Origin of the sequence: Moraxella nonliquefaciens (assembly GCF_001679005.1) — a bacterium.
Taxonomy (GTDB): domain Bacteria; phylum Pseudomonadota; class Gammaproteobacteria; order Pseudomonadales; family Moraxellaceae; genus Moraxella; species Moraxella nonliquefaciens.
This window is the reverse complement of record NZ_LXTW01000008.1, coordinates 1-56,405: the sequence shown is the minus strand read 5'-3', so window position 1 is coordinate 56,405 and position 56,405 is coordinate 1. Positions and strand designations below refer to the sequence as shown.

The 56,405-nt window shown below is 42.0% G+C and carries 59 protein-coding genes, 1 pseudogene and 1 other annotated feature; of the genes and pseudogenes, 22 read left to right on the top strand and 38 right to left on the bottom strand.

The window, feature by feature from the left end; genetic code table 11:
• Nucleotides 1–106: 106 nt before the first annotated feature.
• From A7456_RS04035 to A7456_RS04030, 3 genes are all read right to left on the bottom strand, one after another.
• Complete coding sequence (locus A7456_RS04035) at nucleotides 107–520, bottom strand: hypothetical protein (protein WP_067007826.1); 414 nt, start codon at nucleotides 518–520, stop codon at nucleotides 107–109.
• Between the two features lie 109 nt (nucleotides 521–629).
• Entirely contained in the window at nucleotides 630–767 is a 138-nt protein-coding gene (locus A7456_RS11355) for a hypothetical protein (RefSeq protein ID WP_158512475.1), read from the bottom strand.
• 24 nt (nucleotides 768–791) lie between these two features.
• On the bottom strand, nucleotides 792–1,019 hold the full coding sequence (locus A7456_RS04030) for a hypothetical protein (RefSeq protein WP_145916057.1): 228 nt from the start codon (nucleotides 1,017–1,019) through the stop codon (nucleotides 792–794).
• A 306-nt stretch (nucleotides 1,020–1,325) separates the two neighbouring features.
• On the opposite strand from A7456_RS04030, the gene A7456_RS04025 reads away from it, so the two are divergent.
• Nucleotides 1,326–2,180, top strand: a complete 855-nt coding sequence (locus A7456_RS04025; RefSeq protein ID WP_067007818.1) for a substrate-binding periplasmic protein — start codon at nucleotides 1,326–1,328, stop codon at nucleotides 2,178–2,180.
• A gap of 118 nt (nucleotides 2,181–2,298) precedes the next feature.
• On the opposite strand, the gene A7456_RS04020 is transcribed toward A7456_RS04025, so the two are convergent.
• The 5 genes from A7456_RS04020 to A7456_RS11350 form a co-directional block, all read right to left on the bottom strand.
• On the bottom strand, nucleotides 2,299–3,009 hold the full coding sequence (locus A7456_RS04020; RefSeq protein WP_067007815.1) for a succinate dehydrogenase iron-sulfur subunit: 711 nt from the start codon (nucleotides 3,007–3,009) through the stop codon (nucleotides 2,299–2,301).
• Between the two features lie 138 nt (nucleotides 3,010–3,147).
• Complete coding sequence (gene sdhA, locus A7456_RS04015) at nucleotides 3,148–4,998, bottom strand: succinate dehydrogenase flavoprotein subunit (protein ID WP_066887112.1); 1,851 nt, start codon at nucleotides 4,996–4,998, stop codon at nucleotides 3,148–3,150.
• Nucleotides 4,999–5,049: 51 nt separating this feature from the next.
• Nucleotides 5,050–5,385 carry a succinate dehydrogenase, hydrophobic membrane anchor protein gene (gene sdhD, locus A7456_RS04010; protein ID WP_062499193.1) on the bottom strand — a complete coding sequence of 112 codons (336 nt, stop codon included), beginning with the start codon at nucleotides 5,383–5,385 and terminating at the stop codon, nucleotides 5,050–5,052.
• 20 nt (nucleotides 5,386–5,405) lie between these two features.
• Nucleotides 5,406–5,786 (bottom strand): succinate dehydrogenase, cytochrome b556 subunit, encoded by a 381-nt coding sequence (sdhC, locus tag A7456_RS04005; protein ID WP_066887109.1) that lies wholly within the window; start codon nucleotides 5,784–5,786, stop codon nucleotides 5,406–5,408.
• Between the two features lie 792 nt (nucleotides 5,787–6,578).
• A complete protein-coding gene (locus tag A7456_RS11350) occupies nucleotides 6,579–6,746 on the bottom strand; it encodes a hypothetical protein (RefSeq protein ID WP_158512474.1) in 168 nt (55 codons plus the stop codon).
• A 102-nt stretch (nucleotides 6,747–6,848) separates the two neighbouring features.
• Here A7456_RS11350 and gltA point away from each other — a divergent pair, with 102 nt between their 5' ends.
• The 10 genes from gltA (at nucleotide 6,849) to fabF (ending at nucleotide 17,894) form a co-directional block, all read left to right on the top strand.
• Nucleotides 6,849–8,126: a citrate synthase gene (gene gltA, locus A7456_RS03995; protein WP_066894178.1), complete on the top strand. Its 1,278-nt coding sequence runs from the start codon at nucleotides 6,849–6,851 to the stop codon at nucleotides 8,124–8,126.
• Nucleotides 8,127–8,188: 62 nt separating this feature from the next.
• Nucleotides 8,189–9,202, top strand: a complete 1,014-nt coding sequence (locus tag A7456_RS03990; protein WP_067007809.1) for a PTS transporter subunit IIC — start codon at nucleotides 8,189–8,191, stop codon at nucleotides 9,200–9,202.
• A gap of 276 nt (nucleotides 9,203–9,478) precedes the next feature.
• Nucleotides 9,479–9,602 (top strand) — a sequence feature (His leader region).
• Between the two features lie 27 nt (nucleotides 9,603–9,629).
• Entirely contained in the window at nucleotides 9,630–10,520 is an 891-nt protein-coding gene (gene hisG, locus A7456_RS03985; RefSeq protein WP_211266064.1) for an ATP phosphoribosyltransferase, read from the top strand.
• A 63-nt stretch (nucleotides 10,521–10,583) separates the two neighbouring features.
• Nucleotides 10,584–11,867, top strand: coding sequence for a histidinol dehydrogenase (gene hisD / locus A7456_RS03980; protein WP_067007807.1), 1,284 nt, complete (start codon nucleotides 10,584–10,586; stop codon nucleotides 11,865–11,867).
• 126 nt (nucleotides 11,868–11,993) lie between these two features.
• Nucleotides 11,994–13,052: a histidinol-phosphate transaminase gene (hisC, locus tag A7456_RS03975; RefSeq protein ID WP_067007804.1), complete on the top strand. Its 1,059-nt coding sequence runs from the start codon at nucleotides 11,994–11,996 to the stop codon at nucleotides 13,050–13,052.
• A 125-nt stretch (nucleotides 13,053–13,177) separates the two neighbouring features.
• On the top strand, nucleotides 13,178–14,266 hold the full coding sequence (gene hisB / locus A7456_RS03970; RefSeq protein ID WP_066893149.1) for a bifunctional histidinol-phosphatase/imidazoleglycerol-phosphate dehydratase HisB: 1,089 nt from the start codon (nucleotides 13,178–13,180) through the stop codon (nucleotides 14,264–14,266).
• Between the two features lie 30 nt (nucleotides 14,267–14,296).
• A complete protein-coding gene (gene hisH / locus A7456_RS03965; RefSeq protein WP_067007801.1) occupies nucleotides 14,297–14,899 on the top strand; it encodes an imidazole glycerol phosphate synthase subunit HisH in 603 nt (200 codons plus the stop codon).
• 54 nt (nucleotides 14,900–14,953) lie between these two features.
• Entirely contained in the window at nucleotides 14,954–15,688 is a 735-nt protein-coding gene (hisA, locus tag A7456_RS03960) for a 1-(5-phosphoribosyl)-5-[(5-phosphoribosylamino)methylideneamino]imidazole-4-carboxamide isomerase (RefSeq protein WP_067007798.1), read from the top strand.
• Nucleotides 15,682–16,464: an imidazole glycerol phosphate synthase subunit HisF gene (gene hisF / locus A7456_RS03955; RefSeq protein WP_066893143.1), complete on the top strand. Its 783-nt coding sequence runs from the start codon at nucleotides 15,682–15,684 to the stop codon at nucleotides 16,462–16,464. The genes hisA and hisF overlap by 7 nt, the downstream gene beginning before the upstream one ends.
• Nucleotides 16,465–16,580: 116 nt before the next feature.
• A complete protein-coding gene (gene fabF, locus A7456_RS03950; protein WP_067007795.1) occupies nucleotides 16,581–17,894 on the top strand; it encodes a beta-ketoacyl-ACP synthase II in 1,314 nt (437 codons plus the stop codon).
• 54 nt (nucleotides 17,895–17,948) lie between these two features.
• Here fabF and A7456_RS03945 read toward each other — a convergent pair whose 3' ends face one another.
• Together A7456_RS03945 and A7456_RS03940 are read right to left on the bottom strand one after the other, a co-directional pair.
• Nucleotides 17,949–18,434, bottom strand: a complete 486-nt coding sequence (locus A7456_RS03945) for a hypothetical protein (protein ID WP_062500449.1) — start codon at nucleotides 18,432–18,434, stop codon at nucleotides 17,949–17,951.
• Between the two features lie 117 nt (nucleotides 18,435–18,551).
• Nucleotides 18,552–19,091 (bottom strand): hypothetical protein, encoded by a 540-nt coding sequence (locus A7456_RS03940; RefSeq protein ID WP_158512473.1) that lies wholly within the window; start codon nucleotides 19,089–19,091, stop codon nucleotides 18,552–18,554.
• Between the two features lie 106 nt (nucleotides 19,092–19,197).
• Between A7456_RS03940 and A7456_RS11595 the strand changes: the two genes are divergently transcribed.
• The 4 genes from A7456_RS11595 to A7456_RS03925 all read left to right on the top strand — a co-directional run bounded on the left by A7456_RS11595 (nucleotide 19,198) and on the right by A7456_RS03925 (nucleotide 20,553).
• Nucleotides 19,198–19,344: a helix-turn-helix domain-containing protein gene (locus A7456_RS11595; RefSeq protein ID WP_082995432.1), complete on the top strand. Its 147-nt coding sequence runs from the start codon at nucleotides 19,198–19,200 to the stop codon at nucleotides 19,342–19,344.
• Between the two features lie 24 nt (nucleotides 19,345–19,368).
• Nucleotides 19,369–19,581 (top strand): hypothetical protein, encoded by a 213-nt coding sequence (locus A7456_RS11590; RefSeq protein WP_082995431.1) that lies wholly within the window; start codon nucleotides 19,369–19,371, stop codon nucleotides 19,579–19,581.
• A 142-nt stretch (nucleotides 19,582–19,723) separates the two neighbouring features.
• Nucleotides 19,724–19,864: a type B 50S ribosomal protein L36 gene (gene ykgO / locus A7456_RS03930; RefSeq protein WP_062500454.1), complete on the top strand. Its 141-nt coding sequence runs from the start codon at nucleotides 19,724–19,726 to the stop codon at nucleotides 19,862–19,864.
• A 224-nt stretch (nucleotides 19,865–20,088) separates the two neighbouring features.
• A complete protein-coding gene (locus tag A7456_RS03925; protein WP_067007789.1) occupies nucleotides 20,089–20,553 on the top strand; it encodes a hemerythrin domain-containing protein in 465 nt (154 codons plus the stop codon).
• Between the two features lie 247 nt (nucleotides 20,554–20,800).
• On the opposite strand, the gene A7456_RS03920 is transcribed toward A7456_RS03925, so the two are convergent.
• The 3 genes from A7456_RS03920 to A7456_RS11585 all read right to left on the bottom strand — a co-directional run bounded on the left by A7456_RS03920 (nucleotide 20,801) and on the right by A7456_RS11585 (nucleotide 22,855).
• Complete coding sequence (locus A7456_RS03920; protein ID WP_066893133.1) at nucleotides 20,801–21,523, bottom strand: nitroreductase family protein; 723 nt, start codon at nucleotides 21,521–21,523, stop codon at nucleotides 20,801–20,803.
• A gap of 81 nt (nucleotides 21,524–21,604) precedes the next feature.
• Nucleotides 21,605–22,597 carry a S66 family peptidase gene (locus A7456_RS03915; RefSeq protein WP_067007786.1) on the bottom strand — a complete coding sequence of 331 codons (993 nt, stop codon included), beginning with the start codon at nucleotides 22,595–22,597 and terminating at the stop codon, nucleotides 21,605–21,607.
• A 114-nt stretch (nucleotides 22,598–22,711) separates the two neighbouring features.
• Nucleotides 22,712–22,855 carry a helix-turn-helix domain-containing protein gene (locus A7456_RS11585; protein ID WP_197940270.1) on the bottom strand — a complete coding sequence of 48 codons (144 nt, stop codon included), beginning with the start codon at nucleotides 22,853–22,855 and terminating at the stop codon, nucleotides 22,712–22,714.
• 226 nt (nucleotides 22,856–23,081) lie between these two features.
• Between A7456_RS11585 and A7456_RS03910 the strand changes: the two genes are divergently transcribed.
• Nucleotides 23,082–23,273, top strand: coding sequence for a hypothetical protein (locus A7456_RS03910; RefSeq protein WP_197940272.1), 192 nt, complete (start codon nucleotides 23,082–23,084; stop codon nucleotides 23,271–23,273).
• A 196-nt stretch (nucleotides 23,274–23,469) separates the two neighbouring features.
• On the opposite strand, the gene A7456_RS03905 is transcribed toward A7456_RS03910, so the two are convergent.
• The 4 genes from A7456_RS03905 to ubiG form a co-directional block, all read right to left on the bottom strand.
• The gene (locus tag A7456_RS03905; protein ID WP_067007782.1) at nucleotides 23,470–24,795 is read right to left on the bottom strand and encodes a polyamine export protein PaeA; all 1,326 of its coding nucleotides are present in this window, start codon (nucleotides 24,793–24,795) and stop codon (nucleotides 23,470–23,472) included.
• Nucleotides 24,796–25,091: 296 nt separating this feature from the next.
• Nucleotides 25,092–25,850 (bottom strand): YciK family oxidoreductase, encoded by a 759-nt coding sequence (locus tag A7456_RS03900; protein WP_067007779.1) that lies wholly within the window; start codon nucleotides 25,848–25,850, stop codon nucleotides 25,092–25,094.
• Between the two features lie 117 nt (nucleotides 25,851–25,967).
• Entirely contained in the window at nucleotides 25,968–26,648 is a 681-nt protein-coding gene (locus A7456_RS03895; protein ID WP_067007838.1) for an HAD family hydrolase, read from the bottom strand.
• Between the two features lie 10 nt (nucleotides 26,649–26,658).
• Nucleotides 26,659–27,414, bottom strand: coding sequence for a bifunctional 2-polyprenyl-6-hydroxyphenol methylase/3-demethylubiquinol 3-O-methyltransferase UbiG (ubiG, locus tag A7456_RS03890; RefSeq protein ID WP_067007777.1), 756 nt, complete (start codon nucleotides 27,412–27,414; stop codon nucleotides 26,659–26,661).
• Between the two features lie 474 nt (nucleotides 27,415–27,888).
• On the opposite strand from ubiG, the gene A7456_RS03885 reads away from it, so the two are divergent.
• Entirely contained in the window at nucleotides 27,889–28,506 is a 618-nt protein-coding gene (locus tag A7456_RS03885; protein ID WP_066887055.1) for a thiol:disulfide interchange protein DsbA/DsbL, read from the top strand.
• A 68-nt stretch (nucleotides 28,507–28,574) separates the two neighbouring features.
• Here A7456_RS03885 and A7456_RS03880 read toward each other — a convergent pair whose 3' ends face one another.
• Complete coding sequence (locus A7456_RS03880; protein WP_067007774.1) at nucleotides 28,575–29,177, bottom strand: IMPACT family protein; 603 nt, start codon at nucleotides 29,175–29,177, stop codon at nucleotides 28,575–28,577.
• Nucleotides 29,178–29,443: 266 nt separating this feature from the next.
• Here A7456_RS03880 and A7456_RS03875 point away from each other — a divergent pair, with 266 nt between their 5' ends.
• Both A7456_RS03875 and A7456_RS03870 read left to right on the top strand, forming a co-directional pair.
• Nucleotides 29,444–30,145: a pseudouridine synthase gene (locus A7456_RS03875; protein WP_066887040.1), complete on the top strand. Its 702-nt coding sequence runs from the start codon at nucleotides 29,444–29,446 to the stop codon at nucleotides 30,143–30,145.
• Between the two features lie 77 nt (nucleotides 30,146–30,222).
• On the top strand, nucleotides 30,223–31,227 hold the full coding sequence (locus A7456_RS03870; RefSeq protein ID WP_067007771.1) for a DsbC family protein: 1,005 nt from the start codon (nucleotides 30,223–30,225) through the stop codon (nucleotides 31,225–31,227).
• An 83-nt stretch (nucleotides 31,228–31,310) separates the two neighbouring features.
• On the opposite strand, the gene asd is transcribed toward A7456_RS03870, so the two are convergent.
• Nucleotides 31,311–32,147: an archaetidylserine decarboxylase gene (gene asd / locus A7456_RS03865; RefSeq protein ID WP_067007768.1), complete on the bottom strand. Its 837-nt coding sequence runs from the start codon at nucleotides 32,145–32,147 to the stop codon at nucleotides 31,311–31,313.
• A gap of 119 nt (nucleotides 32,148–32,266) precedes the next feature.
• On the opposite strand from asd, the gene dtd reads away from it, so the two are divergent.
• Entirely contained in the window at nucleotides 32,267–32,704 is a 438-nt protein-coding gene (gene dtd / locus A7456_RS03860; RefSeq protein ID WP_067007765.1) for a D-aminoacyl-tRNA deacylase, read from the top strand.
• A gap of 26 nt (nucleotides 32,705–32,730) precedes the next feature.
• Here dtd and ygfZ read toward each other — a convergent pair whose 3' ends face one another.
• Nucleotides 32,731–33,438: a CAF17-like 4Fe-4S cluster assembly/insertion protein YgfZ gene (ygfZ, locus tag A7456_RS03855; RefSeq protein ID WP_066894230.1), complete on the bottom strand. Its 708-nt coding sequence runs from the start codon at nucleotides 33,436–33,438 to the stop codon at nucleotides 32,731–32,733.
• A 130-nt stretch (nucleotides 33,439–33,568) separates the two neighbouring features.
• On the opposite strand from ygfZ, the gene A7456_RS03850 reads away from it, so the two are divergent.
• Entirely contained in the window at nucleotides 33,569–33,907 is a 339-nt protein-coding gene (locus tag A7456_RS03850) for a zinc ribbon domain-containing protein YjdM (RefSeq protein WP_066894231.1), read from the top strand.
• Nucleotides 33,908–34,049: 142 nt separating this feature from the next.
• On the opposite strand, the gene guaA is transcribed toward A7456_RS03850, so the two are convergent.
• The 18 genes and pseudogenes from guaA to cysK all read right to left on the bottom strand — a co-directional run bounded on the left by guaA (nucleotide 34,050) and on the right by cysK (nucleotide 54,655).
• Entirely contained in the window at nucleotides 34,050–35,612 is a 1,563-nt protein-coding gene (gene guaA / locus A7456_RS03845; protein ID WP_067007761.1) for a glutamine-hydrolyzing GMP synthase, read from the bottom strand.
• 119 nt (nucleotides 35,613–35,731) lie between these two features.
• The gene (gene yjgA, locus A7456_RS03840; protein WP_066887020.1) at nucleotides 35,732–36,232 is read right to left on the bottom strand and encodes a ribosome biogenesis factor YjgA; all 501 of its coding nucleotides are present in this window, start codon (nucleotides 36,230–36,232) and stop codon (nucleotides 35,732–35,734) included.
• A 31-nt stretch (nucleotides 36,233–36,263) separates the two neighbouring features.
• Entirely contained in the window at nucleotides 36,264–36,887 is a 624-nt protein-coding gene (locus tag A7456_RS11705; RefSeq protein ID WP_227713263.1) for a tetratricopeptide repeat protein, read from the bottom strand.
• Between the two features lie 160 nt (nucleotides 36,888–37,047).
• A complete protein-coding gene (locus tag A7456_RS03825) occupies nucleotides 37,048–38,175 on the bottom strand; it encodes an RNA-guided endonuclease TnpB family protein (protein WP_067007758.1) in 1,128 nt (375 codons plus the stop codon).
• A gap of 170 nt (nucleotides 38,176–38,345) precedes the next feature.
• A pseudogene (locus A7456_RS11700) lies at nucleotides 38,346–38,504 on the bottom strand (restriction endonuclease subunit S); the annotation flags it as partial.
• Nucleotides 38,447–39,385: a restriction endonuclease subunit S gene (locus A7456_RS10895; RefSeq protein ID WP_409455089.1), complete on the bottom strand. Its 939-nt coding sequence runs from the start codon at nucleotides 39,383–39,385 to the stop codon at nucleotides 38,447–38,449. The pseudogene A7456_RS11700 and the gene A7456_RS10895, both read right to left, overlap by 58 nt.
• Before the next feature lie 109 nt (nucleotides 39,386–39,494).
• Entirely contained in the window at nucleotides 39,495–40,382 is an 888-nt protein-coding gene (gene rapZ, locus A7456_RS03815; protein WP_067007755.1) for an RNase adapter RapZ, read from the bottom strand.
• A 98-nt stretch (nucleotides 40,383–40,480) separates the two neighbouring features.
• Nucleotides 40,481–41,329, bottom strand: coding sequence for a pantoate--beta-alanine ligase (gene panC / locus A7456_RS03810; protein ID WP_067007752.1), 849 nt, complete (start codon nucleotides 41,327–41,329; stop codon nucleotides 40,481–40,483).
• 256 nt (nucleotides 41,330–41,585) lie between these two features.
• Nucleotides 41,586–43,190 carry an HsdM family class I SAM-dependent methyltransferase gene (locus tag A7456_RS03805; RefSeq protein ID WP_067007749.1) on the bottom strand — a complete coding sequence of 535 codons (1,605 nt, stop codon included), beginning with the start codon at nucleotides 43,188–43,190 and terminating at the stop codon, nucleotides 41,586–41,588.
• 114 nt (nucleotides 43,191–43,304) lie between these two features.
• On the bottom strand, nucleotides 43,305–44,813 hold the full coding sequence (locus A7456_RS03800; protein ID WP_228141020.1) for an ATP-binding protein: 1,509 nt from the start codon (nucleotides 44,811–44,813) through the stop codon (nucleotides 43,305–43,307).
• Complete coding sequence (locus A7456_RS03795) at nucleotides 44,806–45,987, bottom strand: restriction endonuclease subunit S (protein WP_067007746.1); 1,182 nt, start codon at nucleotides 45,985–45,987, stop codon at nucleotides 44,806–44,808. The genes A7456_RS03800 and A7456_RS03795 overlap by 8 nt, the downstream gene beginning before the upstream one ends.
• A gap of 41 nt (nucleotides 45,988–46,028) precedes the next feature.
• Nucleotides 46,029–49,052 (bottom strand): type I restriction endonuclease subunit R, encoded by a 3,024-nt coding sequence (locus tag A7456_RS03790; protein ID WP_067007743.1) that lies wholly within the window; start codon nucleotides 49,050–49,052, stop codon nucleotides 46,029–46,031.
• A gap of 80 nt (nucleotides 49,053–49,132) precedes the next feature.
• Nucleotides 49,133–49,957: a 3-methyl-2-oxobutanoate hydroxymethyltransferase gene (gene panB, locus A7456_RS03785; protein ID WP_067007832.1), complete on the bottom strand. Its 825-nt coding sequence runs from the start codon at nucleotides 49,955–49,957 to the stop codon at nucleotides 49,133–49,135.
• A gap of 98 nt (nucleotides 49,958–50,055) precedes the next feature.
• On the bottom strand, nucleotides 50,056–50,556 hold the full coding sequence (folK, locus tag A7456_RS03780; RefSeq protein WP_227713264.1) for a 2-amino-4-hydroxy-6-hydroxymethyldihydropteridine diphosphokinase: 501 nt from the start codon (nucleotides 50,554–50,556) through the stop codon (nucleotides 50,056–50,058).
• The gene (gene pcnB, locus A7456_RS03775; protein WP_067007740.1) at nucleotides 50,546–52,324 is read right to left on the bottom strand and encodes a polynucleotide adenylyltransferase PcnB; all 1,779 of its coding nucleotides are present in this window, start codon (nucleotides 52,322–52,324) and stop codon (nucleotides 50,546–50,548) included. The genes folK and pcnB overlap by 11 nt, the downstream gene beginning before the upstream one ends.
• Nucleotides 52,325–52,517: 193 nt before the next feature.
• Entirely contained in the window at nucleotides 52,518–52,877 is a 360-nt protein-coding gene (locus tag A7456_RS03770) for a ComEA family DNA-binding protein (RefSeq protein WP_067007737.1), read from the bottom strand.
• Entirely contained in the window at nucleotides 52,864–53,691 is an 828-nt protein-coding gene (mazG, locus tag A7456_RS03765; protein WP_067007734.1) for a nucleoside triphosphate pyrophosphohydrolase, read from the bottom strand. The genes A7456_RS03770 and mazG overlap by 14 nt, the downstream gene beginning before the upstream one ends.
• 34 nt (nucleotides 53,692–53,725) lie before the next feature.
• Nucleotides 53,726–54,655, bottom strand: coding sequence for a cysteine synthase A (gene cysK, locus A7456_RS03760; protein ID WP_067007731.1), 930 nt, complete (start codon nucleotides 54,653–54,655; stop codon nucleotides 53,726–53,728).
• A gap of 194 nt (nucleotides 54,656–54,849) precedes the next feature.
• On the opposite strand from cysK, the gene A7456_RS03755 reads away from it, so the two are divergent.
• Nucleotides 54,850–56,274, top strand: coding sequence for a phosphohexomutase domain-containing protein (locus tag A7456_RS03755; RefSeq protein WP_067007729.1), 1,425 nt, complete (start codon nucleotides 54,850–54,852; stop codon nucleotides 56,272–56,274).
• The last annotated feature ends 131 nt before the right edge of the window (nucleotides 56,275–56,405 follow it).

Sequence of the window (56,405 nt, the reverse complement as noted above, 5' to 3'; positions counted from 1 at the left end):
TATTCAGATTCTTTTGGCATATAGTTTATTCCCAATAATTGGCAGTAACACCAAACTTTAACTTAGCGTAATTAAATGCTGTCATTTTGCTTGTTCCTTATCTTTGCTAAAAATCAATATAGATAAAAAATATGATAAAAACCCAAAATAAATCTACATACCCACTTTTTCTTTCAAAGTGTTTTTTTACTCTATCTATATCACTCTTTGGCGTAGAAACATAGATGATTTCTTGGGTCGTTTGGTTGACAAACTTACCTCTAAGGATAATAACATCATTAATATTATTATTCTTTCTATCTGTAAACGAGACAATACTAACACCATAACCAGTAAAATCATAGCCAAAATTTTTTTTATCAGAGCAAAGGGCATTTTCTGTACCAACAAACTCGCCACATTTTGCACTATACGCCCTACCATGATTATCCCTGACATAGACTCTTGCAACTTTTTTATTATTGACATTATAAGACAAACCATCAGGTAGGGTAATTGGAATGTGTTTAGCACCCTGCACAACATTAGTAATGGGCTTTATAGATAAAATGATTGGTATGGGTAAAAAAATAAAAAATAACCGTATTCTATTCTTTCTTATCTTAAAACTACACTCATTATCAAATTAACTAGCTTGGTAGACTGGCACGCCCAACATAAGCCTTAATGCACCAGGTCATCTTATCAAAACCCAGCCCACCAAAACCCCAAACTTCCCCACCACCCATCACAACCAACAAATTATACACCCATTCACTCACAAACATAACATCTATCTTCTTTTATAACAATCAAGCCGCCCATCTTTCTTCTTCATTGATTGCAAGTATACTTATGTTATTATGATTAAATAACGCTCTTTGTGTGGTAACCATACCGTCATGATCAAAAACAGCTTTCTTTAATTTATCATAAGCAATCGTCTCTATGCCATCACCATCTAAATCAAGTACGATTGGGTCATAGAAATAATGAAACCCTGAGCGGTTGATACCTGCCCATTTGGCAAAATATAACAAGTTACAATACCCAAAAATATGAACACCGCTCAATTTTTATCAAAACTGCTGATTTTTTTGACGCATTTAACGATTTGTTAATTTTTAGACAAATCATGTTTAAAAATTCTAATTAAACTTTTAAATATTGACTTTATGTCATGTTTATCTATAATAAGCAGTACAAACTGTGTTGATTGGTACTTAATACTTTATATTTTACTTTATATTCTTAAATGATAATTGTTTAATACAATATTTTTTATTAATTTACCATTCATCTAATCTACCATTTATCCATCCAACCGCTTAATATTTGGAACACTTATGAATTTTTTAAACACTACCGCTTTTAAACCCAGCCTACTTTTGGCGATGAGTCTTAGTTTATTTGCCTGTGGTGGGGACAAACCTAATAACTCCAATGCTCCATCAACAGAATCTACAACCACCACTACCACCGAAACAACCACCACTGTCAATAACCCCAATACCAAAACATTGACCGTGGCAGTAACCTCAGCTTTTGCTCCTTTTACCTTTTCTGATGAAAAAGGCTCGCTCACAGGTTTTGATATTGACCTATTAGATGCCATCGCCCAAAACAAGGGGTTAAACCTTCAATACAAACCCACATCTTTTGATGGCATTTTCACCGAGATTGATGCTGGCACAAGTGATATTGCCGCCTCTGGGATATTCTATCAAGAAGAACGTGCCTCCAAATATGGGGTAACCAAACCCTACCACAACACTCAGCCTGTTTATTTTTATCGTGCTGATAACGCCAAACTTGCCAATACCTACCCAACCACTAAGTCAGATTTAAATGCACACACATTAAATATCGCCACCGTCAGTGATGGCGACGTTGAGGGTCTGGGCAATCAACACAACATTAACAAGGTACAATCTGAGTTTTTGGGCTTTCAAGGTGTCTTACAGGGCAAATACGATGTCGCTTTCTCTGATACAGGGGTATTAAACCACATCATCAAATACAACCTACAAGGCAAAGAATCCCTATTAAAAATCGTCCCTTATCAAGACAAAATAGGCTTTATCTTTGTGGTAGATAAAGAAAATACTCAACTGCTTAACACACTAAACGAAGGCATTGAGGAGCTGACCCAAAGTGGCAAGCTAAAACAACTTGAAGAAAAATACGGTCTGTCGGACTAAGTTTTTAAACATCTGTACCGTCATGTCATTACTTGTTGTTATTTGGCTTTTGGTATCTTTTATATAAAAAACCGCACTTATTAAAGTGCGGTTTTATCATCTAAATCAACTTAACCTACTAACCTGCCACATCAAGCAGCATATTACGTATATGACCGATGGCTTTGGTTGGATTTAAACCCTTAGGGCAAACGCTGACACAGTTCATGATGCCACGGCAGCGAAACAAGCTAAATGGGTCATCCAAACGAGCCAAACGAGCTTGGGTGTCGGTATCACGGCTATCAATGATAAAACGGTAGCCATTTAATAATGCAGATGGACCTAAGAATTTATCAGGATTCCACCAAAATGATGGGCAAGCCGTTGAACAGCACGCACACAAGATGCACTCATACAAGCCATTCATCTTCTCACGGTCTTCTGGCGACTGCAAACGCTCTTTTGGCGGAGCAGGTTGTGAATTGATTAGGAACGGATGAACTTTTTCGTACTGGGCGTAGAATTGGTTCATGTCCACCACCAAATCCTTGATGACGGGCAGACCCGGCAGGGGACGAATAATGATTTTCTCTGGCAGGGTATTCATATTAATCAGGCACGCCAAGCCATTTTTACCATTGATGTTCATGCCATCTGAGCCACAGATGCCCTCACGGCATGAACGACGAAAGGTTAAGGTCTCATCCTGTTTTTTTAGACGCAGTAATACATCTAGTAGCATACGATCCGTATCTAACAGCTCAATCTCGTAGCTTTGCATATAGGGGGCTTTGTCTTTGTCTGGGTCGTAACGATAAATCTCTATAATGCGTTTGCCTCGACTCATGGGTTTCTCCATTGGAAATTTGGGATTTTTAACCGTTTTTGTTAAAAATAACCTAATTAAATTTGAAATGATAAATTTTGAAAATCGGCTTTTAAAAGTTGAGCTTTTAACCCAACTCATTAAACCAACTCATCAAAATTAGAACGTACGCACTCGTGGCTCACAGTAATCCACAGTCAAAGGCTTTTTGCGTACAGGTTTATAAATCACACGATTACCATCAGAATACCATAGCGTGTGCTTCATCCATTCATGGTCATTACGTCCTAGTGGCGCATGGCTGTCATCTTCTGGCTTTTCATAATCTAGCACGCTATGAGCACCACGGCATTCATGACGCAAAGACGCTGATAACATGGTCGCTTTTGCCACCTCGTAGAGATTAGCAACCTCTAAGGCTTCAACACGAGCGGTATTAAAAACGGCTGATTTGTCTTTTAGATGGATTTGCTCAACTTTTGGGGCAAGTGCCATGATTTTTTGCACACCTTCATCCATCAGTGCCTGAGTCCGAAACACACCAGCATGAGCCTGCATGGTATTACGAATCTCATCAGCAACCTCTTGGGCATTGTAGCCTTCGGTAGAGTTTTGTAGCTTATCAAGACGAGACTGGGTAAAGTCTAGCACTCGTGGATTAAGCGGTTTATAACCACGGTCTGATTTGGCAAATTCATCCAAAATGTGCTGACCTGCTGCACGCCCAAATACCACCAAATCAAGCAGTGAGTTAGTACCTAAGCGATTCGCTCCGTGTACCGACACACAGGCACATTCGCCAATGGCGTATAAGCCTTTGATGATGCGACCTTCGGTATATAGACCCTGTTCATCCACATGACCATCAAGCACAGGCACGGTTACCTGTCCGTGAATGTTGGTTGGGATGCCACCCATCATATAGTGAATGGTTGGCACAACAGGCACAGGCTCTTTGGTGATGTCCACGTTGGCAAAGTTATGGCTAATCTCAAACACAGATGGCAAACGCTTCATAATCTCAGCATGACCTAGATGCGTCATGTCCATGACGATATAATCACCATTGGGGCCACAGCCACGACCCTCTTTAATTTCTTGGTCCATAGAGCGAGAGACGAAATCACGAGGAGCCAAATCTTTTAGGGTTGGGGCATAACGCTCCATGAACGGCTCACCATGCTTGTTACGCAAAATTGCACCCTCACCACGACAGCCTTCGGTCAAAAGCACGCCAGCGCCTGCCACACCTGTTGGGTGAAACTGCCAAAACTCCATGTCCTGCAAAGGAATGCCTGCACGCACCGCCATGCCCAAACCATCTCCTGTGTTGATGTAGGCATTGGTTGAGGCACGAAAGATACGCCCTGCCCCACCTGTTGCCAATATCGTTGTTTGAGCCTGAAACACAGAAACATTGCCTGTTTCTTGGTCTAGGGCAATCACGCCATTGATATTGCCATCAGCATCTTTGATGAGGTCAAGGGCAATCCATTCCACAAAAAACTGCGTGCCTTTTTCAAGATTTTTTTGGTACAATGTGTGTAAAAGTGCATGTCCTGTACGGTCGGCGGCGGCACATGCACGAGGCACAGGTTTTGCTCCATATTCTGCTGAATGCCCGCCAAATGGACGCTGATAAATCGTGCCATCTGCGTTACGGTCAAAGGGCATGCCCATGTGTTCTAACTCATAAACAACTTTTGGAGCTTCACGGCACATATATTCAATGGCATCTTGGTCGCCTAACCAGTCAGAGCCTTTGACGGTATCATAAAAGTGAAAATGCCAGTTATCAGGACTCATGTTACCCAAAGACGCACCGATACCGCCTTGGGCAGCAACAGTGTGGCTACGGGTTGGAAATACTTTTGTCAAAACAGCAACTTTCATACCACCTTCAACCAGTTGCAAAGATGCTCTCATGCCTGAACCGCCACCACCAACAATCACCGCATCAAAGTTGAGTGTTGGGATATTATTAATTGTATTATCTTGGTTTGTTGCCATGTTAATTCCTAATGATTTTATTTGGTATTTGTGTTTTGAAGCTTTGGTTAATTACCAAAAAATCATCACGCCCCAAAACAGATAGACCAAAACAGCGATAATGACCAAAGATTGGATGACCAAACGCAAACCTGATGACTTGACATAATCGGTCAAAACCGTCCACATGCCCACCCATGCGTGAAACACGAGCGACAAAATCGCCACCAAGCTAAATAGCTTCATTGGTAGACTTAGCATAAAGCCTTGCCAGATTTCAAAATTCACATCATTAAATAGGAAAAAGCCCACCATAACAACGCTATAAACTGCTAAGACAACCGCACTGATACGCTGTAAAATCCAATCTCGTGAACCTGAACCTGTCAAGCCAGTCGCACTTTTAATGCCTGAATTGTTTCTTTTCATTAGAACATTACCCACACAAAGGACGCAACAATCAACACAGCTGCGATAACAAAACTCACAATCGCCGCCATCTTACCTGATTTGAACTCTTCGTTCATGCCAAGGTCAGCAAGTAAATGCTTGATGCCCATGACAAAATGGTAAGCGGTTGCCGCCACAAAAATCCACGCCACAAAACGCAGGGCGATATTGTTAAATACAGCAGAAAAATTTTCAGCTGATGATAATGAAGTTTGAAGAATACACAACATGACAGGCACAAGCAAAAACAGCACAATACCTGACACACGGTGCAAAATAGAGGCCATGGCGATTGGAGACTTTGAATTCACCGCAATCACTTGGCTTAGAGGTAAGTTAATCGGTCGGTTGTCTTTCACGAGCGGGCGTCCTTATCAAAATGAGCCGTACAGTATCTCACAGACGGCAAGGAGGGCTGGCTTTTGGGTGATTTTCGCCACAATGATGAGGCACATCCATTGTATGCATGATTTAAAATAAAAACAAACCATCTTTTGAGCATTTGTTTTTGCACGAAAACGGACAATCTGCCTATTTTTTAACAAGTTAACAGGCATTTTCACCAAAGATACAAAAGGCAAACACACCCTAAGATATTTTAACTTTTTAAACGCAAAAAATCACACCGTCAGGCTATTTTAAAAATCATTGATAAATTTAAAAAAAAGTCTGAACACAGCGTTAGATTAATGTCGCTTGGGATGCAAAAGCCATCACAGACTAAATGCACATCGCTATTTTTGCAAATCATTTAACACTAAAATGATTTAAAAACAATTAAAAAATCAATGCAGTGTTACCCTATTTGTTGATTTACTTGACAAACTTGACAATGAAATTGATTATCTTTTTAAAAAATTTTAACGTGACTTGCAATTAGCTATAAATTATAAAACGCTTGAACAAATTTTACAAATAAAATTACAACTTTTATGTAACTTATGTAACTAATCACAAATTTTGCCAAAATTTTAACCATTTTGAGGTGATATTGTTACAAAATATGTCAATAAAGCCACATCATCACTCAGGTTTGATAACTCAGGTTTAATAATCTGGATGGTCAAGATGAGTCAGATTCGGTAAAGAAATTGAATAAATGTAGGGCAATGTAGGGATAATGTAGAGATTTAGGGGTTAATTGCAATTTTTTAAGGATTTTGCTGTATCAGGGCTTGTAAGTTTGGTAAAGTTTTTGTATCATCATGATGCTTGATGGCGATGATTGGCAACATGCCTTTGTTTTGGCATTTTGGCAATGCAAGCAAGTTGCAAGGAATTCGGTAGCCAACAAGAAGGTCGTAAAAAAGGAACATCATGTTAAATTCACCTTAACATGCAAACTCACCATGCCAAATTAACCCAAACCAAATAGGATAAGATTTGGGTCAGGATTTAGCATCTTAAATAAGGTAATTATTATGACACAACAAGTGAAATTAGTCGTTGATGGCACAGAATATGAAATGCCAGTTTTAGAATCCACTTTGGGTCGCCCTGTGTTAGACGTAACTGCGGTCAATAAAGCAGGTTTTTGGACATATGACCCTGGTTTTATGGCAACCGCCCCTGTGCAATCTGCCCTAACCTATATTGATGGCGACAAAGGTGAGCTTTTGCACCGTGGTTATGCCATTGACGAGCTTGCCGACAATGCTGACTATTTGGAGGTTTGTTATGCTTTGCTCTATGGTGACCTGCCAAATGCCGAAGAAAAAGACAAATTCTACACACGCATCAATGACCACATGGCAGTGCATGACCAGTTGCGTAAATTTTTTGAAGGTTTTCGCCGTGATGCTCACCCAATGGCCATCATGATCGGCGTGGTCGGTGCGTTGTCTGCCTTTTATCACAACCATCTGGACATATCGGATGCTGACCATCGTGATGATACGGCTGTGGATTTGATTGCCAAAGTACCAACCCTTGCTGCCATGAGTTACAAATACTCCATCGGTCAGCCATTTATGTATCCACGCAAAGATTTTAGCTATGCTGAAAATTTCCTATACATGATGTTCGCCACCCCAGGTGATGTGGACTACAAACCAAATCCTGTGCTGGTCAAAGCCATGGATAAAATCTTTACCCTACACGCTGACCATGAACAAAACGCATCCACTTCTACCGTACGCTTGGCAGGCTCAACAGGTGCTAATCCTTATGCCTGTATTGCATCGGGTATTGCAGCCTTATGGGGGCCATCACATGGCGGAGCTAACGAAGCGGTGCTTACCATGCTAGATGAGATTGGCTCGGTAGACAATGTTGCTCCATTTATGGAAAAAGTCAAGACCAAAGAAGCCAAACTCATGGGCTTTGGACACCGTGTTTATAAGAATTTTGACCCACGTGCTAAGGTCATGAAACAAACTTGTGATGAAGTGTTGAGTGCCTTGGGTGTCAATGACCCCAAACTACAATTAGCGATGGAACTAGAAAAAATCGCCTTATCTGACCAATATTTCATTGACCGCAAACTCTATCCAAACGTGGATTTTTACTCTGGCATCATCCTAAAAGCCATCGGAATCCCAACGTCTATGTTCACGGTTATCTTTGCCTTGGCTCGTACCGCAGGTTGGATTGCTCACTGGACAGAAATGCACTCAGAGTCTTTTAAAATCGGTCGTCCACGTCAGCGTTATGTCGGTGAAAAGCATCGTGCTTTTGTCAAAGTAGAAGATCGTAAATAATGGTTGCCTTTTGATGGTAAAATCTCCCAAATGATTGGGAGATTTTTTATAAGGATATTATCATGAATCACCGCTTATCTGCCCATCTTGCTAAGCAAAACATCGTTTTTTCGTTTCAGCGTTATGGTATGGACGCCTTAAACTTTATGGCACTAGGACTTTTTGGTACGCTTATTTTGGGTTTGATTTTAAAAAACTTAGGCACATGGCTGTCTGTGCCGTGGCTTGTAAGTGTCGGTACTCAAGCCCAAAGCATGATGGCGGCCGCCATTGGTGTGGGCGTGGCGTATGGCATAAAAGCACCGCCTTTGGTCATGCTTGCTTGTACCACGGTAGGGCTGATGGGAGCAAGTCCAATAGGGGCATTCGTTGCTGTCATTGTGGCAGCAGAATGTGGCAAATTCGTCCATCGCACCACACCGCTTGATATCATCGTTACACCACTAACAACACTGCTGACGGGGGCAATCATCGCTCACACCCTAAGCCCTCTCATCTCATCTGCCTTAATGGGGGTCTCTGATGTCATCACATGGGCGATGAGTCTTAGCCCCATCATCATGAGCATGGTCGTGGCGGTTGTCATGGGTGTGCTACTGACCTTGCCCATATCAAGCGCTGCCATCGCCATCAGTTTGGGACTAAGTGGTCTTGGGGCAGGCGCTGCTACTGTGGGCTGTGCTGCTCATATGATGGGCTTTGCCGTCATGAGTCATAAGGACAATGGCATAGGTACAACAATCGCCTGTGGTTTGGGAACAAGCATGATACAACTGCCCAACCTCATCAAAAACCCCAAACTGTGGTTGCCCCCCACCTTGACAGGTGCAATCCTAGCCCCGTTTGCCACGGTAATCTTTGGCATGCAGAACATTCCAAGTGGTGCTGGTATGGGAACAAGCGGATTGGTTGGACAAATTGGCACGCTTGATGCCATGGGTGCCTCCGTCCATGTTTGGGTGCTGATTGGGATGTTTCATTTTATCCTGCCTGCTGTATTGTGTTGGTTGATTTATCGGTTGTTTATCAAGATGACATGGATAAAATATGGAGATTTGCGACTTGATAAATCATAGAGCACTAGGGCGTGCCTGCCCTTTATAACAACTATCTACAATTTTAAAATTTTTAGAAGTAAATCAACCGTTTTTGTATGAAAAATGGGCAATTTTTCCTATTTTTCATGGCAAATACAAAAGGCAGGCACACCCCACTCCCATCATCAATTTAAAAAATACCAAATATTTTTTAAAATAAGGCTTGTCATTTAGCAAAAAATACTTTATGATAACATCCGTACCCAAAACTTTTGATATTTTATCAGCCATGAATTACTCTGTTATCGTCGCCTACCATCATCACCATCACCCCTAAGACTCTTTTGGGCGTGTGGTTTTGCTTGAAAGAAAAAGACTTTCAAGGCGATAACACAAAGACAGCATCAACCCTTGAAAGCGATTTCAGGGGTTTTTATTTGCCAAATTTTTATTTTAAGGAAAAATGATGAATCGTCTAAAAATTGCCATTCAAAAATCAGGCAGGTTAAGTCAAGACTGCCAAGACTTATTAAAGGCATGTGGCATCAAGTTTCACCACAACAAAGACCGCTTGATTGTTTATGCCAAAAACGAAGCCATTGAACTTTTGCGTGTACGAGATGATGACATTCCTGCTCTTGTCTTTGATGGTGTGGCGGATTTGGGCTTTGTTGGTCAAAACGTGTTAGAAGAGTGTGAGCTTGACCGTGCCAGTCGTGGGCAGGTGGTATCTTTTAAGAAACTAAAAGTATTAGACTTCGGTGAATGCCGTCTGTCGCTTGCTGTACCAAAAGACACCGAATATCGAGGACTTGATAGTCTTGCAGGTCAGCGTATCGCCACAAGCTACCCTTATCTTTTAAAACGCTATATGGACAGTCAAGGCATACCATTTAAAAACTGCCTTTTGACAGGTTCGGTAGAGGTCGCCCCCAGTGCAGGGATAGCCCACGCCATTTGCGATTTGGTCTCATCTGGGGCAACCTTAGAAGCCAATGGATTAAAAGAGGTGGAGGTGATTTTTCGCTCCAAAGCATGTCTTATCCAAAAAAGCGACGCCCTATCTGCCGACAAACAAGCCTTAGTGGACAAATTACTCACTCGCATGACAGGCGTGGAGCAGGCTCGTGAAAGTAAATACATCATGCTACACGCTCCAAAAGATAAAATCTCTCAGGTGGTCGCCTTACTCTCTGGCGTGGAAAACCCCACGATTTTACCTTTGGCAGGCAATGATGATAAGGTCGCCATGCACATGGTTTCCCAAGAAACTTTATTTTGGGAAACCATGGAAGCCCTAAAAGCCGTCGGAGCCAGCTCTATTTTGGTATTACCCATTGAAAAGATGATGACTTGACTGACATGAGTGTGTTATACATGCCAGTCAAGTAAAGCACAACCCCAACACAGAGACCATAAGATGCAAACACTACTTTGGAATGACCTAACCCCAAGCGAACAACAAAACGCCCTAGTCCGCCAAGCCCAAACCATCCAAAACAGCCTAAGCAAACAGGTGCAAGCCATCAAGCAAGCGGTGCGAGATGATGGCGATACGGCGTTATTTGATTTTGCCAAACGTTTTGACAATACCGAACTTACCAGCCTAAACGTTAGCCAAGCGGACATTAATAAAGCAGGCGAACAGGTCAGTGATGCCCTAAAATCAGCCATACAGACCGCCTACAACAACATTCACGCCTTTCACAGTGCCCAAATCCCCATCCCCATTGATATTGAAACAATGACAGGGGTGCACTGTCAAGTCATCACTCGCCCCATTGACAGCGTAGGGTTGTACATACCAGGTGGGTCTGCCCCGTTATTCTCAACAGTATTGATGCTTGCCATACCCGCCAAAATCGCAGGCTGTCAAAAAATCGTGCTGTGCTCGCCTGCCCCAATCAGCAACGAAATACTCTACACCGCCAAGCTGTGTGGCATTGATACGGTCTATGCCATTGGTGGGGCGGGGGCGATATTTGCCATGGCATACGGCACAAATAGCGTGCCAAAAGTGGATAAAATCTTTGGGCCAGGCAATGCCTATGTTACCGAAGCCAAACGCCAAGTTCTTGCAGATGGTGTTGCCATTGACATGCCAGCTGGCCCATCCGAGGTGTTGGTTGTCGCTGATGACTTTGCCAACCCCGCCTTTGTGGCAAGCGACTTATTATCCCAAGCTGAACATGGGGCGGACAGTCAGGTGATTTTGGTAACACCAAGCAAAACCCTTGCCGATAAGGTAGCAGGTGAGATTGACCGCCAACTGACCCTATTATCCAGAGCCACCACCGCACGTCTTGCTCTGGATAAAAGTCGCATCATCATCGCCGATGATTTGACACAATGTCTTGCCATTTCAAACATGTACGCCCCAGAACATCTCATCATCAATACCCAAAATCCCCGAACATGCTTAGATGACATCAAGCATGCAGGGTCGGTATTTTTGGGTGCATACACTCCTGAGAGTATGGGCGACTACGCCAGTGGCACAAATCACGTTTTGCCAACTTATGGCTTTGCTCGCACACACTCATCGCTTGGACTTGCTGATTTTTATAAGCGTATGACCGTACAAGAGCTTCATCCATCAGGGTTTTTAGCACTTGCCCCCACCGTACAGGCCATGGCACAAGCTGAACAGTTGGACGCACACAAACTGGCAGTAACGGTACGCATTGATGAGCTAAAATCATAAAATTCATCAAAATAAACATGGGGCAATTGCAATGCAACCACATGATTTGAATAATTTTAACATCATCAATGGATTAAATGATTTATCAGTAACCAAAAACAGATTTTAACATCAAGGAGAACACCCATGATTACCCACCTAATAAAATCATCCGTTCAAGAGCTGACCCCTTATCAGTCCGCTCGCAAAATTGGCGGAGATGGCACCATTTGGCTAAATGCCAACGAATGCTCCACATCACCAAATGCCCTAGGACTTGACAGCCTAAACCGCTACCCTAAGCCACAACCTGATGAGGTCATCCTCCGTTATGCCAACCATGCAGGTGTTCATCCCAATCAAGTGCTTGCCACTCGTGGAGGCGATGAAGCCATTGAACTTATCATTCGCACTTTTTGCAATCCCACCGACAGCGTGCTATATTGTCCGCCCACTTATGGCATGTATGCCGTCAGTAGTGCCACCTTTGACATTCTCACCAAAACCGTGCCTTTGACAGCTGATTTTAATCTGGATTTACCCCAAATTGAGGCAAATCTTAACGGCACAAAAGTCATATTCATATGCAGTCCCAACAACCCCACAGGTAACCTGCTCGCTCGTGATGACATTCTTGCTCTGCTCGCCATGACAAAAGATAAGGCGATTGTTGCGTTGGATGAGGCGTACATTGATTTTTGTTTAGATGACTCCTTTGCTTGTGAGCTGGATAATTTTGACAACCTTATCATCATTCGCACGCTCTCAAAAGCCTTTGGATTGGCAGGGATTCGCTGTGGTTTTGCGCTGGCTAACAGCCAAATTATCAGTGCCATGCAAAAAATCATCGCCCCCTACCCCATTCCTACCCCTACCGCCATCATCGCTGCTAACGCCCTTCATGATGATGGCATCAAACAAATGCAAACGCACATCAAAACCACCCTTGATAACAAAGCGTGGCTCATTCGTGAATTAACCGCCCTGCCAGTTGTTAAAAAGGTTTATCCAAGCTCTGCCAATTTTATTTTGGTAAAATTTGACAATCAAATCCAAACAGGACAAGCGGTATTTGACAAACTGTGGGCGATGGGCATCATCTTACGCAATCAAACCACCGCTTTAAACCTTAGCGATTGTATTCGCATTAGTATTGGCACACAAGATGAAAATCAGGCGGTGATTGACGCATTAAAGACTTTATAATAAATAATTTATAACTTTATAATCATTAAAATCACAAGAGAAGTCATTCACTCAAATACCAAACAACGCTTTAATCAAATACGCATTTTAAAATCATATCAAACCAATGTTATAAAAGGTGATTTATGAAACCCACATTATTTATTGACCGAGACGGTACACTCATTGATGAACCAAAAACCGATTTTCAAATTGACAGTTTGGAAAAATTAAAATTAGAAAAAGGTGTGATTATTGCCCTGTTGGCATTACAAAAAAAATATCGCCTTGTTATGGTATCCAACCAAGATGGCTTAGGAACAGACAGTTTCCCCCAAGAGAATTTTGACAAAGCACACAATGCCATGTTGGATATTTTTAACTCACAAGGCATTAGATTTGACGATGTTTTAATTTGCCCGCATTTTAAAGATGATGGTTGTAACTGCCGAAAACCCAACACTGCTCTTTTAACCGATTATATTGATAATAATTTATTTGATAAGAATGACAGTTTTGTCATTGGTGACAGAGATACCGATATTGAACTTGCCAAAAATTTGGGTATTATTGGATTAAAATATAACCCTAATGATTTAAATTGGGCATTGATTAGCGAAAAACTTTTAAAAGAACCAGTTACCAATATTGGCAAGCGTCCAAAACGCATTGGTCAGATAACAAGAAAAACCAAAGAAACCGACATATCTGTCAAGGTATGTTTGGATGAGACAGGCATTAATGAGATTAGCACAGGCATTGGTTTTTTTGATCACATGCTAGACCAAATTGCCACGCATGGCGGATTTAAAATGAGCATAAACTGCCAAGGTGATTTGTGGATAGATGAACACCACTCAGTAGAAGACGTTGGCATTGCCTTAGGGCACGCCCTAAAACAAGCCATTGGCGATAAAAAAGGCATTGCCCGTTTTGGCTTTGTACTGCCCATGGATGAATGCCAAGCCACATGTATCATGGATTTGTCAGGCAGAGCTTTTTTAAAATTCAAAGGCAAATTTAAACGAGAAAAAGTGGGTGATTTTAGTACCGAATTGACCGAACATTTCTTTTTTTCATTGGCGGTAGCGATGGGAGCAACCCTACATTTAAAAGTCAAGGGTGATAATGACCATCATAAAATAGAGAGTTTATTTAAAGTATTTGGTAGGACTTTGCGTCAATGTATTAAAATTGATGGCAATGAACTACCAAGCTCTAAGGGATTATTGTAATATTGGGTTATAATACTGATAAGGATTTTTATGAAATTAATCATCATAGATACAGGGTGTGCCAATTTAGCTTCGGTTAAATTCGCCATAAAACGGCTTAATATCACACCGACCATCTCAGACAACTCCGATGAGATATTATCCGCTGACAAATTGATATTACCTGGCGTGGGTACAGCAGAATTTGCTATTAATGAAATCAACAAAAAAGGATTAATCCCCATAATTTGCCAAATCAGACAACCCCTACTCGGTATTTGTCTGGGAATGCAATTATTGGGCGAATACTCCACCGAGGGTCAAAACAATAAAATCAATACCCTAAATCTCATACCCAATCATACTAAAAAATTGGAAGCCTCTAATTTACCCTTACCGCATATGGGTTGGAATCAACTGCATTTTGATGATACATCACACCCCTTATTTGATGGCATCAAAAGTGGTGATTTTGTCTATTTTGTCCACAGTTATGCAATGGATGTCAATGAATACACCATTGCTACCTGCGATTATGGCAAGCCATTTAGTGCGATGATACAAAAAGATAATTTTTATGGCATGCAATTTCACCCTGAAAAATCAGGTAAAGTTGGAGCAAGATTATTGCAAAATTTTATTAAAAACATTTAAAATCATTTTTTAAAATCATTTACAGTTATTTAATTATTTAGATTAGGACATTTTATGAAAACACCAATCATTATTCCTGCCCTTGATTTGATTGATGGGCAAGTGGTGCGTTTACACCAAGGCGATTATGGCAAACAAACCACTTATGCCCATCATCCCATTGATAAATTTGCCCAATATGTGGCTGATGGTGCAAATTATTTACACCTTGTAGATTTGACAGGAGCAAAAGACCCAAATAAACGCCAAATCACACTCATCAAACAAATCATCAAATCTACAACTGCCAAGATACAAGTGGGAGGTGGCATCAGAGGCGAAGATGAGATACAAGCCTTATTTGATATTGGAGCAAAACGAGTGGTGATTGGCTCAATGGCAATCAAACAAACAAACACCGTCAAAGATTGGTTCAAAAAATACGGTGCTGATAAATTTGTTTTGGCTCTTGATGTGAATGTCATCAATCATCAACATTTTATCGCCATTCACGGTTGGCAAGAAAACAGCGGTGTATTATTACAGACAGTGATTGATGAATATTTGGATGTGGGACTTGCTCACATTCTTTGTACCGACATTAGTAAAGATGGTACATTATCAGGTGCTAATGTGGCATTATATCAAAGTCTGACCAAACAATACCCCATGCTCGCCATTCAATCATCAGGAGGTATTGGCAATCTTGATGATATCAAAGCACTAAAACAGACGGGTGTATCTGGCATTATCGTAGGGCGGGCGTTATTAGAGGGCAAGGTGGATTTAAAAGGAGCAATACAATGCTAACAGGACTCACCAAAAGAATCATCGCCTGTCTTGATGTCAAGGATGGACAAGTGGTCAAGGGCGTTCAATTTCGCAACCATGAAATCATTGGCGATATCGTCAATCTTGCCAAACGCTATGCCGATGTGGGCGTGGATGAACTGGTGTTTTATGATATTAGTGCTTCATCGGATGGTCGCACGGTAGATAAATCATGGGTGGAACGTGTGGCAAAAGTCATTGACATTCCCTTTTGTGTGGCAGGTGGCATTCGCACACTGGCAGATGCTGAAACACTGTTTCATTATGGGGCGGATAAAGTGTCAATCAACTCACCTGCTCTTGAAAATCCCAACTTTATCAGCTGTCTTGCCAAGCGTTTTGGGGTGCAGGCGGTGGTGGTTGGCATTGACAGCTGGCATGATGATGACACAAACACCTACTGGGTTAATCAATATACAGGCGATGAGAGCAAGACTTGCAAGACCCGATGGCAAGTGATTGACTGGGTAAAACAAGTCCAAGATTGTGGTGCAGGGGAGATTGTGCTAAATATGATGAACCAAGACGGCGTACGACAAGGCTATGACCTAACTCAGCTTGCCCTTGTCAAAGCCCATTGTACCGTACCGCTCATCGCATCAGGCGGAGCAGGACAAATGAGTCATTTTTATGATGTCTTTGACATTGGCATTGATGGGGCGTTGGCAGCAAGCGTGTTTCATAAGGGCGTGATTGATGTGGGCGAATTAAAAGCGTATTTAAAGGATAAAGGCATGGCGGTGCGTGGCGTGTAGGTCACATTTTCGCCTTTTTATGGATTATAAAAAATACAAATGTAAACTTTAAATTTTATAAAAACGTGCTAAAATAAACCAATTTAATGCCCCTTTTAGGAAAATTAGGAAAAATCATGACTTCATTTGCACGCCCTACCAGACCCCCGCATCATGCTCGCCCTGACCACGAACGAGTGGTCATCACAGGCATGGGAGCGATTACTCCTGTGGGCAATGATTTGGAGACAATTTGGACAAACCTCATCAATGGCGTCAGTGGCATTAGCACCATTGCTGATTTTGATGGCTTAAAGATGGATGAATTTCGCTCTTGTATTGCAGGGCTGGTAAAAGGATTTGATGCTAAGCAATTTTTAAACCCCAAACAAATCCGTCGTTTTGATGAATTCATACACTACGCCCAAATTGCCTCCGCTCAGGCCTTATACCATGCTGGCCTGATAACATGTGTCAAGGGTGACAGCTTGCCTGTCAATGTAGATGGCGAGCGTTTTGGTGTGGTCATGGGCTCAGGCATTGGTGGTGTACAGACCATTGAAAACAGCCATGATGCCCTGTATCAGCATGGGGCAAAAAAGGTCTCGCCTTTTGTCATTCCTGCCAGCATCATTAATATGCCAGCAGGTCTCATCGCCATTCGCCACAACCTAAAAGGAGCGAATCTTGCCACATCCACCGCTTGCACCACATCCACACATGCCATTGGGCTTGGAGCAAGACTCATTGCTTATGGCGACTTAGATGCTGTGTTGGTGGGGGGTAGCGAGAAGGCAAGTACACCGCTTGGCATGTCAGGTTTTGGGGCAATGCACGCCCTATCCACTCGTAACGATGAACCCATCCGAGCATCTCGCCCCTTTGACAAAGACAGAGATGGCTTTGTGCTTGGTGATGGTGCAGGGGCGTTGGTGCTAGAAAGCCTTGCCCATGCCAAAGCTCGTGGAGCAAGGATTTTGGCGGAAGTGGCAGGTTTTGGCATGAGTGATGACGCAAGCCACATCACCGCTCCCCCAACAGACGGTAATGGTGCTAAACGTGCCATGCAAAATGCCTTGACCGATGGCGGTATCTGTGCAGATAACATTGGCTATATCAACGCCCATGGCACAGCCACACCCGCAGGGGACGTGGCAGAGAGTAGTGCGATTGAAAGCCTATTTGGCAAAGACATCTTGGTCAGCTCCACCAAATCCATGACAGGACACCTACTTGGTGCAGCAGGGGCGGTTGAAGCCATCTTTACCGTGCTTGCCTTACAGCACCAAACTCTACCTCCCACCATCAACCTAGACAACCCAGACCCTGCTTGTACGCTAGACTACATTCCCCACACGGCAAGAGAGGTGAGTGGCGTGGATTATGCCATCTCTAACAGCTTTGGCTTTGGTGGGACAAATGGCAGTTTGGTATTTAGGCGTTGGGCTTAAAAATCCAAAAGCCCTGTCTTAGAACAGGGCTTTTTATAGATAGACCTGGCAGAATTATTTCACTTTAACCAATTTGCCTTGGTTGTTTGATTTTAGTTTAACTGTTCTCTTTTTTGACGGGCAACAGCTCGGGTCGCTATCGGCATAAGATACTTCTGTAACATGGATAATGCCATTGACCACTTTAACATTGCCTGATAATCCTACCAAATACACATCGCCTTTTTTATACTGGTTTTTGCCCGTTGCCAAAAATGTCGCCACTTCAAAACTGCCCGTGGTATTATGACAGTTTAGCTCTTCACAATAATACAGCGAGACTATCGCATCTTTTTTGCCATCTTTATTGATGTCAGCATAAATAATGTCTTTTTGCGACAATGCGTACGTATAAGCATCTTCACCATTATACTCTATCTCTTCTTGATTTATGGCGTGTACTGTTTTATTGGCTTGTTTATTTACTAGGCTGTTTAGGCTCTCTGCATGGGCGGTACTGGCTAACAACAAGATAGCAGGCAGTAGATAGGCTAATTTCATCATTTTCTCCGTGGTATGGCTAAGTTGGGTTTAAATCATCAAGTTAGAGCAAGATGATTTAATTATCTATCATTATAGTCAAAAAAGCACTAAGATAAAACACTTGTTATCAAGATTTTATTTATCATCGCCCAATAGCTTTTCTTTGTAACTTCTGGGGCGTGTACGATTATAATTATGTTTTTGCTGACTTTGGACAGCATCACGCACCGCCAATATCCCCACTATTGCCACCAATCCTTTCATTAGCAAGGCAAATATAGATGTTTTGCCTTCTGTGGTAATTTTAGTCTCAATCACCTTACCTATGTCGGCAGATTCTAATTTATTCAAATCAAATTGAGCAATAAACTCCATTTGATGTTGATGAGATAATTTTGAAAATTCAATGGCTTCTTTATGAAACTTATCACCCACACCCAAGATGAGTTTTTGAAAATTAGCCGAAACCGCCGTTAGCAACTCTTTGTCAGATTCGCTCCATTCGGCAGGGGGTTGTGATAAATATTCTTGGATAATCGGCAAATGTTTGACGATTTGTTCGGCAGTGGTGGCGGTAGCAACGGTTTGTAAAACTGGCAAAGTGGTAACAGGTATTATGACATATCCTTGGCTAAGTAGACGATTTATGCACTTTAACCACTTTTGACTTGTCAAAACAGAAAAAATGCCTTAGTATTATAATCTATCCCTAATATTACACAACCAACCCCAAGTAACACCAAAAACCCACTTTTAGGGATACACACAGGACAAGTAAGCCATGCCATTACATGACAACATTCGTAAATTTAGAGAGCAAAAACAGTGGTCGCAAGAATACATGGCAGAACAGCTTGGACTGTCCAAAAACGGCTATGCCAAGATAGAGCGTGGCGAGAGTCGCCCAAGCCTTGATAGATTGGAGTAGATTACGGCGGTGTTTGGGATTGGTATGACTGATTTGTTTAGTGATGAACGCCAAAGCATTTGCTTAATTAGTGAAAACAGTCAGCACAGCTCCAACTATTATCATAGCGACAATGCCCTGATTTTGGAAAATGAGAAATTAAAATTAGCCCTTACCCACAAAGATGAACTACTCGCCCAAAAGGACGAACAAATTACCCTATTAAAAAATATGGTTGCGGTGTTACAGTCATCTTAATTTACCATTTAATCCCCCCCCTTTTTTTACACGAATAATTTACAAAAATTATTCTCAATACTCTTGTTTTTTGCTTATTTTTGATATATTATAACATTTTATTTATCTTAGTTATTTATCCTAGCTCTGACAGGAGAGTGTCATGCAAGTATTATCATCACTAAAATCCGCCAAAAACCGCCACGAAGACTGTCAAGTGGTTCGCCGTCGTGGTCGCACCTTTGTTATTTGCAAATCCAACCCTCGTTTTAAAGCCGTGCAAGGTGGTAAAAAACGCAAATAACTTAGTTTCTCTACTTACTGCTCTACTTACCGCTCAATTTGATTGGGCGGTTTTTTGTGCCATGATTTGTCTTAAAATGTCGCTGTTTTGTATCAATGGATGGTGCTGTGTTGGTAAGAGTTGCCAAGAATGGCTTATTTTGCTATGATGATTGTGTTTATTTTTATCACTTCTAAAATTCATACATCCACACATTTTCATACATCCACACATAAGGACGAGCCATGAGTCAGTCAGACATTTTTAACGCACTTACCCATCATCATGACATTCAGCGTAAGCTCTGCCAAGAGCTTCAAAGTGCCATCACACAAAAAGACCGCTCCAAAGCCCAAAGTGCCTTTACCTGCTTAAAAAATGAACTAGAAGCCCACGCCGCCGCCGAAGAGCGTCATCTGTATGTGCCTGTGATGGCATTTGATGATGGATTGGAACTCTCTCGCCACGCCATCGCCGAACATCATGAGATGGATGAGATGATGGCGGTTTTATCAGATGGGCGGACAGGGGATGAACGATTTTTTGAAACAGCACAAGCACTCATTGATGAGACCTTGCACCACCTAAAAGAAGAAGAAAATGAGTTTTTTAAAGAAGCCAAAAAACTGCTTGACAAACCCACCCAAGAACGGCTAGGCAAGTTGTATCAAGCCGAACATCAAGCATTTGAAGATAAGCATGGGGAGTGATGGCTTTACACCAAACTGCTTAAAAATGACAAAATGGTCTCTAAATTTTGCTACACAGCACCCAACTTGCAAAGATTACCTTGTCAATAAGGGTGCTGTCAGAGACGTCTTCTGCCCAAAATACATCTATAAAAACTCTGATAAATGACAAAAATAAACAACGACACTGACAACTTATGCGGTCAAAGTTTGTTGGTACAAATGTCATGACTTCGGTGCGTGATACTTCGGTTAAGTGATACTTCGGTTAAATCCGTCGATACACATCCTCAAACGGCACACGAAACCGCTCGCCCCAAACACCCTGCTCGCTACGCATGCCACACGACACCACCATGTTAATCTCAGCAGCATCTGGCAGTCTGAGCAGGGTTTTTATCATCTGCCCATCAAAACCCTCCATGGGACAAGTATCAAGCCCACGCTCACTCATGGCAAGCATGAATGTCTGAGCAACCAGCCCACAGCTTTTGTGCATGACGATACGAATGTCATCTTTTGAAACGTCTTTTTGCATGGGGCGAACCTTTGAGATGGCACACGCTACGCCTTTTCGTGCTGTCCCTATCAGTGGTATGTCTTGGGTGTAGATGAGAGGCATCAGACGATTATAATAATGGTCAAACTTCTTAATGCGTCTGTCTGCCTTGTGAGTGGGGCTGTATTTACGCACGTTTTCACGCTCAAAGGCAAATACCGATGCGGCACGCTGTCGGTGCAAATCAGGGCGTATCACGAACACCACCATTTGGTTGGCGGTCGTGGCAGAGCTTTGGGACAGGCAGGCTTTGGCAAGTGTGGCAAGTGTTCTCTTATCGGTGATGTGATAGCACTCATACAGCTGCATGTTAGAGCTGGTTGGGGCAAGTGTGGCAAGGCTTATGCAATCCTTGATGATATCGGGGTCAATGGACGTGGGCAGATACTCACGCACAGCACGGCGATGGTGCAAAATGTCTGATAAGTTCATAATCTAGGTAATCTACGTTGGGTAAAAAATAGACATTATAACATGATTGGGATGATTTGATGCCAATGCCAGACAAACAAATCACTCACTCACCATCACTTTAATACCGCCTGTGCCATGCCTACCAGTATCTACCACCACATTTGAGCCAATGCCTACCGTAAATAACGGTTGAGTATGAGCAAAATCCATGTCATACACCACAGGCACACGCCCTAAAATGGGGTGCTTATCAAAAATCGCTCTTAGCAAATCATCCGTCATGCCTACATTCGTCGGTATACGTCCAAACAGCACTGCCTTTGGGTTTGGGTAGGCTTGCAACACCGCTGTCAGTTGTCGTGCAAAATCCATGACATCATAACCCTCTGCCATCTCTAACATCATGACATAATCACCAATCATATCCACCCTTGGGGCATAAGGCGTACCATTTAACAGGCAAAACGTGGATAAATTACCACCAATGAGTCGTCCGCTCGCCTGCCCCTCTGTATAAACGTGCCATTGGGTATCAAAAAATTGACGCGTGCACTCAGGTAAAAACCACAAATCAGACGACCACTTGTCACTGGGGGTCAGCTCATATCGGCTTTGGGTTAAAGCCTGTGTCCACATGACAGACTGATACTCTTGCAGTTCATTCATTTTAAAGGATGAATAGCTTGCCCCCATATAAGTTATCATCCCTGTTTTGGCAAAAATGGCGGTCAAAATGGCAGTTGTGTCCGAATAGCCACAGATGATTTTTGGATTGGCTTTTATCAGCTCATAATCCAAATGGGGCAACAGCTCATTACTGTTAAATCCGCCAATGCTTGCCAAAATCGCCTTGATACTTGGGTCAGTAAATGCCTGATGCAAATCGTCCACACGCTCGGTAATGCTTGCTGAGCCAAATTCATCATTGGCAAGATAATTGTTTGAAAATGACACGGTGTAACCCATGCTCTCAAGGCGGACTTTGGCGGATACATTGGCATCAAATCCACCAATACTTGCCACAGAGCTTGATGGGCTAATAATGCGAATGTGATCGCCTTGGCGTAATTTTGGTGGAGCAAAAATGTTCATGACCAACCTTAATTTTAAGAAATGATTTTGGGATTATAGCATTATTACACCTGTAATCAAACACGCCAATTGTTTGGCAACAACTAAACTTTTTTGACAAATGAAACTAAAAAATTACTTGTGCCAATTCATCATCGCCAAAAAGTAAATCACAGGCACATCAAGAGCCATTGCCATTTTTTCTAAAATCCCAAAATTGGGCTGATAAACACCCTTTTCATAACGATTGATGCGTGTACTTACCAAAAATTTACTCAAACCTACCGCAATAGCAACTTTTTTGGGTAATTTTTCTTGATTTTCTAACTTCTTGATTTTCTAACTTCTTTATTTTCTAACTTCTTTTAAACACTTAACAAAAATTTATTGTAAATTCATTATGTTAACCTTGGTTATCAAAATAACGAATTTTATATATTTTCATTTACTCTATACTACAAATAACGTAATATTTTATAAAACTTAGAATAATCAGGCAATTTTTATGAAAATCAAATGCACATCATGCGGTTATAGAGAAGAGGTGAATACACGTCTATTCATCAGAATTATTGGCGGTGTAATGCCTTTTGGTGGTTATTGGGCATGGGTAACTTATTTTTTTGCTGGTACAGGTTTTGCCATGCCAATTGTTATCGCCATCATGACAGGTGGGGTGGCTTTATTAGTATTTTAAAATGAAATCACAACATGGATTTGTAATCAACGATACAAATGTGAACGTTGTGGTAAACATGACTAGAAAGCAGAGAGCTAAAATCATTTTTAAAATCATCCCAGAATACAAGATAAGCACCACACCCTAAAATCAAGGATTTATTTAATAAAAAAGGTGAATGTCATTTGCCCCCAATTTTACTTCATACCAGCCCCTAAATCCACTCTCTATCCGCCACTTCTTCGACACTCTTAGGCAAGTAAGTTACCAGCACTTGGTCAATCCTATAATGGTCAATGTCAACCACTTCAAATTTTAAATTCTCATGCACAACAAAATCAGCAGGGCGTGGGATTTTACGCAAACGATACATGATAAAACCCGCCAGCGTCTCATAGTGGTCCCAATCTTCAAAGTCCGCCACACCCAAAGCGTGTTTGACATCATCAATGGGTGTACTGCCGTCAATGAGCCATGAATTTTCATCACGGCGGATGATTTGTTGCTCCTCTTCAATGGGCGACCCCCAATCCCCCATGACTGTCATCATAATGTCTGACAATGTAATGACCCCAACCACCCAAGCATATTCATTGATGACAACCGCAAATTTTTCTTTACTGGCACGAAAGCGGTCAAGCAATTCTGATAAAGTCAATGTATCTGGGATAATAAGCACGTTACGAATGGTGGATTCATTTAACTGCACAAAAGATTGATTGTTAAGCAGTCTTACCAAAATGTCTTTGGTATCCACATAACCGATGACCTGATCGATGGTCTCATTGCACACCAAAAACTTAGAATAAGGAAACTGAGCCATCTTCTGTCTCATGGACTCTTCGGACTCACCGAGCGTAAAATATACCACATCTGCACGCACGGTCATCGATGATGGTACGGTACGCTCTTCTAATTCAAAGACATTTTCAATAAAATGCTGTTCTTGTTGTAGCACCACACCCGCCTCTGCCCCTGCATCCATAATGGCAGAGACATCATCAAAAGTAATGCTCTCTTCTCGTACGGTATTGATTTTAAACAGGCGAAAAGTGGCATTGGCAACCCCATTGATGACCCATACCAAAGGCTTGACCACTTTGATGACCACGAGCATGGGATTGATGACCGCCAAAGCAACCTTTTCAGGGTTTATCATCGCAATGCGTTTGGGAATTAGGTCGGCGTACAAAATAAAGATGAGCGTTACCACCGTAAAACTGGTAAAAAATGCAATACTCTGTGTCCATTGCCCCTCATAAAAATGCCCAATAAGCCTAGAAAAATAAGGACGCAATGCCCCCTCACCCACCGAGCCGCCAAGAATGGCAACAGCATTTAGACCGATTTGAGATGTGGCAAAAAAATCAGCAGAATTCTCTTGCAATTCCATGATTTTATGGGCACGCTCATCGCCACCTTCTAAGATGAGTTTTAGTTTTAATTTTCTTGCCCCTGCCAGAGCAATCTCAGAAATTGAGAAAAAACTTGATACCAATATCAGTATTAATAATAAGAATAAATGTTGTAATAAATCCATGTGAATGCTCAAAATAAGTAAGAAACGCCATCATCAAATCAAAATAAGCGATTAATTTATCCAAGGTGCTTAGCTTGAATAATATCTTTATAAATGTGATAAAAATATAAATGTGATAAAAATTTAACAATACTCATCCATGACCAATTTAAACCCACACCAAAAACCGATTAAAACGCTAAGATGAAAGGTGTGTATGTGGTTGGTATGTTTTGATAGTTTATCAACTTTCGCTTAAATTTCAAGTGCAAAGAGAGACGCCCATAAAAAAGGGCGTACACTCGCCCCTTGATGTTTTATTTGGATTGGCAATGTATCACTTGCCCTTTTATCTTACTTGCCATGTCGGTCATCAGATACACATAAGCGGACATAATCTCTTCGGGCGTTTTTAGGGTTAAAGGATTCTCACCTGGAAAGGCATGGGCTCTCATGTTGGTGCGAGTTGCCCCAGGATTGATACAATTAAAACGCAAGGTGGTGTGATTTTTGGTCTCTTCGGTAAAAATACTGCTCATGCCCTCCACCATCTGCTTAGATAAGGCGTACGCCCCCCAAAAAGGTCGTACTTTTGCCACAGATGAACTTGTAAAGACCACCGAACCGCTGGGGACAGCCATCAGCAGTGGAAACAAGGCTTGGGTCAGCATAAACACAGACGTCGCATTTACGTGTATGACCTGCTCAAAGGTAATGGGGTCATACATTTCAAGTGGGGTTAATGCCCCAAGCACGCCTGCATTATGTAGCACACCATCTAGTCGCCCAAACTCTTTTTGGATAAGGATTGCCAGCTCATTCATCTGAGCAAAGCTCGCCTTTTGTAAATCCATGGGCAAAATGGCAGGTGTGGCACACCCCAAACGCTCTATCTCATCATAAACCGCTTCTAGCTTGGAGGGGGTTTTGCTCAAAAGTAGCACGGTCGCCCCACATTTGGCATAGGTTAGACTCGCCATCTTACCAATGCCATCTGATGCTCCTGTAACTAGGATGATTTTGTCGGCTAGACTGTCGGCTGTTGGGATATAATTTAAAATGTCTTGTGTTGTCATGGTTGGGTACTGATTTATTTTATTAAGGGAAAATTAAATATGGTTAAACTAAGATTAAACTAAGATGCTTAAAACTGGCATTATCAAACAAAGAAGCATTCTAATATTAGCAATAAATCAAATCAATGCCAACACCAATCGCCCTAATTCATCGGGCGTAGCCACAACCTTATCTGCCCCCCATTCATGGAGGTTTTCATTAGGAACGATATAACCAAAACCTGCCACCACCGTCATCATGCCAGATGCTCGCCCTGCCTGTATGTCTCTGATGTGGTCGCCCACATAAATGCAGTTTTTGGGGTCAACACCCAGCTTTTTACTTGCCAAAAACATCGGTTCAGGGTCAGGCTTGGTATGTGTCACATCATCAGGGCAAACAAGTACCGCACAACGCTTGGCAAGGTCTAATTTATCAAGGAGCTGTTCTGCCAAATATCTGGGTTTATTGGTAACAATGCCCCACGCCACGCCTTTATCTTCTAGGACGTCAAGCAAATCATCTAAGCCGTCAAACAATCGGCTGTCTACACAAATGTCCTGCTCATATAAATCCAAAAACTCTTGGCGATGGGCAAGCATTATCTCATCTGCATCCGCCACGCCCATAAGCTTATCGCCAAACATCAAACGCACCATAGCTCTTGCCCCCGCTGAGACCTGTTCACGAATGGCGACATCAGTGGGACAAGGGTGATTGTGCTTGGCACACATAAGCTTTATGATACGGATAAAATCAGGAGCGGTATCAATGAGCGTGCCGTCTAGGTCAAATAAGACTGCATTTGGCTTTGTCATATTTGTCATATTACACCGCCTTTGGACTTTGACCCTTAACAAAAGACATCATGTAGTTGACATCCACATTATTATCAGAGAGCCAAAAACGCTTGGTGATGGGATTGTAATGCAATCCTGTCATGTTATCACGGGCAAACCCTGCCTTGATCGCCATATCATCAAGCTCGGCGGGCGTGATGAATTTGTTAAAGTCATGTGTGCCTTTATCCACAAGGCGTAGGATATATTCTGCCCCAACGATAGCAAACAGGTAGGACTTAGGATTACGATTGATTGTGGAGGTTACAAATACGCCTTTTGGTTTTAACAACGCAAAACAGGCTTGTACGATGGCAGATGGGTTGGGGACGTGTTCTAGCATCTCCATGCACGTTACCACATCATATCTCTCTGCTCGCTCTTTGGCAAGCGCTTCTATCGCCACACAGCGAAAGGCGAGCGTGTCAGTCATGCCCGTCCGCTCGGCATGAATCTGCCCTGCTTGCAAATTCTCTACCCCCAAATCTACGCCCAATACATCCGCCCCACGCACTGCCATGGCATGCGACAAAATGCCACCGCCACAACCAACATCTAGCACCTGTTTGCCGTTTAGTTTTGAACCAAAAAAGGCACATGTTTGGTCTTCTATCCAGTCAAGGCGTAAAGGATTGATATCGTGCAAGGATTTAAATGCCCCTTGCTTATCCCACCATTCATCAGCAAGGCGAGTAAATTTGCCAATTTCATCAAAGTCGGCGTTGTGGATGGTGTGTGCAGTCATAAATTATCCCAAATGATAAATTGGCTTATCTTACCATTTTTGGCAGTATTTAACCACTTTTTCCCATATTTTTCCCATATTTTCATGTACATTTTGCCCAAATCCATCTTATCCATTTGTCTTTTCATCTAGGATGTGCCTACCCTTATGATATCATTGACATTGTAAATAGCAAATGGTTGGCAAAGACAACAAAGATAAAATTTGTAGCACTAAAATGATTGTCAAGCACTTCATCCAAACCCAACACAAAAGGCAAGTTGGTATTTTAGGTTAATTTATCATTGACATGATTGGCACTTAGATGGTCAAATTTCATAAAAATTTACATAATACAACGTTTTATTAAGAATTCTATTACCCAATTTTGGCAAAAATGAGTTAAACTATACGATATTTTTTACTCATGTTTGGTTTTACCAAAACTGTTTTTGGCATCATGTTTATTGGCATTACGCCAATTTAGGATCTTTTATGAAAAACGCCCTCAAATTCACCACTCTTGCCTTTGCCGTCGGTCTGTCAAGTATGTCTTATGCCAATTTTGTGGAGGGTCAAGACTACAAAACCCTACCCAACCCTGAAAAAATCGCTGGTGATGTCATCGTGGTGCGTGAGTTCTTTTGGTATGGTTGCCCCCACTGTTACAGCTTAGAGCCGTACATGCAACAATGGGCAAAAACTCGTGGCAATGATGTGGCATTTTTTCGCACGCCTGCCGCTATGAATCCTGTGTGGGAGGTGTCTGCTCGTGGTTTTTATGCCGCTCAGATTATGGGTCATGAAGAAAAGACACACCAAGCCTTATTTGACACCATCCAAAAAGATGGCAAGCATGTGGACAGATCCAAAGAGACCCTTGCTGATTGGTATGCTACCCAAGGCGTGGACAAAACCAAATTTAACACCGCCTACGACTCATTTGCCGTTACCACCAAAGTTGAACGCTCAAAAGCAGGAGCGAAAAACTACCAACTGACTGGCGTGCCTGCTGTTGTCGTGCATGGCAAATATGTAGTTACAGGTGATGGTGCCAAAGTTCCTCAGGTTGTTGATTTTTTGGTAAACAAAGTGCGTGAAGAGAAAAAATAAACACCTTTGCCCCCTGCTTGCCTGATATCATCCGTGCCGTCATTGGTGCGGATTTTTATGTCTGCATCTCAACTGGTGCTGGTGGTAAGAATCTTGCCAAATACACCCAAATTGCCTGCAAACTCATCCATCTTTTCATCATCCATTTGTACGCTCATCACGACATGGCAAGCATAGTCCACCCCCAAAATCTCACCCCCAACCTGCTCGGTCAAATAGCGAATTTGGGCTTCATGAGCGAACGTGGTGGCAACTTTGACCACTGATTTTGGTACAAATGGCACAAGGGTCATATTATCTACAACCATCTGCGTGGCGGTGGCATAGGCACGTGTCAAACCGCCTGCTCCAAGTTTTATACCGCCAAAATATCGCACGACAACAATCAACACATTGCCAATTGCCTTATGCTGTAAGACATTTAAAATCGGTCTGCCTGCCGTACCATTGGGCTCACCATCATCATCAAAACCTGCATGCGTGGTGTTCTTTGGGTCGCCTAGGATATAAGCGGTACAATGATGACGAGCATTTGGGTGGCTGTTGCGTAGATGTTCCACGTGAAACATAATCTCGTCTTTTTGGCAAATCGGATGGGCAAAAGCAAGAAATTCACTTTTTTTAATCTCATAAACCGCTTGGCATGGAGTAGATAAGGTATGATACATCAAGTACAATCTCAATAACAAAACAATCTTTTATTTAGGGCATGCCTGCCATTGATGCCTTTATTGGTTTCATTTATATTGGTTTCATTTAAGTCCCAAAAATCACCATCTGTTCATCAATCAGTTATCTTAATGACATTAAGATTAAGATAATTAAGACAGCTAAGATAACATATTTTTAAAATATAAATTGTATGATAAATGGCAGGCACGCCCAAGTTATGTTACACTATTTATCGTTATTTTTATAGAAAATTTTGGGTAAAATCATGAGATTGGACAAATTTTTAAGCAAAGCCACAGAACTCTCTCGCAGTGAATGCAAAAAAATTCTACATCGTGGCGAGATTACAGTAAACGATGAAATCATCAAAGATGGCAGTATCCACATTCATGGCGATGATGACGTCCTATGGGCAGGCGAACCATTGTCGGTTGCAGATGGCAATCGTTATCTTTTGCTGTATAAGCCTGATGGTTTTGAATGTACACTAAAAGCCAAAGAACATCCCATCGTTACCGAACTTATCGCCGTGCCAGAGATAACAAGTTTGCGTATCGCAGGACGGCTTGATGTGGATACCACAGGAGCATTGCTTTTGTCCGATGATGGTGCATGGCTACACCGAGTAACCAGCCCCAAGCGTCATCAGCCCAAACGCTATGAGCTAACACTTGCCGACCCAATGAATCCAGACATGCAAGCTTGTGCCATCAAACAAGTGGCAAATGGCATCTTACTTGATGGCGACAACGAAAAAACCCGCCCTGCCAAGCTGTCATTTATAGATGAGACCCATGCCACACTGACATTAACCGAGGGTAAATATCATCAAGTCAAACGCATGATGGCATATTTTGGCAATAAAGTAATATCACTACACCGAGCAAGTATTGGCAACATTACTCTTGATGGGCTTGACATGGGCGAGAGTCGCTTTTTAACAGATGATGAGATTAGGCAGTTTTGATATTATTTTGAGTAATACATCTTTAACAGTTTAAATTTTGGCACATCATCCATGCCAGCTCATTTTTGGAGTTATTTATGAAAATCCTAAGTGCTTTATTTGTCTCAGCTTTTACCATCATCGCCATAACAACCAGCCTGCCAAGCATTGCTCAGACACCCACCCCCATCACAGCAAGCACCAACCAGCTCATCAAAGACACACTAAATCAAATCGGACTTAGCACACCTGTTCACACCATCACTCCCACAGGCATTGACGCCTTACTTCATGTAACACTGACCACAGGCGAGAGTTTACTCATCACCTCTGATGCTCGTTATGTGATTAATGCCACTGTTGAACCAAACCCCAGCACCATTAACCCCATCCCTGCTAACATCATAAGTGATAAACCCACAGGCACACAGGCAGATGAAGAGTACAGAATCGCCCTACTTGCTAACATGGATGCCCTGCCTTTGGTTGATTCTGATACGGTATTTTTTCACACAAGCATCAAGGGATTGCTTTGGGCAGTTGCTCAAAATGGCACACCATTTTTAGTCAGCTCCGATGCTCGTCATATCATCGGCGGTGATGTCAGTGTGATTGACCACGGTAGACTCATCGGTCTTGATACCGCTTTTGAGACCGCCAAGAACCGCCACACACTCACCACCTTAGACCCTGACAATCTTATCATCTATCCTGCCAACAATGAGCGGGCGGTTGTCTATGTCGCCACCGACATCAACTGCCCCTACTGCAAGATACTTCACAAAAATATCCCCAACCTAAACGCCAAAGGCATTACCGTCAAAGTCATCGGCTACCCTGTCTATGATGAGTCGCCCGAACCCATGCGACAAATCTGGTGTGAACGTGATAACGCCAAACGTGCCAAACTCCTAGACCTTGCCATGAAAGGCATCAAAACAAGCAACCAATGCTCCAACGACGATAACCATCTACTGCCCAACATCACCAAAGCTCGCCCCCTTGACATCATCGCCACGCCTGCCGTTTATGGTGATGATGGTAGGCTCTTTGAAGGCAGTGTGGCAAATGATGAGCTGGTCAAGTTTTTAATATCAAAATGATGGGCTTTGCACATCAAGTGGTTCATCACTCCGTGATACGGACGATATCAGTATTTAAATATCAGCGTTTAAATTGTGCTTTATTAGGATTTGGTCAATCGCCCAATTCTTTGCCCCATGACCACTGCCTTGCCATGCACAAACTCATCACCCCATGCGTTATTTGCTGTTTTTGGTAGCACAATGATGGCGGTAGAGCCCAAATAGAATCGCCCAAGCTCATCGCCTTTTTTGAGTGCAATGTCATGCGTGCGGTGCTGAATGTATGGGGTGCGTTTGATTGCCCCTGTTGCCACAGACTCAATCCCCGCCACAATCATCGCCCCAACCAATACCACGCAGGCACGCCCAAATGTGGTATCAAATTCGCACACCAAACGCTCATTACGAGCAAACAGGTCAGGGACATTCTTGGCGGTGATATCATTGACCGAAAACAGCGTACCTGGTACATAACGTGTGGCAATTAGCGTACCATCAAAGGGCATATGTACACGATGATAGTTGGTCGGAGCAAGATAAATTGTGGCAAATGAACCATCCATGAATGCCTTGCCCAGCTCAAAGTCAGCAAGAAGTTGCCCCACATCATAATCTCGCCCTTTGGCTTGGAGCAGTTGCCCATTTGTGATTGTTCCGATTTGGCTGATTTGACCGTCAGCAGGACTTGCAATGCCGTCTGCTGTATCATCAAGCGGACGCATGCCGTCTTTTAATTCACGAGTGAAAAAGTCATTAAAACTCTCATAATCATCCAAATTACCACGCTCATACTCTGACAAATCAATGTCATAGGCTTTGGCAAAGGCATGGACAAAGGCTTTTTTGACATAAGGATTTTGGCTTTTGGCAAAAAATCCTGCCAACTCTGATAGGGTTTGTTGTGGGGCAAGATTTTGGGCTAGGGTAAACAGATTCATGGTTTTTCCAAATTAACAAAACGGATTTGGGTTATTTTAACCGATATTTGTTATAATAAGCGTTTTATTTTGCTAAATTCTACAAAGTAGCTCACAGCACAAAATATTAAAGGAAACCCATGAAAGCTCTAATCCAACGAGTTTTGACCGCCCATGTCACTGTGGATGGTCAAATCATCGGACAAATTCAAACAGGTGTGCTTGGCTATATTGGTATTGGCAGGGACGATGATTTTGATAAGGCATGCAGATTGATTGATAAAATCATCACCTATCGCATTTTTGAGGACGACAACGGTAAGATGGGCAAAAGTGTGTCCGATGTGGGAGGTGGCTTGCTACTGGTATCACAATTTACCCTGATGGCACAAACCAACAAAGGTCGCCGTCCTGATTTTGCCCCTGCCATGCCCCCAGATGAGGCACGGGTGTTATTTGACAAAATGGTAGCCTATGCCAAATCGGTATATCCCAACGTTGCCACAGGACAATTTGGGGCGAATATGACAGTGATGGCGGTCAATGACGGCCCGATTAACTTTTTGCTTGAAGTGTGATTTTGATTCATACAACAATCAATCCCTTATTTAACACGCCCCACATCGCCCATAAGTGCATCAGGTAGGGGCAGTATTTCCCCAATTTGTGCCACATTTTGGGGTGAGCCTATGACCAGCGCTTCAAAACCATCATCATTTATCACACCATTGACGATTTGCACTTTATCCACTTTTTCGCCATCTTGGACAGGCTTGGGCAATCTGACACGGTGTAGGTAGGCTTTTGGGCTTGCCTTAAAGTAGAGACGTGCAATAATCTCTTGCCCCAAATAACACCCCTTATCATAATCCACACCCCCACGCTGGTGCAAGCGTAGCTCTTGGGGTTGAAATAGTCCCCCTGTGGCTTGGGTTATCCACACATTACCTGTTGCAATGCTCGCCTTTGCCCACGCTGTAAAGTTAGCAGGGATTTTTTCATCAAAAGTCGGTACGCCATCTACCACAACAGGATGGATGGGCATGGGGGCAGACTGGGTAAATTTAGAAAACGCCCCATATTTTTTGATATGGGCGGTTAAGCCATTCATGCACTCTGCTGATGTGATGAGTGTAAAAGTCTCATCATCGATGCGAGATACCCACAGCCCAAAGGCAACACGCCCCTTTAAATCACTAATAGCACAGGGCAAAAAATCATGGGTGAGTTTATTGACATTAACGGTCAATTGACCTTGTAAGAATTTGGCAGCATCTTTACCGCTTAGGGTCAGTTGTGAAAATTGATTCATGGCACTCTTTGATTGGTGAAATTGTCATTTATCATTTCAATAAGGGGGCTTGACTTTTTTTCAAGCCAAAATATCTCAAAAATGATATAATGTTTTTATTTTAAGCAACAATGATTTTAGGTGGAGATTTATGGCTTACCCTGCTTGTCCCAAATGCGACGAAAACTACACTTATGCCGATGGCAACCTGCTCATCTGCCCCATGTGCACCTACGAATGGTCAGCTAATGACGACACAGATGACACGCCAGTTATTAAAGATGCCGTTGGTAATGTGCTAAACGATGGTGATAGTGTCACAGTCATCAAAGACTTGAAAGTCAAAGGCTCATCCACACCCATCAAAGTGGGCACAAAGGTCAAATCCATTCGCCTGATTCATGATGCACCAGACGACCATGATATTGATTGTAAGATTGACGGTTTTGGGGCGATGAAATTAAAATCTGGGGTAGTCAAAAAAGCATAGGATTGACCCTTGATGCATTTATCAATCTGTTTTAATCAATCTGTTTTATTTTACTGCCATTTTTCGCTTATCAGCAACTTAGTTTCACACAATAATAAAAACTGTCAAAGCGTTTTGACAGTTTTTTAATATTTTAAGATGATTACTCCCACTCAATCGTTGCTGGCGGTTTACTGCTGATATCATAGACAACACGAGAGACATCGGCAATCTCATTCATGATACGCGTTGAGATTTTGTCCACAAGTTCATAGGGCAGATGGGCAAAACGAGCGGTCATAAAGTCCACCGTCTCCACCGCACGCAGAGAAATCACCCACGCATAACGGCGAGCATCCCCAACCACGCCCACCGATTTGATGGGGCAAAACACAGCAAAGGCTTGGGCGGTCTTATCATACCAACCTGATGCTCTTAACTCTTGCATAAAAATATCGTCCGCCATTCGCAAAATGTCGGCATATTCTTTTTTAATTTCACCCAAAATCCGCACGCCAAGACCTGGGCCAGGAAAAGGGTGTCTGTAAATCATCTCATGGGGTAAGCCAAGCGTTGTGCCAAGTTTACGTACCTCATCTTTGAATAAATCACGCAAAGGCTCAACAAGCTCAAAGTGCAAATCATCAGGCAAACCGCCAACATTGTGATGCGATTTGATGACGTGAGCCTTACCGTTTTTGGTTTTGGCGGACTCGATGACATCAGGGTAAATCGTGCCTTGTGCCAAAAACTTCACGCCGTCCAATTTGCGAGCTTCTTCGGAGAATACTTCAATAAACTCTCGCCCGATGATTTTACGTTTATCCTCAGGGTCGGTCGCTCCTGTCAGTGCCTTCAAAAAGCGACTCTCAGCGTCTACACGAATCACCCGAATGCCCATATTATCAGCGAACATTTTCATGACTTGGTCGCCCTCACCCAAACGCAGTAGCCCATTATCCACAAACACGCAGGTAAGCTTATCACCAATTGCCTCATGTAACAACGCTGCCACCACCGAACTGTCTACACCACCTGACAACCCAAGCAGTACCCGCTCATCGCCAATTTGCTCTTTTAACTGAGCTACTCGCATCTCAATGATGTTTTTAGGATTCCACAGATTGCCACAACCACAAATGCCATGCACAAAATTAGCAATCACCTCCATGCCTTTGGCAGTATGGGTAACCTCTGGGTGAAATTGTACGCCATACAGTTGGCGACTTTCATCACTGGCAGAAGCAAAGGCACAGCTTGGCGTGCTTGATGTGGTGATAAAGCCATCTGGTAGACTTGCCACTTTATCGCCATGACTCATCCATACCTGTATTTTGGCATTATTATCTTTTAAGCCATTTAACAGCTTGTCATCTACTATCACATCAATCTGGGCATGACCAAACTCTTTAACCGTCCCTGCCATCACCGAGCCGCCAAGCTGAGCTGCCATGGTTTGAAAACCATAACAAATACCAAGCACAGGAACGCCAAGCTCAAAGACGATTTGCGGTGCTCGTGGTGAACCCTCTTCGTACACACTGTTAGGGCCACCCGATAGGATGATGCCTTTTGGGTTAAAGGCTTTTATGTCGCCATCTTTCATGTCAAAAGGGTGCATTTCACTATACACGCCTGATTCACGCACACGGCGAGCGATAAGCTGGCTGTATTGTGAGCCAAAATCTAGGATTAGGATGCGGTCGGAGGTAATGCTTTGTGTCATGGTCTGCCTTTTTCATCATGGGTAAATTGTCGCCATTTTAGCATTTTTTGGGGAAATTGGCGAATGCTAAATGGTAAATGCTAAATGCTATGATGGCATGTATTGTTAATGGTTGTTTACTAAGACAATATCGCCACCTCTTTAACATAACTTTCAAAATCCGCCACGCTTTCAGCCAATAACTCATCATCACCCAAATGTTTGGCGTATTCTATCCACAAAAGCAGTTGATAAATACTGTTATATTCCGCCTTTTTAAATTGCTTAACAAACTGCTTAATGGTGTTTTCATCAGACAGTTTTAGGCGGGCATACCATGTTTCAATCTTGGCAATTTGCTCGGGGGTAAATTGACATTCAAATAACGCCTGCGTTAGCGCATGGCGGTTTTCTTCAATAATGAGTTTACCCACTCGTTTGATTTGGCGGTTTTTGGCGGCGTGGCTGTCTATATTGGTTAAATGCTTTAATTCATCCAAAAAATATTCACTTACTGGCAAATTGGCAAGCTGTTTTTTGGACAATTTGGCAAGCGGTTCGGATAATGCTTGCAAACGCTCATGGGATTTTTTAATCTCAGTGCGAGACACTCGCATGTCCATTTTTGACCAATCAATCATAAGATACCTTATATTTATTATTAATTTATCGTTAATTTGTGGTTAATTTATCAAAATTATCATGCTTAACACACCCATCAGATAAGCCCAACTGACACGAGACCAAAAACCACTGTTTTGCTGCTGCTTTATTTTGTTCAAGATTTGATTTGTAATAGTACACGCCAATATTATGGGCAGCTTTTGCGTTGCCTTGTTTGGCAGCCTGTTGCCAGAGTGCGAGTGCGTGGCTTTGATTTGCAGCAACCCCTTGCCCATAAAAATACATGCTGCCCAAATTATACTTAGCACTGGCATGACCCATATCCGCCGCCTTTTGATACCACGCCTGTGCCTTTTGATAATTTTGCTGGACACCATCGCCTTGAAAATAGGCAACCGCCAAATTATACATCGCTTCTACATGCCCAAGCTCGGCCGCTTTTTGATATTCACGCACCGCCATGGGGTAATCTGATGCCTGATCATAGCGAACCGCCAATTCAAAAAACTCATCGGTCTTTTGTGCGGTGGTGCTGTTTTGGCTGGTTTGATTGGTTTGAACGGCATCGCCATCGGTTGCCCAGCTGGGCGTACTTGCCATCATAAACAGCATAAAAATCACGCTTGTCGCCATCATGATGGCAGTTTTTGGGTTGGGTGTTTTGGCATTCATGGATAATAACCTTTTAATCATGATTGTTTGACATACTCCCACCACCAAACCTAGCGGTAGGCGTGAGAATCCTTGCGACCCATAACAACCCAAGCTTAGATTGAGTTGCTACCTTTCGCCAGTACACTTACGCTGATAAGTATTATACTGGGGGAACTCTTTATACAACACTAAGTCCTAGTACATCAGCTAATGCCTGCTTTCGTATATTGCTTGCTGCATTGATATCACGGTCATGGTGTGTTTGACAGCTAGAACATGCCCAATTTCTGACTGACAACGGCAGACTGTCTAATTTGTAATGACAATGCGAACAAATTTTAGAACTGGCAAAGAACCGATTGACTTTTAGAATGTTTTTACCATGCCAATTTGCCTTGTAAGTAAGTAGGGTAACAAACTGCCCTAAGCCCACATCATTAATCGCTTTGGCAAGTTTTCGGTTTTTTACCATATTTTTGACACCCAAATCTTCAAGTGCATAGCTTGTTGCTTGGCTTTCGCAAATCAGTTTATGCGTGGCTTTATGGTGTAAGTCTAAACGCTGGTTGCGTACTTTTTGGTAAATACGAGCAACGGCTAATTTTTGCTTTTGATGGTTTTTGCTGGTCTTTTGTTTGCGAGCAAAGATTTTTTGTTGTGCAGAAAGTCGTTTACTGGCGTTGGCTAAATGTTTTGGGTTATCAAACTTGCTACCGTCTGATAAGTTAAGTAAGTGGCTGATGCCTAAGTCAATGCCCACAGTTAGGCTAGGCTCTATTGTGGTGGGTGTTGGCAATATGCTATCCGTATCTACTAAAATACTTGCATGGTATTTGCCTGTGGCGGTTTTGCTAATCGTAACTGTTTTGATATTGCCAACAAATTCACGGCTAAATACGGTTTTGATGCCTTTGATTTTGGGTAGGTTGATGATGCCTTGTTCAAAGTTTATGGTGCAATGTTGGGGACATTGATAACTTCGCTGTGGGATTTTTTTAGATTTGAATCGTGGAAATTTAGCACGACTTTTGAAGAAATTAGTAAAAGCGGTATGGACATTTAGCAAGGCATTAAGTAGCGATTGGCTATTAACTTCGTTTAGCCATGCAAACTTGCCTGTTTTCTTTTTCTTGACGAGCTGGCTTTGGATTTTGGTTCGTGATAAAGATTTGCCAAAGATTTTGTAATATCTATTTTGTAATGCCAATGCCCAATTATAAACAAAACGAACACAACCAAAGTGTTGTTCAAACGCTATGGCTTGTTTTTGGTTTGGGTAAATTCTGTATTTGTAGGCTTTGAGCATGGCCTGTTAGCTGATGAAATATGGGTGTAATTTAGCATTGTTTTTATTTGGTGTCAATGACATCAAATAAAAACAACGACATCAAAAAACAAGAACGACCTGACTAAGTTGCCTGTGCTTACATCTCCACCTAAATCAAAGATTATGGGTGGAGAATGACGCACGATGAGTTAAATCGTCGCTTTAAAATTTAATAACTGCTCACGGTAATACTCATATTGCTTTTGACGCAGCTTTATTTCTTTGGGCAGACCTTCGCTGATGGATTGGGTCAGCGTGTCAAATGTGTCCAAAATGGCAACGATTTCACTTTGAACGGATAGGGGTGGGGATTGGGATTTTTTTTATTGGCAAAATTACTAATCCATTGGCGTTTATGGTCGCCATCTGCTAAACCGCTTGGCAAAGTATTTAGCCAATAATAAATATATTTTAATAAAAACTGATTTTCATCAACAGATGAAATCATTTTCATGGCTGATGATTTGGCTTTAAAATCAAAATCTACCCATTTATTTGCTGTTGTAAAATCATCAAAGATAATGACAGGATTTTTAGACGCTTGATAAATCCCATTTGTTTCATTGGTATAACCAAGAATGAAAGTTTTACCTGCTGTTAAAACTGGTGTTTTAAAATCATCATCATAATCTTTACTTTTTACTAAATATTTTGTTGGCTGTTCGTAATTTACAACTTCCCCCAAAGTCTTCCATTCAAATCCCACTTTTGCTAATTCATGTTCTGATAATAACAAATCCCGATAATACTGATATTGCTTTTGTCTCATGCCAAATTCGGCGGTCAGCTGGTCGTTCAGCTCGGTAAATGTGTCCAAAATCTGCACAATGTGGCTTTGAACGGATAGGGGTGGGATTGGGATTTTAAATTTATCAGTATCTGGGGTTGCAATTTGTGGCATTTGCATTTTTGAGCCAATTTTTTGAAAATATGGTTCATTTTGTTTTAAAAAATAATAAATGAATTTAATGTTAATATTTGGGTTTTGTGAATGATATGCCCACATTTCATTTTTATGCGAAAATGGTTTGTCATGATATTCAAATTCAATGATACCACGAGATTTGACAATGATTGATGGCTTGTGATTAATGTCCTTTTGTGGAATGTCATCAAAATCTACCAAGGCAAAAGTTTTACCGCCTGCAAAAATTTTAATGGGGGCATCTTTCTTATGAAGCTCTTTCATTTTTCCTGCGGTTATTTTTGTTCCTTTGGTTCTAACCAAAACCTCCCCCAAAGTTTGCCACTCTACCGCTTGCCCTTGTAATAGTTTTTTTATCATCGCATTCATAAACTCACCAAAAAGATTTTTCACGGTGCTTAACATTCACCTGCATTTTATCAGGCAAATGACCAGTTAATATTTCCCCCACCGCTTGGCTGACAAATACCGAGCGGTGTTTACCCCCTGTACAACCAATGGCGATGGTTACAAAATGGCGATTGTTCTCAATAAAATCAGGCAACCACTTTAATAAAAATGTGCTGATGTCATGCGTCAGCTCATACACGGCAGGAAATTGGGCAAAAAATTCCTGCACAGGCGCATCAAGCCCTGTCAAAGGACGCAAATCCATCTGCCAATGTGGGTTTGGCAAAGTACGCACATCAAAGACAAAATCAGCATCTTTGGGCGTGCCATGCCTAAACCCAAACGACAGCACATTAACGATGATGTGGTTGTCCACACCCAAATGTTGTCTTAGGCTGTTTTTTAGCTCATGAATGTTTAACAAACTGGTATCAATTTTGATATCAGCATGGCAGGCAATCGGTTCAAGCAGCGCGGTTTCCTTTTGAATGGCATTGGGCAGATTGCCAGCCATCGCCATCAATGGATGCACTCGGCGAGTGGCATCATAGCGCGCGACCAGTACATCATCTTGGGCGGTGGCATACACCACAGTCAAAGCGGTCTTGCCATAGGTTTGTATCAAGCTGTCATACACTTGACCAAAGTTGGATAAATCCGCTTTGGGCGTGCGGACATCTATGCCCACAGCAATGCGATGAATCTGGCTGTCATTGACCAATTTTTCTATGGCAAGTGGCACGATGGATAAAGGCAAATTGTCAAGCGGATAATAGCCAAAATCTTCTAAGGTGTTGAGTACGGAGGTTTTTCCTGAACCTGAACGCCCTGACACCACAATGATTGAGTTTGGGGCAATGAGCTTGGGCATCATATTTCCTTAACAAAATAAGCAAAACCATTAACATGGATTTAGATGAACATGGATTATTAACATGAATTGTTAACATGAATTGTTAACATGGACTGTTAACATGGATTTAAGGCAACTTCCAAATTATCCAACAGCCTTGCCTTACCCAAATAACAAGCGGTCAAAATCACCAAATGCTTATCATGGCGGCTAGCAGGTTGTAATTGCTGATTGAGTACTTGCAAATAATCCACCGTAAAACCATCGCAAGTTAATTTGTCTTTGGTTTTTTGTATCATCGTATCAAAATCAGCAACACTGGCAGACTTTAACTCACCTGCAAGCTGTTGTAAGGCCTGTGCCAGCCGTGGGGCAATGGCACGCTCTTGCTTGGTCAAATACTGGTTGCGAGACGATAACGCCAAACCGTCATCGGCTCTGACAATCTCACCACCAATAATGTCAATCTCAAAATTTAATTCTTGCACCAATTGGGCAATGATGGCAAGTTGCTGGTAGTCTTTTTTGCCAAATACCGCCACATCAGGGCGAACGATATTAAACAGCTTACTCACCACAAGCCCAACACCATCAAAATGCGTGGGGCGTGTCTGACCACATAATATCTTGCTGATACTGCCTGATAGGATTTGAACATTGGGCGGATAGACAGGATACATCTCGTCCACACTTGGGGCAAAAACCAATGCCACGCCAGCTTTGGCAAGTTTTTGGCAATCGTCATCAAGCGTGCGTGGATAACTGGCAAAATCTTCACCCACCCCAAATTGAGTGGGATTGACAAAGATACTCACCACCACGATATCGGCATGTTGCTTGGCAAGTGCCACAAGGGATAAATGCCCATCATGTAAATTGCCCATGGTTGGGACTAAGGCTATTTTTTGGTGGCGTAAGGGGTTTAATGCGTTTTTTAAGTCTTTGATGGTGTGAAAAATGTTCATGGCAAACCTATATCGATTTAAAATCAAAAAATCCAGTAATTGGTATTAAAATAACAGCCATTTGGTCAGTCATGACTCATATAGTCTACATTCTAACTCAATCCGCCAATCTTAGCTATTTGTAAGCATCTTGGCAAGAGCACAAGCTGTCTAAAACAGCATCAGACAACCGTTTTATTCTATAATAATTTGGATAGCCAACGATTGAATCAACACAGCTCCAATGACTCGTCAACCCTAAATACGCCATGATATATTATTTATCTACCAAATACAAATGCTTCAAATTAGCCTTGATTTGCTGTTCAAGTGTGGCTGATTGAGCAAACAACTCATCTAAATTGGTCTGAAAATCCGCCATTTTTTGGGTAAATTCATCTGCTGAAATGTCCACATAATCAATCTTAACATCAAAATATTGTCCAGCGGATAGGCTATAATTTTTAGCTTGAATCGCATCATAACTCACCACCACGCTAAAATCTTCCACCGCTTTTTTTTGGGCAAAGGTGTTACAAATTTGGTTTTCTTCCTCGTTGGTCAGCACGGTTTTTTGATTTTTGCCGTCTTTGACTTTTTCGCCAAGATTGGACGCATCAATCAGCACCACCTCGCCAGTATTAGCTTTATCAATAAACAAAATAGACACGTTGGTGCCTGTGGTGGCAAAAATATTGGATGGCATGGACACCACGCCAGCAAGCATTTTATTATCTACCAAATGGGTGCGAATTTTTTTGTCTATGCCTGATTGGGCGGTGATAAACCCTGTGGGAACAACGATTGCCGCTTTGCCGTCGTCTTTTAGGCTATACAAAATATGCTGGATAAACAGCTGATAAATCGCCATGCTTTCTTTTTTGCTTTTGGGAATGTTGGGAATACCTGCAAAAAAGCGTTCATTATTTTCTTTGCTGTCCAACTGATTGCGAAAATCGCTAAAATCCAGCTTAAAGGGCGGATTGGACACAATAAAATCAAACTGTTTTAGCTTGCCTGAGCTGTCTTTATGATAAGGCGATAAAATCGTATTGCCCTGAATGACATTGTTTAAAGAATGCACCAAATTATTTAAAATCAGATTCAACCGCAATAAATTAGACGATTTTTGTGAAATGTCTTGGGTATAAATCATACATTTGTCTTCACCGATGGCATGGGCAACGTTCATGAGCAATGTGCCAGAGCCTGCCGACGGGTCATACACATCAACGCTTTTGATTGCGCCACGCTCATTTTGGGGCACCAAAATATCCGCCATGATGCGAGCCACGGCGTGTGGCGTGTAATATTCAGCGTATTTACCGCCTGAATTGCTGTTGTAATCCTTAATCAGATATTCAAAAATGGTGGCAAAAAAATCAAACTTTTGGGCAAAAATCTCTTCAAAACTAAAATCGGTTAATTTAGAAACCAACGCACGACAAAACTCATCACGGCGGTTTTCATCAGCGATGTAGTTGCTGATACGCTCAAACAGCACAATTTTTGCCCCGCCTTCGGTTTTCACCGAAAAAATATCGGCATTTTGGGCAGCAATGTCCATTAATGTATCATCAAAGCGTTTGGCAAAATCGGCATTATTTTGCTCGGCGTGCAGATTTTTCAATAAATGCTCTGGCTTTAAAATCGCCGTTTTGCCTTCAATTTCCATATTGATAAAGTCAATGTCTTCATCAGAACGCTCGGCACGCAATTGCTTGAATTCAAAGGTGTATTTGTCATTTAAAAACTTATACAAAAACACTTGGCTGATGATTTTAAATTCATTGCCGTCATTGCCTAGCCCATAGTTGGCACAAATGGTTTTTAGGCTGTCAATGAGTGATTTGGTTTGGTCGGTGAAATTTTGGGTGGTCATGGGTTTTTCCGTTAAAATAAGGTATCGTTGCTTAATTTGGGCCCAGCGTTGCTTATTTGCAGTTTTATGGGCGATAAAATTATAAAATCATTAAAAATCAATGTGTTAAAAACTTTAACTGCCGTTGCTTAATTTAGCCTTAGCGTTGCTTAACACGCCCACATCCTTATTAACGCCATATTTGGCGTTTCTATCTCGCTGTTTGTCGCTAAATCGGGTTAATATTCGTTCATTTTCTACAAATTTATTCAGATATTTACGAACCGTATTGATATGCACCTGAATATTTTTAGCAATCTCACTTGCCGTTGCGTTGCCATAACTAAAAATATACAACAAAATATTTCTTTCACTATCATTATAATGATGCCAATTTTCTTCTATTTTTTTCATCAAATCAGTATGAATAGTCTTATTATGCAAGCTGATATTGTTGCGTAAAACCAAATAAACATTGCCGTGCCTTTCGCTGTATTCAGGTTTTGTAAGCATGGATTTTTCCATGGTTTCATAAATACGAGCTACCCCTTCATTTAATTGACGGACATAGCCTAAATCTTCTAATGCTCTGGCAATTCTAGGATTGCGGGCATAGCGTTCTGTTTTAATATTATCCACCGTAACCTGAGCTGGCAGCGGTCCACTATTACTGATTTCCAAGCGGTCATCAAAATGCTTAATATAAATCGCATTGCCCTGTACATTATACGAACGATGACATAAAGCATTAACCACCGCTTCAAGCCATGCTTCTTCTGGAAATTCAGGGACTTTTTTAAATTTGCCAATATCAATATCTAAAAAGAAAAACTCTTTAAATGAAATGCGTAAAAACTGGCGTATTTCATCAATCAAGTTGGGAATATTATTTTCAAAACGCACATCTTTAATCACATTGTGTTCATCTCCTGTTTTGCTTTCTAGCCCCTCAAAGCGGACATAACGCACCGATGCAGAAGGAATATATTTTTCAGGGTCTTTTGAAAAAAGCAAAGCACAAGATTTTTTGAATTTAACCTCATTATCTTTTTTATCAATTAAATGTTTTTTATATAATAAATCTAAAATATCACCATTATAATTAACCTTATTTTTATACTTTTCTAATAATGGCATATCCAAATCTTTTTCATCAAAATTAGGGAGTATCTCATCTTCAAAAAGGCGGATATTTTTGTCATATTCTAATTTTTTAATTTGTTCTTGATTGAGTTCTCGATTGCTATCTGCCACACGCAAAAAGAATTTTTCATTATCTTTGCGATAAAATATTCGCTCTAAATCTTGCTCTACATGAAAAATAAAAACAAGTTTATCATCAATGATAATTTCTTCTAATTGAACCCTGCAAGGCGGTGCAATAAAATCAAAAACCAATTTACGATAATTATCTAATTTATCGCCTAAACTTTGCAAATCTTGGATTTCGCCTTTATCAGATACACCAAAAACCAAAATTCCACCATCAGCATTTGCCATACCAATTAATTCATCGGCAATTTTACTGGGCTTAATATCTCTTTCACCCAAACCTTTGCGTTCAAAATATTGATTTTCATGCTGTGTTTGTAGATATTTTAGCGTGATTTGGCTATCAATCTTTGAAATCGGTTCATTAATCATCACCCACCCCCACCTGCCCATTCATCAGCATGGGTAATAAAAAATCTCTAAGTTGGGTGAGTTGTTGGTTTTGTTTTTGTAGGTTTTTTATTTTCTGAAAACTATAAACAATATTTTGAAAAAATTTTTCAATAATGTTGGAGCTTGGATAAATCATCTTAATATTTGCAAAATCTCCTTTATTCATATTTGCAAAAGTGTTACCAGTTTTTGCCTTACTCACAAAAAAATAATCTTTTAGATAAAAATAAAAATAAGGTCCATTATATTTATTTTTAAATATGATAGAATTAATTTGTTGATTTGTTTGTGATTTTTGTGTTGTAAATCCAATTAAACCAACAGTAGCAATACAAGAAACACATAAGCTGTCTTTGGGTAAATATTTGCTAGACTGACTTTCTGCACCAGTTTTGCTTAACTTTTGCTCTGTTTGAAAAATAAACATATTATTTCTAATATCGCCAATTGTAATAAATGGAATATTTCCATTAAAAAACTCTTCGTTTTGTGTTGAAGGTGTTTTTCCTGTAATAATATTAGGTTCCACTTCTCCCAAACTTTTCACTTCCCACCCCTTTGGGATTTCTCGTTTTAAAGTGTCGTTATAGACCATTTTACCGCCACTGGATTTATAGGGCTTGCCGTTTTCATCGGGAAAATCAAACTGCACAAACCAATAATCATACAGGGTTTTTGCCATTTGCTCTAATTGGGCGTTGATTTGATTATTGATAGCGATTTTTTGGTCAAGGGTGGATAAAATATGGGCAATGGATTTTTGGGTGGGTATGCCTAAAAATGCTTGGATTTTTAAAGGGTGTAAATGATTACGGTTCATAGTCGGAACACCTGAACCTGTTTTATATTCATTTAATTTAAGATTTTTTAAAAGATAATATATGTATTCAACATCATTTCCTTTAAAATCTTTAACAAATAAAGCTGTATTATGAGGAAAGAAATTTGTTTTAATTAAATGAGGAATGCCAACTGTACCACTTCTACCAATAGTAATACTTGGAGCTTTCACTTTATATTCGTGATGATAACCCAAAATGCCATTTGATGATTGAACAGGATATTTACCATGAACAAATTTGCTTTTTGGTAAGTCATAGCCACGCTGAAACTCAATTAAATCGCCCAATAAACAATTTTGTGGTTTACTCATTTTTCTAATTTCCTATTTTCAGGCTAATTGAAACCCATTTATCAAACCCGCCCACTTTCTTTTAGATATTCTTTGACCAATAAGCCATTGATAAATCGAATATCTTCGGGACTGACGGCAAATTGTTGTTGGCGTCTAAAATGCTCCAATACGCTGCCTTGCATTTGCTTTTCAAAATAGCTGTCGTTGTCCAGCATTTGGTGTAAATTCAGCACTTTTTCATCGGTATCGGTTTTTACGCCCATGAGTGCTTCATAGATTTTTTGTTTGTCGTGTGGCAGCCGCTCATCTCGCATTAAGCGTTTATGCACTCTGGCAAATTTGGTGTCGCCTTGATATTTATGACGGATAAGCTCGTTTTGGCGGTTTAACTCTTTGATTTTTAGATAGATTGAATCCAGCAAACTGATGTTTGCCACCATGTCATCTTGCGATACTTCCGACAGATTGCGTTTTTGAAAGATTTGTTCCAATGCTTCACGCAAGCTGATAAATTCAGGGTCATCTTGGTCAAAATTCGTCGCCAAGCCTTCACGCACTTTTTTGATGTGGTCTTTTAGGTCATCGGCAAGTTTGAGTTCTTGTTCGCCAATTTTGACAAAGGCAAAATACACATCTTCCAAGCTTTCGTTGAGCAAGCCGCTGCTGTCGCCTGCCGATAGACTCTCTGCCAGATTCAGCCTATCCAGATGTGCTTGCGTTTCACGGTATAAAATCGCCAGTTTTTCAAAATCCAAACGGCTCAAAAACCGATAATCGCCCTGTAAACGCAAAATATTATACAGCTCTCTGGCGGTTTGTAGGGCTTTTTTGATGTCCAAGACTTGTTTTTTGTCGCTGATTTGACTGATTTGCTGACAAAAAATTTCGGCGTTTTGGGTATCAAAATCAAACAAAGCGTCTTTGATATCATGGATGTCTTGAATAATTTCTTGCTCATCTTTGAACATTTGGGCATATGAGCCGATGTCATCGCCCAGCTCGTTTTGTAGTTCGTCCCAATAGGCACGGTTGGTTTTGTCAAATTCGCTTTGAATGTCAGCAAAATCCACCACATAGCCATAACGATACTGTTTGTAAGTGCGGTTTACTCGCGTTAGGGTTTGGAGTAAATTATGGGCTTTAATGACTCGTCCTAGATACAGCTTTTTTAGGCGTGGGGCGTCAAAGCCTGTCAAAAGCATGTTATAAACAAACAACACATCAATCTTGCCGTCTTTAAAGTCTTCTACTTGGTCTTTGCGGTCGTCTTTGCTGCCAATATCATGCAAAATCAGAGCCGCTTTACTTACTTTGTGGGGATTGGCTTGGCGGTCAGCGGTGGCGTATTGGCGTTCAAACAACGCAAACAAGGCTTTGGCTTGCTCGCTACTGTCGCAAATGACCATTGCCCCTAAGCTGTCATCATCATTTATCTTTCTAAATTTTTCAAAATCGCTGACGATGTAGTCAATGAGTGGCTGGACAAAGTTTTTGTGGGCAAGGATTTGTTCTCGTTTGATGCTGCCCTTTTGTACTTGGGTTTGCGCTAGGGCATTTTGTAATTGGGCTTTATACTCGCCACCAATGGCTTCACGAATCAGACGCAAAGTATAGCCGTCAGCGATGGACGAATTATAATAATATTTATGAATATAATCGCCAAATAATTGTTTGGAATTCAGCTTGTTTTGAGTTTCGCCAATCAACGGGGTGCCCGTCAAACCGATTTTGATGGCGTTGGTGTCAGACTGCTCCAAATTGGCTAAAAATGAGCCTTTGGGATTGTAACTGCGATGCACTTCGTCCAAAAAATATACCCTTTGTATGCTCAAATCATAGTCATTACTGGCAATGACATTGGGGTCGTCTTGGAATTTGTGAATATTTACCACCGTGATTTCGGCTTTGCCTGTGTGGTTGTGCAGGCTTTGGGTGGATTTGATGTCTTTGGCGAACGCTTCTTTGGAGCTGATGGTGTGGACAATCAAACCACGTGCGGTGAATTCTCGCTGGGCTTGTTGCAACAAATCAAGCCTATCCACAATAAAATAAAATTTAGGGACGATGCCTTGTTTGGCAAAATGGGCAGTAAGATGACGCACATTATAATACGCCAAAGCAGTTTTGCCGCTGCCTTGGGTGTGCCAAATAATGCCTTTTTTGCTGCCGTTGTTTAAGGCTTTGGTGATGGCGAAGGTAGCAAACAGCTGTGGATAACGCATGATATGCTTTTGTGGACCTTTGGTGGTTTTGACGTACGCCAAACCATACTGCAACAAAAACATCAAACGCTCATGATTGAGCAATGATGTACAGATGCGGTTGGTGGGTGTGTCTGGCGCTTTGTTGGTGGCGAACTCTGGGTTATGTTTAATAATGGTGTTGTTGGTGTCTTTTAGCACCAAATTTTCTTGTTCATCCGTTAAGACTTGCAATAGCTTAGCCAGATTCAATGGCTGTTCTTCACGAAAATAGTTAAATACAAGCTTATCAACACTGCCAGACGCATAAAAAGCCCCTTGGACAGGTTCAATCTCGCCTTGGTCGTATTCTTGATTATTAGAAAAAATCATCAGCTGGGTGATGTTAATAAAGCGACGAAATTTGGGGTTTTTGGAGCGGGTTTGCATACGCTCACGCTCTTGACCGATACCGCCTTTGTTGTTGGGTTTTTTGACTTCAACAAAAACCAAGGGCATGCCGTTAATCAGCAAGGTAATATCGGGGCGAAACTCTTCATCGCCATTGGCATAGGGCAGCTCAGTTACGACATGAAAGCTGTTTTGCTTGATGTGATTAAAGTCAATGAGTTTGATGCCTGATTGGTTGATTAAGCGTTCATAAAATTTTTGTCCCAAATCTTCATTATCTAATTCTAGCAAAATATCGGTCAAGATACGCTGGGCATCATCGGCTGACAACTCAGGATTGATACGGCACAGACTGTCTATAAAAATCTTGGGGAAAATATTGGTTTGGCTGTCCCAATCGTTATTTTTCAAAGAAAGATAACCATAGCCCAAACGCATCAGATGCAAAATGGCGGGGATTTTGACACGGCTGTTCTCGTTGTGTTGCGACATGGGTTTTCCTTGTGATTCTTCCAAACTTTATTAATATTCATTGATAAATAAATAAGCATTCATCAAAACCATGAAGGCCATTACAAAAAACTGTGCTTCTCTGTTGGAAAGGCACGCTGTTTGACAGCACGATGATAGGCTTTAAACGCCCCAACAATGTCTTTGGTTTGGTTGCTGTCATCGGTCAAAAAATCTTTGACAAATTTGGCAGGTTTTCGGGTATAAACGCCAATCATGTCGTGCATGACCAGCACCTGCCCATCACAATCCACCCCAGCCCCAATGCCAATGACAGGCACAGCGAACCGCTCGGTAACGGCTTTGGCAAGCGATGCTGGTACGCATTCAAGCAACAAAAGACTCGCCCCAGCATTCACCACCGCCGTACAGTCTTTCATCAATTTATCCGCTTGGGCGTCCGTTTTGCCCTGTACTTTATAGCCACCAAAGACATTGACCGACTGCGGCGTTAACCCCAAATGCACGCAAGTGGGTACGCCGTTATTTGCCAAAACGGACACCATCGGAGCAAGCTCGCTGCCCCCTTCAATTTTGACCACATTCGCCCCTGCCTGCATGACCGCCTTGGCACTGGCAATGGCATCAGATAAGGTGGCATAACTCATAAATGGCAAATCGCATAAGATTAAGGCATGAGAATTACCACGCACCACATTTTGAGTGTGATAAACCATGTCATGAACGCCCACTGGCAAGGTTGAGCTTTGCCCTTGGACAACCATGCCCAGACTATCACCGATTAAAATGGTGTCAATGTCCGCCAACTGCATGGCGTGAGCAAAACTGGCATCATAACAAGTTAGGCAACTAAACTTTTCGCCTTTTTGTTTATATTGTGTCAAAGTTGATAATGTTATGGGAGCGGTTTGGGTTAGGTAGGTCATCGTTTTATTCTCATCAATGTCAAGACCCATCGCCAATACGGTCTTTTTTGGGCTGATATTTGGGATATGGCTACTGTTTTATTGACTCTTTTGTCAAGTTAGTCCAACTTTTTAAGTCCATTCATCTCATAAGCCAATGCCAAATCACAAATGGCTTGCCCATTTATCATCAGCTCATCATTCAACTCCAAAAGTGGCACAAGCACAAAATTTCGCTCAAAAATCCCAATGTGTGGCACGGTAAGCCTGTCATTGGCGATAACATCATCGCCGTATAACAAAACATCCACATCAAGCGAACGTTCACCCCAGCGTCTAAAACGCACACGCCCAGCCCCACGCTCTAACTCTTGACAATAATCAAGCAGGCTCATGGCATCAAGGCTTGTTTTGGCGGACAGCACTGCATTAACAAAATCAGGCTGATCGGTAACACCAAAAGGCTTGGACTGATACAAAGATGATAATGCCACATCACAAAAACGCTCATCACGGATAAGCGTATCACGTACCATCAAAATATGACTGGTCGGATCACCGAGTTCATTGGCGATATTACCCCCAAGCCCCAAATAAATTTGCACTTTATCAGTCATCATGTTTGGCTCGTGGTTTGGCATTGGGTTTTTTGCGTTTTTTGGGTTTGGGCATGATGGCATCTTGGGTGGTTTTTTGTTGTTGCTTCGGCTTTTGTCGCCTTGTTTTTTGGTGCTGGGCTGGCTGTGTTTTGGTGGTGGTAGGGTTTGATGCAGATGATTGTAAATCACTCTCGGTCAGACCCTGCTCACGCTCTTTGATGGATAAAGTGGATGATGGCTTACGTTTACGATAACGTACCGACGGTATGTAAGGCTCGTCATTGTTTAGTAGCTTGATAAAATCACTTTGGTCATACGTACGCCACTCAAAGGTTGGCACATGCACTTGTCGTGTTTTTGGTGTAGGAAGAATATTTTTAGGCATGTTGGCGTTATCCACAACCAGTAGCGGTTTTGGTGCATCGTCTACCTTATCATCATCACGCCCCAAGAGCTTTTGTAATTGCAGGAGTTCAGCATCTGTATCAATGTCTTTATTTTTGCCACGCCGTCTTCGGGTGCCATTTACAGCACCACCCAATGCACTTAGCATCTGACTTTGACCAGCCACATCGGCTGCCAGATAACGTTGCCACCATACGCCCATTCCATTAGTTGGCTCAGACAACGGATTATCATCATAACTTTCACGCATGATAAAAAAATCAAGCCCTGCCCGAAATTTACCCTGCAAGATTAGCCTGCCCATCTCTTTGGGTTTGGGGTTGGCAAGTTTGGGTTGCATGAACCAAATATCGCTGATAAAGTCCTCGGCAAATCTGGGTATGGCGGTCTTTTTACGCTGAACATCAAAGACTTGACAAGATGCTTTATGTTGAGCTTCATAAAAAGGCAGACCTTTTTTCTTAAATTTTGCCAAAGCGTATAAATAATTATCCCACAATAGCACCGCATAAAAAAAGGCAGGATTGGCAGTTTTGTCCGAAGCGATGCGTTCATCGGTGTTTTTGGCAACCTGCAAAGCAAAGTGCGTTGGTTCAGATTTGGCATGACTCATCAGACTGCCCATCGCCCCATATTGATATAATAAAGGCAAAAGTGGGGCAAGATAACCGCCTGTAAACATCTTTTGAGTCTCATCATAAAGACGATGGGCAGAGACCTGCTCCAAAAGTGTCCAATTTGTGTCATTAAATTGTTTGGCAAGGGCTTTATCAAAATCAAAATCCAGCTTAGCCTTAAATCGTAACGCACGAAGCAGGCGAACAGGGTCTTCTTCAATACGTATTTTGGCATCACCGAGCAGGCGTAATGTACGATTTTTAATGTCAGTTACCGCCCCACAAAAGTCCAATACCTCACCCTTAATTGGCTGATAATACAAAGCATTGATGGAAAAATCACGGCGAGAAAAATCCTGCGTGATGTCCCCCCACACATTATCACGGGTTATCATACCATCATCGGTGGTGTGTGTATCGTCTTTGGGCGGAGCACGAAAAGTCGCCACCTCGATGAGTTCACGTCCAGAGTAGACATGAGCAAGCTGAAACCGCTTGCCAATGATACGACAACGACCCCCAAAAATTGCCTTAATTTCATGGGGGCGAGCATTGGTAACCGCATCAAAATCTTTGGGAATAAGTCCCAAAAGACCATCACGCACGCCACCGCCTACGATATAGGCATCAAAACCTGCTTTATTAAGTGTGCTGATGATTTCCACAATGCTGTGTGGTAAAGTGCGTTTGTCAAGCCCCAATTTGTCTGCTGACAGTACAGTTGCTGATAATTTGGGGTTTTTGTGCTTGATTGGTTTTTTTTGCATAAGGTGCTTGAACTGCTTTTTAATGTTTGGTAAATGGCATGCCCTACCATTGCTTCATCTGTTTGGCGGTGCTAAGGCTGTTAGTCATACACACCATAATGCACAACTGTCAGGGCAAATAATCACCCTACACAAGGCCCGCCATATGACCGCCTGTCATGGGTTTTATTGTACCTTGTTTTTATCAAAAAAGCTAATACACTGTGAGTTTATGGCGATTTTTTTCTAAGGTCTTCGCCCCAATACCCTTCACCTTTGTCAAATCATCCACGCTGTCAAATCGCCCCATCAGCTCCCGATAGTTAATGATGGCTTGGGCAGTTTTTGCCCCCACTCCTGTGAGTGTGGCCAGCTCACCTGCTGTGGCAGTATTGATATTAATGCGTTCACTCATCACTTTTTGGGCAGATTCTTTGGCGATAAGGGCAAAGTAGGCAAGTTTGGGGTCAGCGTGGCATTGACTCGCCCATGTAGAATTAACCGATAAGGTAAACAGCAAAGCCCATCCCCATCGCCCAATATTCAACCATCGCTTAATATCAGTGCCTCTCATCAGCCTTTGCCATTTCCCAATACTCATTCATTTGTGCCAAATTGCTCCCCTTTGGCGTTTTTGCTTGTGCCATAAGCGACTTTTCCACAAATGCAAATCGGCGTTTGAATTTGGCATTGGCATTTTGTAGTGCCATCTCTGCATCAACATCCAGATGACGGGCAAGATTAGCCAAAACAAACAGCACATCGCCAAGCTCATCTGCGATTTTGTCTTTTTGGGATTGATTCAATTTGTCCGCTTTGTAACTAAAATCAGCTCTGGGTAATTCTGCCTGCAACTCGCCCAGCTCTTCTTGAAGTTTATCCAAAACACCACCCAAATTCTCCCAATCAAAACCGACTGTGGCGGATGCTTTTTGTAAGTTTTGGGCATACATCAAAGCCGTACCCGACTTAATATCAGACAACAGATGTTTTGGGCGGTCTTTGGCCTCCAAGGCTTTAATCTCATCCCAGCGGCGTCTGACATCTTCATCCGTTGTTAGATTTTTTTTGTTAAACACATGGGGGTGTCTGCCAATGAGTTTTTCTTGTAGTGTAAAAATCACATCCGCCATATCAAATCGTCCCTGCTCATCATACAGATGAGCATGAAAGACAACTTGTAAAAGTACATCACCAAGCTCACCTTTAATGCTCTCTGTGGCAAGCGTGCTTTTATCATCACTTGTAATGGCTTCAACAAGTTCAAAAACCTCTTCAATGGCATACTTTTGTAAACTGGCGTTGGTTTGTTTGGCATCCCAAGGGCAATCGGTGCGAAGGCGTGCCATGAGTGTCAAAAGGTCAGCAAATTGGTTGGTTGGGTTCATGTCATTGTCCAAAAATACATCCTAATTTGCTGATTTACTGAGCCAAATCGGCAAACAATGGTGTGGACAAATAACGCTCACCCGATGAGGGAATCACCACCACGATGAGCTTGCCTGCATTTTCAGGACGACTTGCTACTTGCAGGGCTGACCAAACTGCTGCCCCTGCACTGATCCCCACCAAAATCCCTTCTTTTTCTGCCATCTGACGAGCTGTGGCAAAGGCAGATTCGGTTGTAACAGTGATGACCTCATCATAAATACTTGTATTTAAGATGCTGGGCACAAAGCCAGGAGCAAGCCCTTGTAATTTATGAGCACCTTTTTCACCACCGCTAAACACAGGCGAATCAGATGGCTCTACCGCCACAATTTGTACGCTGTCTTTTTTGGACTTTAACACCTCGCCCACACCTGTAATCGTACCACCTGTACCGATACCTGCCACCACGATATCCACTTGCCCATCCGTGTCGTTCCAAATTTCTAAGGCACTCGTCTCACGGTGAATCTTAGGATTGGCCAAATTGTCAAATTGGCGTGGCATAAAGTAGCCGTCTTGGGCGGCAAGCTCATTGGCTTTGGCAATCGCCCCACCCATACCCTCGCTCGCTGGGGTCAATACAAGCTTGGCCCCATACGCACGAAGCAATGCCCGACGCTCCAAGCTCATGCTCTCTGGCATGGTAATGATAAGTCTATACCCTTTTGATGCACACACCATGGCAAGCCCAATGCCAGTATTACCTGATGTTGCCTCTACGATGGTCGTATTTTTGTTGATAAGACCGTCTTTTTCAGCCTCATTTATCATGGATAAAGCGATGCGGTCTTTAACCGAACTGGCTGGGTTGAAGTATTCTAGTTTTGCCACAATACGAGCAGATAAGCCATCGGTTAGGCGGTTAAGTTCTACTAAGGGCGTGTTACCAATAAGCTCGGTGATGTTTTTAGCGATGTTCATGAGATTTTCCTTTTAAAGACTGCTTATTTTACAATAAGAACCGCTAGCATACCAAATTTTTATAAAAATTTATAGGCAAAAAATGTTAAAGGTTATTCTATTTTGACATATAAATAATTTCACAACATGCACCGCCAAATGATGATAAATATGATAAAATTAAGTTATTTTTATTTTAGCGCCTAGGATGATTCATGAAAACTTTTAATCCCATTACCATCTCCTGCTTCAAAGCCTATGATGTGCGTGGTGAACTTGATGTCAATTTGGATAGCGTCATCGTCTATCGCATCGGACGAGCTTTTGCCCAATATCTAAATTATGGTCAAAAAAATCATGGTCAAAAAAACTCTGTCATCGTGGTTGGTGCAGACATCCGCTCATCCAGTAACAGTTTAAAACAATCTGTCATTGATGGCATAACAGACGCTGGCGTGGACGTGATTGATTTGGGCATGGTTGGCACCGAGGAGGTGTATTTTGCCACAAGTCATTATAACGCCATCGGTGGGATTGAGGTTACCGCAAGTCATAACCCCATTAACTACAATGGTCTAAAAATGGTGCGTGAAAAGTCACGCCCCATCAGTGCCGATACGGGATTGGCAGACATTCGTACCATCGCCGAGCGTGGAGAATTTGTGGTTGCAGACAAAGGTGGAGTTACCCTAAATACCGATAAAACTGCCTACATTGATAAACTCATGAGCTTTATTGACACGAGCAAATTTCGCCCCAAAAAAATCGTGGTTAACAGTGGTAATGGCTCAGCAGGACCTGTGGTTGACGAACTTGAACGGCGTCTTGGGAATGACATTGAACTTATAAAAGTTCATCACACCCCGGATGGTTCATTTCCTAACGGTATCCCCAACCCCATGATTGTTGCTAACCAACAAGCCACATCAGATGCCGTCATCGCACACAAAGCGGACTTTGGTGTGGCTTTTGATGGCGACTTTGACCGTTGTTTTTTGTTTGATGAAAACGGACGATTCATTGAAGGTTCGTATATTGTGGGCATGCTGGCTGAGGTATTTTTGAAACAACATCAAGGTAAGGGCATCGTCTATGACCCCCGGGTGATTTATAATACCGAATACGTCATCGCCCAAAACGGTGGTCAGCCCATCATCAGTAAATCAGGGCATTCATTTATCAAACAAGTCATGCGTGAGACAGGGGCGATTTATGGGGGCGAGATGTCCGCTCACCATTATTTTAAAGACTTTTTCTATTGCGATAGTGGCATGATTGTGTGGCTGTTGGTCATTGAACTGCTGTCGGTAACTGGCAAAACACTCTCCAAGCTTGTCAATGGTTATATCCATAATTTTCCCAGCTCAGGCGAGCTAAACTTTCGTTTAGGACAAAAAAGTGCCAGAGAAATTGGTGAGCATCTAGAACAAAAATACAGCTCATCAAACCCCATTAAGAATACCTTAGATGGATTAAGTCTAGATTTTGGTAACTGGCGGTTTAACCTACGTTCGTCCAACACCGAACCACTCATTCGTCTAAACATAGAAACCAAAGGCGATAAAGCACTACTACAATCTAAAATTGATGAGATTTTGGCGATATTGGCAGCGTGTGGAGCGATGAGTGCCGACCATTAAAACGTATTAATGATTTAAAATGAACAACAAGATACAATAAACTTGCTCTTTTGCCATCGGGGTGTGTTAGCATTGGTTTTTATTTGTTAATGGGCAGGACATTGACAAATCCACCCCCCACACCCCACATC

What these genes read in the sequence shown, in the direction of transcription:
- A7456_RS03910 (WP_197940272.1), top strand. Translation starts at nt 23,082, where the DNA reads ATGAAAATCAAATGCACATCATGCGGTTATAGAGAAGAGGTGAATACA.
- A7456_RS03895 (WP_067007838.1), bottom strand. Translation starts at nt 26,648, where the DNA reads ATGACAAAGCCAAATGCAGTCTTATTTGACCTAGACGGCACGCTCATT.
- A7456_RS03945 (WP_062500449.1), bottom strand. Translation starts at nt 18,434, where the DNA reads ATGAAATTAGCCTATCTACTGCCTGCTATCTTGTTGTTAGCCAGTACC.
- fabF (WP_067007795.1), top strand. Translation starts at nt 16,581, where the DNA reads ATGACTTCATTTGCACGCCCTACCAGACCCCCGCATCATGCTCGCCCT.
- hisB (WP_066893149.1), top strand. Translation starts at nt 13,178, where the DNA reads ATGAAACCCACATTATTTATTGACCGAGACGGTACACTCATTGATGAA.
- yjgA (WP_066887020.1), bottom strand. Translation starts at nt 36,232, where the DNA reads ATGATTGATTGGTCAAAAATGGACATGCGAGTGTCTCGCACTGAGATT.
- ygfZ (WP_066894230.1), bottom strand. Translation starts at nt 33,438, where the DNA reads ATGAATCAATTTTCACAACTGACCCTAAGCGGTAAAGATGCTGCCAAA.
- ubiG (WP_067007777.1), bottom strand. Translation starts at nt 27,414, where the DNA reads ATGACTGCACACACCATCCACAACGCCGACTTTGATGAAATTGGCAAA.
- dtd (WP_067007765.1), top strand. Translation starts at nt 32,267, where the DNA reads ATGAAAGCTCTAATCCAACGAGTTTTGACCGCCCATGTCACTGTGGAT.
- guaA (WP_067007761.1), bottom strand. Translation starts at nt 35,612, where the DNA reads ATGACACAAAGCATTACCTCCGACCGCATCCTAATCCTAGATTTTGGC.
- hisA (WP_067007798.1), top strand. Translation starts at nt 14,954, where the DNA reads ATGAAAACACCAATCATTATTCCTGCCCTTGATTTGATTGATGGGCAA.
- hisG (WP_211266064.1), top strand. Translation starts at nt 9,630, where the DNA reads ATGAATCGTCTAAAAATTGCCATTCAAAAATCAGGCAGGTTAAGTCAA.
- hisF (WP_066893143.1), top strand. Translation starts at nt 15,682, where the DNA reads ATGCTAACAGGACTCACCAAAAGAATCATCGCCTGTCTTGATGTCAAG.
- A7456_RS11705 (WP_227713263.1), bottom strand. Translation starts at nt 36,887, where the DNA reads ATGAATGCCAAAACACCCAACCCAAAAACTGCCATCATGATGGCGACA.
- hisC (WP_067007804.1), top strand. Translation starts at nt 11,994, where the DNA reads ATGATTACCCACCTAATAAAATCATCCGTTCAAGAGCTGACCCCTTAT.
- A7456_RS03925 (WP_067007789.1), top strand. Translation starts at nt 20,089, where the DNA reads ATGAGTCAGTCAGACATTTTTAACGCACTTACCCATCATCATGACATT.
- A7456_RS03800 (WP_228141020.1), bottom strand. Translation starts at nt 44,813, where the DNA reads ATGATTAATGAACCGATTTCAAAGATTGATAGCCAAATCACGCTAAAA.
- A7456_RS03900 (WP_067007779.1), bottom strand. Translation starts at nt 25,850, where the DNA reads ATGACAACACAAGACATTTTAAATTATATCCCAACAGCCGACAGTCTA.
- A7456_RS03875 (WP_066887040.1), top strand. Translation starts at nt 29,444, where the DNA reads ATGAGATTGGACAAATTTTTAAGCAAAGCCACAGAACTCTCTCGCAGT.
- panC (WP_067007752.1), bottom strand. Translation starts at nt 41,329, where the DNA reads ATGAACATTTTTCACACCATCAAAGACTTAAAAAACGCATTAAACCCC.
- A7456_RS04020 (WP_067007815.1), bottom strand. Translation starts at nt 3,009, where the DNA reads ATGAGTCGAGGCAAACGCATTATAGAGATTTATCGTTACGACCCAGAC.
- A7456_RS03850 (WP_066894231.1), top strand. Translation starts at nt 33,569, where the DNA reads ATGGCTTACCCTGCTTGTCCCAAATGCGACGAAAACTACACTTATGCC.
- A7456_RS11590 (WP_082995431.1), top strand. Translation starts at nt 19,369, where the DNA reads ATGACTGATTTGTTTAGTGATGAACGCCAAAGCATTTGCTTAATTAGT.
- A7456_RS03990 (WP_067007809.1), top strand. Translation starts at nt 8,189, where the DNA reads ATGAATCACCGCTTATCTGCCCATCTTGCTAAGCAAAACATCGTTTTT.
- A7456_RS03870 (WP_067007771.1), top strand. Translation starts at nt 30,223, where the DNA reads ATGAAAATCCTAAGTGCTTTATTTGTCTCAGCTTTTACCATCATCGCC.
- folK (WP_227713264.1), bottom strand. Translation starts at nt 50,556, where the DNA reads ATGATGACTGATAAAGTGCAAATTTATTTGGGGCTTGGGGGTAATATC.
- sdhA (WP_066887112.1), bottom strand. Translation starts at nt 4,998, where the DNA reads ATGGCAACAAACCAAGATAATACAATTAATAATATCCCAACACTCAAC.
- gltA (WP_066894178.1), top strand. Translation starts at nt 6,849, where the DNA reads ATGACACAACAAGTGAAATTAGTCGTTGATGGCACAGAATATGAAATG.
- panB (WP_067007832.1), bottom strand. Translation starts at nt 49,957, where the DNA reads ATGACCTACCTAACCCAAACCGCTCCCATAACATTATCAACTTTGACA.
- A7456_RS03790 (WP_067007743.1), bottom strand. Translation starts at nt 49,052, where the DNA reads ATGTCGCAACACAACGAGAACAGCCGTGTCAAAATCCCCGCCATTTTG.
- hisD (WP_067007807.1), top strand. Translation starts at nt 10,584, where the DNA reads ATGCAAACACTACTTTGGAATGACCTAACCCCAAGCGAACAACAAAAC.
- A7456_RS03885 (WP_066887055.1), top strand. Translation starts at nt 27,889, where the DNA reads ATGAAAAACGCCCTCAAATTCACCACTCTTGCCTTTGCCGTCGGTCTG.
- A7456_RS03825 (WP_067007758.1), bottom strand. Translation starts at nt 38,175, where the DNA reads ATGCTCAAAGCCTACAAATACAGAATTTACCCAAACCAAAAACAAGCC.
- ykgO (WP_062500454.1), top strand. Translation starts at nt 19,724, where the DNA reads ATGCAAGTATTATCATCACTAAAATCCGCCAAAAACCGCCACGAAGAC.
- A7456_RS03755 (WP_067007729.1), top strand. Translation starts at nt 54,850, where the DNA reads ATGAAAACTTTTAATCCCATTACCATCTCCTGCTTCAAAGCCTATGAT.
- A7456_RS11355 (WP_158512475.1), bottom strand. Translation starts at nt 767, where the DNA reads ATGTTTGTGAGTGAATGGGTGTATAATTTGTTGGTTGTGATGGGTGGT.
- cysK (WP_067007731.1), bottom strand. Translation starts at nt 54,655, where the DNA reads ATGAACATCGCTAAAAACATCACCGAGCTTATTGGTAACACGCCCTTA.
- A7456_RS10895 (WP_409455089.1), bottom strand. Translation starts at nt 39,385, where the DNA reads ATGAAAGAGCTTCATAAGAAAGATGCCCCCATTAAAATTTTTGCAGGC.
- A7456_RS11350 (WP_158512474.1), bottom strand. Translation starts at nt 6,746, where the DNA reads ATGATGTTCCTTTTTTACGACCTTCTTGTTGGCTACCGAATTCCTTGC.
- A7456_RS03905 (WP_067007782.1), bottom strand. Translation starts at nt 24,795, where the DNA reads ATGGATTTATTACAACATTTATTCTTATTATTAATACTGATATTGGTA.
- A7456_RS03770 (WP_067007737.1), bottom strand. Translation starts at nt 52,877, where the DNA reads ATGAGAGGCACTGATATTAAGCGATGGTTGAATATTGGGCGATGGGGA.
- A7456_RS03920 (WP_066893133.1), bottom strand. Translation starts at nt 21,523, where the DNA reads ATGAACTTATCAGACATTTTGCACCATCGCCGTGCTGTGCGTGAGTAT.
- mazG (WP_067007734.1), bottom strand. Translation starts at nt 53,691, where the DNA reads ATGAACCCAACCAACCAATTTGCTGACCTTTTGACACTCATGGCACGC.
- pcnB (WP_067007740.1), bottom strand. Translation starts at nt 52,324, where the DNA reads ATGCAAAAAAAACCAATCAAGCACAAAAACCCCAAATTATCAGCAACT.
- asd (WP_067007768.1), bottom strand. Translation starts at nt 32,147, where the DNA reads ATGAATCTGTTTACCCTAGCCCAAAATCTTGCCCCACAACAAACCCTA.
- A7456_RS03915 (WP_067007786.1), bottom strand. Translation starts at nt 22,597, where the DNA reads ATGAACATTTTTGCTCCACCAAAATTACGCCAAGGCGATCACATTCGC.
- A7456_RS03805 (WP_067007749.1), bottom strand. Translation starts at nt 43,190, where the DNA reads ATGACCACCCAAAATTTCACCGACCAAACCAAATCACTCATTGACAGC.
- A7456_RS03795 (WP_067007746.1), bottom strand. Translation starts at nt 45,987, where the DNA reads ATGAGTAAACCACAAAATTGTTTATTGGGCGATTTAATTGAGTTTCAG.
- A7456_RS04025 (WP_067007818.1), top strand. Translation starts at nt 1,326, where the DNA reads ATGAATTTTTTAAACACTACCGCTTTTAAACCCAGCCTACTTTTGGCG.
- hisH (WP_067007801.1), top strand. Translation starts at nt 14,297, where the DNA reads ATGAAATTAATCATCATAGATACAGGGTGTGCCAATTTAGCTTCGGTT.
- A7456_RS11595 (WP_082995432.1), top strand. Translation starts at nt 19,198, where the DNA reads ATGCCATTACATGACAACATTCGTAAATTTAGAGAGCAAAAACAGTGG.
- rapZ (WP_067007755.1), bottom strand. Translation starts at nt 40,382, where the DNA reads ATGCCCAAGCTCATTGCCCCAAACTCAATCATTGTGGTGTCAGGGCGT.